Consider the following 57,671-nt stretch of genomic DNA (forward strand, 5'->3'; position numbering starts at 1 on the left):
ATGCTTTTCCCGCGTCATACCAAAGCTCGTTTTCAAAAATCACCTTTCCTCTATCAGGAAGAACCAACCCTGCCAGAATTTTAAGTAATGTTGTCTTCCCCACCCCCGATGGACCAAGAATTCTGGTCGTTTTATTTAACTGAAAGGTCGTATCTACCTCAAACTCAAAATGGCCGTATTTACCACCTATTTTTTTCTCAACTGAAATTTTCATCATTCGAAAGGACTTTTAACAGCATTTCTATTAATTACAAAAACGCCAATAACAATGATAAAAGTGATGGCAAATAAAATCATGGCATACGTATTTGCAGCCTGGTAATCCATGGTTTCAACGGCATCATAAATGGCGATGGACGCAACTTTAGTTTCGCCGGGAATATTTCCCCCGATCATCAGCACCACACCAAATTCGCCAAGGGTATGGGCAAAGGTTAATACAGCCGCCGTGTAAATGGATGGTTTAATGTTTGGAAGCAATACAGCAAAGAAAGTTTTTGTTTTTGATTTGCCCATCACGTACGATGCTTCAGCAATGGATCGGGGCAAATGTGAAAATGCAGCCTTAATCGGGCTAATCATAAATGGCAGACTGTAAATAATCGAGGCAAAAATCAATCCTTTGAAAGAGAAAACCAGCTGAAGACTAAAATGAAGCTGCAACCATTTCCCAAATGCGTTATTCGGACTGAAAGCCAAAAGCAGGTAAAACCCAAGTACGGACGGTGGCAATACCAGTGGCATGGTGATAACCGCCTCGGTAATTAGTTTTAAAATACTTTGTTTCCTGGAAAGCCAGTAGGCAATCGGAATCCCAAGGATAAGCAGAAAAAGTGTCGTAATTAAAGCGAGTTTAATACTGAGCCAAATGGGGTCAAGATTCATGCTTAGTTTTGTTGTGGTAAATGATAACCATTCGAATCTATTATTTTCCTCGCCGATGGAGAAGAGAGATAATTGTAAAACTGAGTTGCCTGGTCTAAACCGGTTTGATTGGCATGTTTAAGCAAAATCGCAGCTTGTTCAATTTTACTGTAACTCTTAGGATCTATCCTCACCCATTTTAATTTTGAACGTTCAACCCGTTCGTAGAGAAATGCCTCTGTGGTAAATCCGATTTCTACAGCGCTTGTTTGAATATAGGTATTTACTTGCGAAATGCTCTCTCCGAATACCAGTTTCGGGGCGATGTCATTTTCCAATCCGTAGAATTTAAGGGATTCCTGTGCGGCTTTTCCATAAGGTGCTGTTTTTGCATTCGCAATTGCAATTTTTTTCACCTCACTGCTTTTTAGAAGTGATTGCCAGTTTTTTATGTCATCTTTAACCGATCCGCAGACGATTAAACTCCCTAAGGCATAAACCTTTGGCGCCTTCAAGCCGTAACCTTTCGCAAATAACTGATCTGGAAATTCAGTATCGGCAGAAAGAAATACATCGTATGGCGCACCGTTCATAATTTGTGCGCTAAGTTTTCCTGATGCACCGATAATTACTTCGATGGCTATACCAGTACGTTTCTTAAAATCGGCCTGCAACTTTTTGATAACGCCTTGGGCGTTTGCAGCCACCGCCACACGAAGCGGCTGGGCATAACTTTTAACCTGTAAAGCAATTAATAAAATGAATAGTATGAGTATTCTGGCGATTTTATAATGTCTAAGCATTTAATTTTGTTCAAGAAATTTTAGAAACAGGCTAAATTTAGCCTTTTAGCTACAAACATCAATTATTAAAATAGGTTTAAGCTTTAGTTCAAATTCAAAGATAAAACAACATCTTAAAACGCTTAAGAATATAAAATTACCATTATTACCTTTTATGTACCAATATTACTGAATGGGCAAACACTTGAGCATGTTATTTGTAAATTAGTTAACGGAAAATTACGATTAGCTAAGGCCATGAATAGAAGTTTATTTTTTGAGCGATGCTAAAACAAAACTAAAACTAACAAAATGATTTCTTTGAACATTAATGATCAAAATTTTAATATCGACGCAGATCCAGAAATGCCGCTATTATGGGCTATCCGAGATCTGGTTGGGCTAACCGGCACCAAATTTGGCTGTGGCGTGGCACAATGTGGCGCTTGTGTCGTTCACTTAAATGGTGAGGCTGTTCGCTCCTGTGTAACCAAAGTTTCGAGGGCGCAAAACCAAAAGATTTTAACCATTGAAGGTTTATCCAAAAATAATGATCATCCTTTACAGCTCGCATGGAACGAGGCTGATGTACCGCAGTGCGGTTATTGTCATTCAGGCCAGATCATGTCTGCCGCCGTTTTATTGCGAGAGAAACCTAACCCAACCGATGAAGATATAGATCAAGCTATGTCAGGCAACATCTGCCGCTGTGGTACATATCCACGAATCCGTAAAGCCATCCACATGGCTGCTGAAATGACTAAGAAAGGAGGCACGGCGAAGTGATGGTTAAATTAAGAAATATACTCAAAGGGCATACAGGCATTATGCGGATCGCCTACATCATGGTGATCATACTTTCATTGGTAACCATCATGGCTTTCGCTTTACATGACGACCATAAACCTGTTGAGCCGGTAAAGAAAATTGTCGTGGCAAAAGATAGTGTGGCATCAGTAGCAGCATTTAAAAAAGTATATCGCGTATTAATGAGCCCCAGGTGTATGAATTGCCATCCATCAGGAGATATTCCACTGCAGGGCGATGACAGCCACTTACATACAATGAATCCGCAGCGAGGTGTGGAAGGAAAAGGTGTATTTGCCATGAAATGTGCCAACTGTCACCAACCCACCAATACACCTGGCAAAAATACGCCTCCGGGAAATCCAAACTGGCATTTGCCACCAGCAAATATGAAAATGGTTTTTCAGGGCAGAACACCTTACCAGCTTGCCAAACAACTTGTTAATCCGAAGCAAAACGGCAACAAGGACCTAAAAAAATTAATTGAACATGCTGATGACGGATTGGTACTGGCAGGCTGGAATCCGGGTGAAGGAAGAACGCTACCACCAATGAGCCATGCAGAATTTAAGAAAGCCTGGATCACCTGGCTCACCACTGGTGCCTATGCACCAAAAAAATAACCTCATTTTCTTTTAGAAAACAACATATTATGAGCACACCACAAGTTTCGAGAAGAAATTTTTTAAGAACCGCAGGATTAGGCAGTGCAGGCTTATTTCTTGGTTTATATTTACCTGATGCCGCCATGGCAATGGTAATGAGCGAAGAAGAAGCCCTGGCAGCAGATGTTTACACCGAGCTTACTGCATGGATTTTAATTAAACCGTCCGGACAAATTACCCTTGTTAGTCACAGGGCAGAAATGGGCCAGGGTGTTTACCATTCCATTGCACAAATTATTGCCGAAGAACTCGAGGTAGATTTGGCATCAGTAGATATTCAGTTTGCCCAAGGTAACGAGAAAAAATATGGCAGCCAGTTAACTGGTGGTAGTTCAACCATTCGTGGTGCTTACAAAAACCTGCTAAAATTGAGTGCCTCAGCACGTCAGGTATTAATCATGGCAGCGGCTGCGAAATGGTCCGTTCCCGTTACCGAATGTTATGCTGCATCAGGTCATGTGATTCACAAACCTTCTAATAAAAAGTTCCATTATGGCGAACTGGTGGTAGATGCCGCAAAACTTCAGGCACCAAAAGATGTAGCATTAAAACCTCGTTCGGCTTATAAATTAATTGGCAAACCGCTTCATAGAAAGGATACTCCACTTAAAACTAACGGACAGGCAATTTTTGGAATCGATAAACGAATTCCGGGGATGGTTTTTGCCGCCGTAGAGCGTAATCCAAGACTACGCGGAAAAATTAAGAGTTTTGATGATACCGAAGCCCGCAAAGTTCCTGGTGTAACTAATGTGATCAAAATTGCCATGGGCGTTTACGACATGGAAAGAGAAGGTGTTGCTGTGATTGCCACCTCTACCTGGGCGGCTTTACAAGGTAAAAAGGCATTAAAAATAGAATGGGATGATAGCGGTTTCGAACATGTAAACACTCCGGAAATTTACCGCAAACAACGCGAAGTTTTAAAAACGGAAGAAGGGCGTTTATTGAAAACCCAAGGCGACCCAAATGCAGTGATTGCCCGTTCGAAAGACATTGTAGATGTGGTTTATGAAACTCCTTATCAATCTCATGCCACCATGGAGCCTTTAAATTGTATTGGTCATCATCGTGGTGATACCGTTGAAATTTGGGGACCAGTACAGGCACCTAACTGGATTCAGGATTATATCAGTAAAAAGATGGGAATTGCTTTTGATAAAGTAATTGTGAACATGACTTTTTTGGGTGGTGGTTTCGGCAGAAAAGCTTTAATGGACTACCCGCATGAAGCATTAGTTATCTCAAAAGCGATCGGCTTACCTGTTCAGGTAATTTGGGCCAGAGAGGATGATATCACACAAGGGCCATTCCGCCCGGGAATTTCCTATCGTTGCCAGGGTGTGATTGAAAATAATGAAGTCAGCGCCATAAAATTCCGTATGGCTGGGCAAAACAATGATCATTTCCGCTCTGGCGATAACGGTAAAGCAAATAGAAGTACCTCCGAAGGCTGGTTAAAACCATATTTCGAAACCATCAAAAACATTAGTTTTGCTGATGTTCCTTTTCAAACGCCAATTCCAACTATGTTCTGGCGCTCGGTTTACGCCTCTACAAATGGTTTTGCTTATGAAAGTTTTGTTAACGAGCTGGCCCATAAAGCAGGTAAAGATCCGCTTGAATTCAGGCGCAATTACCTTAAAGAAGAAAGGGCTGCAAAACTAATTGATAAAATTGAAGAAGTTTCAGGCTGGAAGAACAAAGGCAAAAACAAAGGTTTCGGCATTGCCATAACAGAGTGTTTCGGCACAACAGTCGCTCAGGTAGTTAAAGTTTCGAAAAAGAAAGGCGAAAAACTGAAAATTGATCAGGTTTGGGCTGTGGTAGATTGCGGATGGTATGTAAATCCGGATATTATTCATGCCCAGATTGATGGTGCCATTGTAATGGGTTTGGGTGCGGCCACCATTCACGAAATTACTTTTAAAGATGGTTTGGTAGAACAGCGTAATTTTTATGATTACAAAATGCCGAGATTAACCGATATTCCGCCAATTGAAATACACATCATGGAAAATGATTCGGATGCAGGTGGTATCGGCGAACCAGGGTTACCGCCCTTCGCTCCTGCCTTGACGGAAGCAATATTCGATCTTACGGGCAAACGCATCAGAAAACTGCCTTTTGATATGGCAAGTATTTAAGTTAATTTTATCAGGAGCCAAAATTTGGCGCTTAATTACCCTATGAAAGAAATAGCTGACATTATTGGTGCCTACCACAGTGCCGTAAAAGAAAACCGCAAAACGGCATTGGCAACTGTGGTTAAAGTAGAAGGTTCCTCCTACAGAAGAGCAGGCGCCAGAATGCTCGTTACCGACGATGGCATGCTTACCGGAGCCATCAGTGGGGGTTGTTTAGAAGGTGATGCACTTCGAAAAGCGCTTTCTGCAATCCATCAAGGCGAAAATAAGTTAGTAACCTACGATACCACTGATGAAGACGATGCCAAATTCGGGGTGCAGTTAGGTTGTAATGGAATTGTTCATATTTTGTTTGAGCCTATTTTCAGCGATGATAAATTCAATCCTATCGAATTATTAAAAGCAGCCGACAGCAAACGTGAAAATTGTGTTTTTGTAACGCTTTTCTCATTAGAGGATAAAACTCAGCCTGGTTCTGTCATGTTATTCCGCGAAGACGCCATTCTCGAAAAAAATATTGCCGAAATTGCTGGCTCAATAAAAAATGATGCCTTTGATGTGTTGAAATTGCAATTATCGCGGATAGAAACATACATCATCGAAGGGAAAAACTACGATGCTTTGCTGGAGTTTATTCCACCACCTATCCAGCTTTTGATTGCCGGAGCAGGAAACGATGCCCAACCGCTGGTGGCCATGGCCGACATTCTCGGATGGGAAATCACGGTGATCGACGGGCGGCAAACCCACTGCACTTTACAAAGGTTTCCGAACGCCAAGAGAATTCTGGTGGCGAAACCCGGAGAAATCTTGACCAGCGTAGAAATAGATAGCCAAACGGCATTCGTGTTAATGACGCATAATTACAACTATGACATTGAGTTATTAAATATTTTACTGGAAACTAAAGTACCTTATATCGGTACATTGGGCCCAAAGAAAAAACTGTTGCGAATGCTCGATGAATTGGGAAAAAGTGATGAAATTGAAAAAGTAAATGGACCAGTCGGATTAGACATTGGTGCAGAAACTGCTGAAGAAATTGCTGTATCGATCATTGCAGAAATAAAAGCCGTGTTTTCTGGTGCCTCTTCAAAAATGCTCAAGGAAAAGAAACAATCCATTCATTCTTACGAATAGCATCAGATATGGAAACCGCAATCATTATTCTGGCAGCAGGGAATTCGAGCAGAATGGGCCGGCCAAAACAATTGCTTCAATACAAAGGGCAAACTTTTTTAGAAATTGCAATCCAGGCGGCTGTACAAACCAGTTTTAGTCCGATTATTGTTGTACTGGGTGCGCATGCGAAGAAAATTTTGCATGTGCACAACCATCCCACGATCACTTTTGTGATTAATGAAGATTGGGAAAAAGGAATGTCATCAAGTATTGCAACCGGCATGAATGTGATTTTAAAAGATTTTTCAGACACAGAAAATGTCATCATTACGGTAGCCGATCAGGTTCACATTACCTCTACTATTCTGGAAGATCTGTATCATACATTCAAATCTGAAAATAAAAACATTGTCACTTCCCATTATTTGCAAACAACAGGCACTCCCGCATTGTTCAACAAGAAATACTTCAATAATTTACTAAATTTACAGGGTTCAGGAGGTGCAAAAAATATCATCAAACAACACGTTGACGATGTATCATCCATTCCTTTTGAACTCGGCCATATCGATATTGATACGGCAACAGATTATCACAACTTAATTAATCATCAATGATAGCAGATGCGTTTGGAAGAGTACATGATTATTTACGAATATCGCTAACAGATAATTGCAATTTCCGCTGCTTTTATTGCATGCCCGAAGAAGATTATGATTTTACACCTGCTTCGCGATTGATGCAACCAGCCGAAGTTTTCGCATTAGCTAAAACCTTTGTAGATCAGGGCGTTAAAAAAATCAGATTAACGGGTGGCGAACCATTGGTGCGTAAAGATGCTGCCGAAATTATCCTGGCTTTAGGAAAACTACCTGTTGAACTGGTGATGACCACCAATGGCACCCGGATAGCAGAAATGCTTCCTGTACTTTTAGAAGCAGGCATTAAAACGGTGAACATCAGTCTGGATACCTTGCAACCCGATAAATTTTTCACCATTACCAGAAGAGATGTTTTTCATCAGGTTAGAAGCAATATCGAGTTATTGCTACAGCATAAAATCGCCGTTAAAATTAATATGGTGGTGATGAAAGGATTGAATGATGGTGAAATTAAAGATTTTATAGACTGGACAAAACACAATCCTATTCAAATTCGATTCATAGAATTTATGCCGTTTACAGGTAATAAATGGACAAGCAACAAAATGTTTTCTTTAGAAGAAATTTTAGCGCTTGTGGAAAAGGATTTTGTGGTTCTACCCGTAAAATCTGCACCCAATGATACCGCAAAACATTTTATGATTCCTGGACATGAAGGTTCCTTTGCTGTAATTAGCACCATGACTGCTCCTTTTTGCAGCACTTGCAATCGCATGCGACTCACTGCAGATGGAAAATTGAAAAACTGTCTTTTCTCGGTAGGCGAAACAGACCTTTTAAATCCTTTAAGAGCTGGGCAAGATGTGCTTCCACTGATTAAGGCTTCCATTTGGGCTAAAGAAAAAGAACTTGGCGGGCAATTGGGTAAACATTTCGAAAACCTGGATGCTACCCTACTCAATAATAGAAGTATGATTACCATTGGCGGATAAAAAATGATCTCTGTAAACGAAGCTAAAGCGCTTATTGCGAATAATATTCAACCACTGTTGCCTGTAAAATTGCCCTTATTACAGGCCCATCAGCACATTTTAGCCGAAGATGTTTTTGCCATTTGCGACATACCGGCCTATGAACAGTCATCAATGGATGGTTATGCCATTAGGTTTTCAGAAGCGGGTATCGCACTGGAGTTAAACGGTGAAATGGCCGCGGGAACCAATGCGCAACTCACCATAAATGCCAGACAAGCAAGCCGCATATTTACCGGTGCGCCCTTACCTTTAGGCGCCAATACGGTAGTGATGCAGGAAAAAACCGAAATTTTAAACGGAAAACTGATAATTCAAGATACAAATCTTTCTGCTGGACTTAACGTAAGAAACAAAGGTGCAGAGATTAAATCAGGCGCATTGGCGATGGAAAAAGGAAATTACCTTAGCCCGGCTGCCCTTGGTTTTCTCGCTGGCATCGGCATTACCGAAGTTTCAGTTTTTCCTATGCCGAAGGTTTCTATTATCCTTACCGGTAAAGAACTGGTTCAACCTGGAGAAACTTTAGCTTTTGGGCAGGTTTATGAATCTAATTCCTATTCCTTAAGCGCCGCATTAAACCAGGCAGGAATTAATCAGCTAGCGGTTTTTGAAGCCGATGACGATTTAGAAGTATTAACTACCATCCTCCAAAAGGCTTTGGCAACAAGTGAAATCGTTTTGCTTACCGGCGGTGTAAGTGTTGGCGATTATGATTTTGTACTCGAAGCTTCGGCCCGATGCGGAATTCAAAGGGTTTTCCATAAAGTAAAACAAAAACCCGGAAAGCCGCTTTTCTTCGGCAGACTCAATCAGCAATACATTTTTGGCCTGCCTGGAAACCCGTCGTCGGTGCTCAGTTGCTTTTACAACTACGTTCTACCAACGCTTGCCGCACTTTCCGGCAAAACAAATCCGGCTAAAGAAATTGAGGCCGAGCTAAGCAGTGCTTACAAAAAGTCTCCAGGATTAACTCACTTTTTAAAAGGACACTATCAGGATGGAAAAGTAAGTATTCTAAGCGCACAAGAATCTTTCCGTTTGAGTACTTTTGCTCAGGCCAATTGCTTGATCATAATCGATGAAGAAATTGAGCAATTGGAGCAAGGTGAAGTGGTTAGGATCATGTTATTACCTTAACAATACTCAACGGCAAAATTATTAACAACCACCAACTTTTAACAAAAATTAAATACATATCAATATATAAATGAGATACATCACCCTAATCATTTTATTATTTTCTTTAAATGCGCACGCACAAGAAAGCAAACAGTTCACCATCGAGGGTAAAATAAAAAACCCTACTACATTAAACCTATCAAACCTTGAGGAATTTAAAAGTTTGAGCCTTGACAGCATGGTGGTTTTTAATCACCTGATGCAGCGGAAAAGTAGTATCAAAAACATCAAAGGCGTATTATTAAAGGATGTATTATCCAAAATAGAAATTGAGACTACCTCACCAAAAGTATTAAGTGAATATTACATTGTATGCACCGCTACCGATAATTATAAAGTGGTATTTTCATGGAATGAGTTATTCAATTCAGAAACTGGAAAACATGTGATGATTTTAACCGCTTTCGATGCAAACCCGGCAAAAAATGAAAAAGGAAACATTGCATTGATTTCACCAACAGATGAGGCAACGGGAAGAAGATTTGTAAAAGGATTAAGCAAAATCACTATACTTCAGGTAAATTAGCGCTATGGAAATCGAAATTATCAGTTTCGGGAAAATAGCAGAATTGGTGAACCTTAAGAACCTGAACATCGATGGCATTAAAGATACCGATGGTTTACAAAAGCACCTGGAAGCTGCTTTCCCAAAACTCAAAGAAACTAAATATAAACTGGCACTGAATAAGCAAATTATACACGTCAATAGTCCATTGGCATCAGGTTCAGTAGTGGCCATTATGCCGCCTTTTTCTGGAGGATAAAATATGGATAGGGAAAGATACCACAGGCAACTCATTTTAGATGGTTTTGGCACCGCAGCACAAGAAAAACTTCTCGATTCAAGTATTTTGGTGATTGGTGCAGGCGGCTTAGGCTGTCCGGCTTTACAATACCTTACTGCTGCAGGTATCGGTCGTATTGGTATAGCTGATGGTGATGTGGTTTCGATGAGCAATCTACATCGCCAGTTACTTTTCGCTACAGAAGATATCGGAAAGCTAAAGGTAGGCGTAGCTGCGAAAAGATTGGCAGCTATCAACCCTGAAGTTTCCATCCAGTCCTACCCTTTTTTCGTTACGCCAAATAATATCCTTGATGTGATGGAGGCTTATGATGTAGTGATCGATGCTACAGATAACTTCGAAAGCAGATACCTCATTAACGATGCCTGTGTACTTTTGAAAAAGCCTTTGATATTTGCCGCGGTTTCAGGTTACGAAGGCCAGCTGGCAATATTTAACCTGGCGGATGAAAAGGGTATCGCCACAAATTATCGCGACCTCTTTCCCATTCCACCGGCAAAAGGAGAAATTCCGAATTGCTCCGAAAATGGGGTAATCGGTGTATTGCCTGGCATCATTGGCACCATGCAGGCTGCAGAAGCCATTAAAATCATTACAGGAATTGGGAAGCCATTAATCAACAAAATACTAAATTACAACTTGCTGGAACAGTCCTTTTATGAAATCGAAGTGACGCCGGCACCACCTAACAGCTACGTTTTACCGAAAGACAAAATTTCCTTTTTAAAAATGAATTTTGGTAACCAGAAAGCAGATATAAAAAAAAGTGTGATAGAAATAGACATTAGCGAATTACAAGATATTCAGCAAAAGGAAAATACGCTACTTATTGATGTGCGTGAAAAATATGAAGTCCCGCAACTTAACCACGGAGAATTTAAACAGTTCCCCATGTCGGCTTTGCAGAACTTGCTTAACGAAGATATTGCAGAAGATAACATCGTTCTGATCTGCCAGCATGGAATCAGAAGCCTATCAGCAGCTGAATATCTTCATGAAAAATATGGCAACGAAAAAAACATCTACAGTTTAAAAGGCGGAATTGCCCGTTGGAAAAACTTTTTCACCTCTCAATCATGACGGAAAAGAAAATTAAGAACATTTTTGTTCAGGATGCCATTAGTGCTGCTTTTATTGCAGATAGCATCGCGAAACACAGTTCGAAGACAGAAATTGGCGGTCACAGCATATTCCTCGGACAGGTAAGAGCAGATGAGATTGACGAAAAACAAGTTGTGGCCATTGATTACACTGCTTATGAGGAACTTGCTTTGGCACAAATGCACCAAATCAGGGAAGATGTTTTCAGCAAATATCCTTTAAGCTGTATGCATGTGCACCACAGTTTAGGAACCATTAATGCAGGTGAAATTTGTTTGTTCGTTTTCACTTCATCAAAACACAGAAAACCTGCAATGGATGCCTGCGATGAACTGGTAGAAAGAATTAAGGCAGAATTACCCATTTGGGGAAAAGAAATATTTGCTGATGCTTCACATCAGTGGAAAGAAAATAAATAATATGGTTAACATCACGCATAAATCAAATACCCTTAGAATTGCTATTGCCACGGCAACCGTTCGGGTTTCTAAACAAGAAACCATTGATGCCGTTGAACAAAGAAAGGTACCAAAGGGTGATATTTTTGAATTTGCCAGGGCAGCTGGTTTATTTGGCGTAAAAAAAACGAGTGATGTCATCCCCGACTGTCACCCCTTACCTGTTGAATTTACTGCTATCACTTACGAAATAAAAGATTTAACCATAATCATTTATGTAGAAGTGCATACCATCTACAAAACTGGTGTGGAAGTAGAAGCCATGCATGGTGCTTCAGTTACTGCTTTGACCATGTATGATATGCTTAAGCCCATTGATAAAGGGGTTGAGATCGAATCCATCAGGTTATTAAAAAAATCAGGAGGCAAAAGTGATTTCAACAAGCATGAGTTTACCGACCTCAGGGCGGCAGTTATTGTTTGCTCTGACACCATTTCTGCAGGCCAGGGTGATGATCAATCTGGAAAAGCCATAGTTGCTAAACTGGAATCTTTTGGATTGGAAACCAGCATTTTTGAAGTAATTCCAGACGACTTTGAGCAGATTCAAAACAGGGCCAAAACGCTTTCAGCAGAAGTTGATTTACTGATTTTTACCGGTGGAACAGGCTTGTCGCCACGGGATGTAACCAGCGATGCTGTTTCACCTTTGATCGAAAAACCTATAGATGGTGTTATGGAAACTGCCCGCCGCTACGGCCAGGAACGGATGCCATTTGCCATGTTATCACGAAGCGTAGCCGGATTAATCGGAAATTCACTGGTGCTGACATTGCCTGGATCATTAAAGGGCGCTACAGAAACAATGGATGCACTCTTTCCTCAGGTATTGCATGTTTTTAAAGTAATGAAGGGCGCCAGACATTAATTCAGCACAATTGCAACTTTCAGTAGTTTGAACGATCACCCGAGGTTGTAGTTTATAAAGTCTTTGCTATCTTTATTCCGTGAACAAACTACTACTTTCAGGCATTTACATCTACCCCATTAAATCACTTGGCGGAGTAAGTTTAGCGGAATCTTATATCGAAGAACGTGGGCTGCAATACGATAGAAGGTGGGTTTTGATTGATGATGAGGGTATGTTCATTACCCAAAGAAAATACCCGCTATTATCACTTTTACAGGTCGATGTATTGGATAATCAGTTAAAGATTTCACATAAAGATCACCCTTTAGAAACGATTTCGTTTTCTATTGATCAGCAGACAAGAGTAGGTATTCCGGTTACCATCTGGGATGATTTGACCGAGGGTTTCGAAGTTGATCCAAACGTAAGCGAATGGTTCTCCCGTTACATGAACTTTAGTGTAAGGCTGGTAAAAATGAATCAGGCTACCAAAAGACATGTAGATCCAAGATATGCAAGCCATAAAGAGATTGTAAGTTTTGCCGATGGTTACCCCTGCCTGATTATTGGTCAATCTTCGCTGGATCATCTAAATGAAAAACTAAACGAACCCGTTCACATGGACAGGTTTCGCCCAAATTTTGTGTTTACCGGCGGCGAAGCGCATGTTGAAGATACTTTCAAAGATTTTGAAATGGGCGGAATTCAGTTTTCTGCTGTTAAACCTTGCGCCAGATGCGTACTCATCACTGTTAACCAGCAAACTGCCGCTAAAAGTGCCGAACCGCTCAAAACGCTTTCCAAATACCGCACCATCAATAATAAAATTATGTTCGGTCAAAACCTTTTACATCAGGGTTCAGGCATCATTCGCGTCGGGATGGAAATTCAAATCAAATCGACCAAAGAAAAAATTCTGCCTTAAGCACCTAGGGTATATCCAGCTATTTATTCGCTTAAAGAGCGACTGAGCTTCAATCATCAACCTATTCAGTGTAAATAAGCTTCAGTTAAAAAAGGATATTTACTAATAAAAAAAACTGAAGCGTGATTTTTATTGTCATAATATAAAGCTTATTACTTAAGCTTAAATTATTTATGAAAATAGGCATCATTGCGCATTTGAAACACCCCATCAAAGCACCTTTTGCAGGTGGTCTGGAGGTTTTCACCCATCAAATTACAACCTTACTCACTCAACGTGGACATGAAGTCATATTATTTGCCAGTTCGCAATCAGATGCACATCTCCCGCTCGAACCAATTCTATCTGACGATCATTATGATGCCAATACCGGCGTAAGAATAAAGAAAAAAGATCTGCCTTCAGAGTATATTGCAGAGCATCATGCTTATTTAAATTTAATGATGTCAGTTGATGATTATGGTTTGGATATTATTTTCAACAACTCCCTCCATTATATTCCCATTACAATGGCTAATGCAATTAAAACGCCCATGTTAACGGTATTGCACACGCCGCCATTTTATGAATTGGAACTTGCCATCAAGGCTGAAAGACGTCATCCAGTGATGAATTATGCTACGGTTTCACAGCAAAGTGCCAACAACTGGCAGCATCTTGTTAATCATTGTACCGTAATTCCGAATGGTATCGTAACAAACGACTGGAAGCCGCGGCTTCATAAAACCGAAGAATCTTATGCGATATGGTTCGGACGGATACATCCTGATAAGGGACTGCATTTAGCCATTGAAGCTTGCAAAAAGGCAGGCATAAAATTAAAAGTAGCCGGAGGCATAGCCGATCAGCGTTATTTAGATCGCATGATTGCACCGCAGTTAGATGAAAATATTGAACTATTGGGTTTATTGAATCAACAGGAACTCAATAATGTAATTGGCCAGGCAAAGGTTTGTTTAATTACGCCGTGCTGGCAAGAACCATTTGGTTTAGTCGTAGCAGAAGCCATGGCCTGTGGAACGCCAATTGTTGGCTTTAAAATCGGCGCACTGCCCGAATTAGTGAATGAGTGCTGTGGCGTATTGGTAGAATTTCCTGATACCGATGCATTGGCAAATGCCATTCCCGTGGCCAGCCAGCTTGATCGATCGGCTGTTGCTGAATCAGCTACCCGATTCGATATCCATAAAATGATTGATAGTTATGAAAAATTGCTGGAAACGCTGGCAAAAAAACAACCCGTGAAACAAGCATCCTGATGATAGAAACCCCTACCCGAACGATAATCCAGACTTTTGAGCTGCAGAGCTTTGAAGATATCTTACAGAAAATAAAATCGCAGGCCAAGTTGTCTGAGCATGATCCCGAAGGATTAAAAAAAGAATTTCAATGGCTTAAAGAAAGTGGTGCGCTGAAAATTGTACTTCCCGGCGAACCGCTTGATTTTAACCAACCGAACATGCCTGCATTGCTTAACCTGCTCAAAGCAGTGGGCAAGGCTAATCTTTCCGTAGGGAGAATTTTCGAAGGCCACATCAATACCCTTTACCTCATTCATCTTTATGCAGATGAACAACAGAAAAAAGAATGGTACCAGGGTGTTCAGGATCAGGGCCACCTTTTTGGTGTTTGGAATACTCAGGCACAAAATGGCATTCAGTTTTATCCGGAAGCCGATCAGTTTAAAATCAGCGGCAGCAAAACCTTTTGTTCTGGCGTAGGCATAGTAGATCGGGCACTCATCACAGGAAATATAGATCACACAGATAGAAAAGGCTGGCAAATGGCAATTGTAGATATGTCGGCAATTAGTGAGCAAAACATTGACAAAAACAGTTGGAAACCTTTAGGCATGCAGGCTTCAGGCAGTTACAACGTCGATTTTTCAGGTTACCTTTTAGCCGAATCTGATTTGATCTCCAAACCAGGCATCTATTTAAATCAACCCTATTTTAGTGGCGGAGCGATTCGATTTGCTGCCGTTCACTTAGGCGGCGCAGAAGCCGTTGCAGAAAATACCATTGAATATTTACTGTCGCTAAACCGAACGGAAGACCCCATTCAGCGCCTTCGCCTATCGAATATCATGATGCAGTTGGTATCCGGAAGACTATGGCTAGAAAAAGCTGGGCAACATTATGATGAATGGGCCGATGACAAAACTCACGAACAAGACCTTATTGCCTTTGCAAATATGACACGCGTAACTATCGAAGATATTTGCCTTCGTATTATGGATGAGAGTAATAAATGCATTGGCGCCAGAGGATTAATGGCACCATACGACATGGAACGAATTTTTCGCGACCTCACTTTTTATTTACGGCAACCTGCCCCTGATGCGACCAGGCTAAATGTGGCAGATTTTTTTATTAAAAAGCAACATACCGGGCATGACTCCAATATTTGATAAAGAAGCTTTTAAAGCATCAGCTGTTCAATTAAATATTGATGATCTGCAATTTATAAAACGCTGTTTGATTCTGGTTCCCCATCCTGATGATGAGTCATTGGCTTGTGCAGGATTGATTTCCATACTGAAAGAACATGGTGCTGAATTCAAAATTATTTTGACTACAGATGGCAGCAAGTCTCATCCAAATTCAGAAAAATTTCCTCCTGAGAGGCTCACTCAAATCCGAGAGGAAGAATTAAATAAAGCCATTAAATTAATGGATTTAAATACCTCTATAATAATACCTTATAAAGGACCTGATTCTAAACTCCCGGCAAGGGGAGAAGACGGTTTTGAGATACTGGCTACCAGGCTTGCCGAAGATTTAGCTGCGTTTAAGCCAGACCTGATCCTCGTTCCTTATGAACTCGATCCACATCGCGATCATCGTGCCACCTGGCAAATGCTGATGGCTGCACTTGAAAAAGGAACCACGCAACGCCCAAAAATTTGGGAATACCCCATCTGGCTTTATGAACTGGCCCAACAAGCTGATCTGCCCAAATTAAATCATGATGAATTGAAATTTGTTGATGTACACCAATACAACACTTTAAAACAAAATTGTATTGCTGCGCATGTCTCTCAAACCACCAGACTAATTGATGACGACCCGACGGGTTTTATCCTGACTGCGGAAATGATTTCCAATTTTACCGCAGGTCAGGAGTATTTCATGGAACGAAAAAAAATAAATCCCTCCAACACATTATCTGAAGATTATTTTGAAACGCTTTATAATAGCAGTGAAGACCCCTGGAATTTCGAAAAAAGTGCATACGAGCGGCAAAAATATGAAAGCTCTTTAACTGCCATTCCACCTGGAAAATACAGCAAGGCACTCGAAATTGGTTGTTCAATTGGCGTTTTTACAGCTATGCTTACCCCACTTTGCGAGCATTTAACCGCCATGGATATTAGCACAACAGCATTGGAGAAAGCCAGACAACGTTTAGGAAATGTAGCAGATGTAGAATTTCAGCTCGGTGCCATTCCAAATGATTTCCCTGAAGGCGATTTTGATTTAATCGTAATGAGCGAAGTGGGTTATTACCTCTCAATGAAAGATTTATTGCTGACCAGAAACTTGGTTGAACAGGGCTTGAATGAGGGTGGAATTTTGTTATTGGTACACTGGACACATTTCGTTGTCGATTATCCCCTTTCGGGAGATGATGTACATGAATGCTTCAAACAATCTTCGCTTAAACATTTGCATGGCTCACGTACAGCCGATTATCGGATAGATATTTTCAAAAAACAATAAAAGTTATGCCTTTTACCATCGCTTTTTACGTTCACCACCATGGTTCAGGGCATTTGATGCGCACCATGCAAATTGTTGACGCACTGAAAGGCCATCAGGTAATGTTAATGGGTAGCGGCCTAAAAAAAATAACGCATTTGCCGCCGCATGTTACGCTGGTACATCTTCCACTAGATGTTGCAGAAGAAAATGAAAAAGTAATTGCCGACTCACCGCCGCCAACCGGACTGCATTATGCGCCATTGGGTATTAAGGGAAACAGAGATCGGGTGGCCATCATGACTGAAATATTCCGAAGCCACTATCCTTTAATTTTAGTGGTCGATGTATCTGTTGAAGTTGCTTTACTGGCTCGTATGGCCGGCATTCCAACCATCATCATCAGGCAACACGGACAACGTAATGATTTGGCGCATCAATCGGCTTATGATAGTGCCGAACTTTTAATTGCTCCCTTTGCGAGATCGATGTACATCGGAGAAGAAGATCATTTTTTCAAAAAAACGTTTTTTGCTGGTGGATTTTCAAAGTTCGACCAGACAAAGAACGACCAGGAAATTGATCCAAAAATGATTTGTATCCTCATTGGAAAGGGTGGAACATCTATAAACCTGGAACTAATAGTGCACATCGCTAAGTCCTGCCCTTCCTATCAATTTAACGTGATGGGATTGAATGATGGAGAATCTCAAGCTTTAAACAATTTGCAATTCCATGGAGAGGTAAAAAATCCAGCCCCGCTGATTGGCCAGGCGATATTGGTGATGGGCAATACTGGGCACAATACCGTTATGGAAATGGCCAGTCTTAATAAACGGTTTATCGGCATTCCGGAAGACCGTCCTTTTGATGAGCAGCTGGAAAAAGCAAAATCTATTGAAGGCCGGTCTGGAATTTCAATTATACATCCGCAGCAGCTATACTACACAAATTGGACTGATTTATTTGAAAAAATCAGCAGCGAAAAAGTTGATTGGAAAAATGTCATTCACGCATCAGCGTTAAACAACGTAGCCGATGCCATTATCAATACCGCGAAAAAATTTTTCTAAATACTAAGGTTTAAGTGCCTATCAACCCGGTTTCTACAGCTTAGCCTGCCAATGCTTCTGTACCAATAATTAACTCCTCAGTAAGCTTTTTAATCGTAACCTTACTCCTTTGGTGAAAATGCATTCTCATTGCTGAAATAACCAGGTTTATGGGTTCGTAAATAATAGAGGAATGCCCTTGCTGATGCAACCGTTGTTCTACTTTTTCCCATAGGGATTCGAAATATATACTGGTATTGAAAATATTGACCAGTTCTACCTCATCAATTTCTGCCCAATCAGCAAGTGCGGCTAATGCTGTTAAAGAATAGGTTTCAAAAGTGCCGTTATTCCAAATATTTCTTAACCTGTTTTTAAAATCAAATTTAAAAATCAAGGCATCTAAAGATTCAACCTGTTGCTCTTCGCTTCTTAAACTCATTTCCGACCAATGTTTAAGCTGAACGGAAAAGCCAAATTTCACCCGTCCATCTAACCTCCCGGAAGTATAAATGCGCACTTTTGGCGAATGCCTGAATTTAGCGTCTACGCGATTTAAGGCTTTGCGAAATTCTTCATCTTCCAAATAAGGAATCATGGGCAGGCGGCCTGCTTTTTCATACATTTCGCAGGTTACGGCCAAACTAGGTCCATAACACTGGAAGTGCCGGGGCCATGGGTTTGAATCGCAGGGATCAATAGCCGATTCTAAACGGGTTTTCAAAAAACGGTAAGTTACGTCCCTTAAATGATGGCGCCTGCTAATCTCTGGCGTATCCCGGGGTAAAATCCTACCCCCAATCACATCTGCGCCTGCCGAAATTTCCTTCATAATATGATAAACCCAATCAGGAGCCACTTCACTATCTGCATCTGTAGAAACAATGATTCCACGTTTTCCTGCCATTTTCATCACACGCAGGTGTGCAGCATCCATCAATAACCTTCTGGCTGTACCAATATGAGCCTGCTTTTCCTCCAGTTCGATACATTCTACATGTAAATGAAATTCAGGATATTTTTGCTGATACCTCTTGCAGATTTGGAAGGTATCATCCGTACAATTGTTCGCCAGAACCAACACCTCATATAAATCCATATTGATCGCCATACCCAGCTCGTTTAACTGCAAACGCAATGCATCAAGTGTTTTAACAATGAAACCAGATTCATTTTTCGCAGGAACAATTACAGACAGTTGAAGTGAGGGATGTAACTCTCCTTTGAAAAGAAACTTAGTTTCTATTGGTAAAAGCTGATTCATATATTTTAATTAGTTTAACCTCCTGCTTTATGCAAGAGATTTCAAGAATATTCGGGTAATAAGCCGAAATAGGAATTGTGGTGTGTAATACAACAACTACAAGTTGACAACAGCAATTTTTAATCAATTGTTTAATTTATTAATTCCGATTTCTACGGGAATAAATTCGGTCTGAATTGATGCTATCACTATACTATTCGAGTAAAATATACTGATTTACAGACACCTAGTTAATTCTCTAAGTTAACTTCATTCCTTAAATCAAACAGTATTTATCCTGATGTTCGAATTATTCAAATTTGTTTTATTGATTTATTAGATTTGAGCATGAAAAACTCGGGTAAAGCTACAAGTCATGATCAGGAGTACCTAAAAAACGATTTTTCCTCCAATGAGGGAGATCATCTCTCCTCTCTATCTTTACTTAACGCCCTGCCCCAGCAAGTTTGGACAGCGGGAACCGATGGTAAAATCGATTATGTTAATGATACCATTTGCCGCGATTTTGGTTATCCGCAAGCTTTAATTATCGAAAGCGGTTGGGAAGCCTTTGTTCACCCGGAAGACATTACAGAAAGTATTGAGCAATGGCAGGAAGCACTTAACACCGGAAAAGAATATGTTACCGAATTTCGGTTACGCTTTACCAATGGACAATACTACTGGCACCTGGCAAGAGCCGTTCTGGTTAAACGGGCAGGAAAACCATCCATTTGGGTGGGTACCAATACCAACATTCAAAGCCATAAAGATAACGAGTCGCGTAAGGATGAATTTATTTCTATTGCCAGCCATGAACTGAAAACACCGCTAACCTCTATCCGTGCTTACAACCAGGTAATGTTACGCAAAGTGAGCGATGAAACCACAAAAGACTATTTACTACGAACACAGGGACAACTTGCCAGGCTTGAAAAATTAATTAAGGATTTGCTGGATGTGAGCAAGATTAATGCTGGCAAAATGTCGCTCAACCTAGAAAGTTTTAATTTTTCAGAAATGCTGCGTGATGCCATAGCAGCAGCTCAGTCGCTCTCCACAAAACACAAAATTATTTTAACTGATGAATTGAATCTTCAGTTTACCGGTGATCATTACCGTTTAGAACAGGTTGTTCAAAATTTCTTATCTAATGCGGTAAAGTATTCTCCCGAAGCAGATCGGGTTTTAGTGAGCACCAATATTAAAGATGGCAATGTGATTGTTTCAGTAAAAGATTTCGGCATTGGCATTGAGCGTTCGCATTTAGGCAAGTTGTTCGATCGTTATTATCGGGCCGATAATTCTTCAAGTAGATTTGATGGACTCGGGTTAGGATTATTCATTTCTGCCGAAATTATTAAAAGACATGGCGGAAGTTTTTGGATAGAAAGCGAGCTGGGTAAAGGTGCTACATTTTTCTTCAAACTACCACTGGAGGCAGACCACCCTATCCAGCCAGAAATTAAAACAAAAAGCAACTATAAAGACCGGTACCTGAGTATCTCCTGCCCGCAGGATGATGATATTATGTACGTGGAGTGGACGGGTCATCAGGATATGCGATCGGTAAAACATGGTGGTGCCTTAATGATTGAATACCTTAAAGCAAATCCACGCTCTAAAGTTTTTAACGATAACCGTTTGGTATTGGGCACCTGGTCAGAGGCATCAGACTGGGCAGCTGAAGTATGGTTGCCGTTGATGGAACTGGCCGGGCTGAAATATTTTGCATGGATATTTTCTGCCAGTGCTTTCAGCCAGTTATCTGCCCAAAAAAGTGTAGACAATGAAGAGAAAACATCAGAAATATTATTCTTTCACCAGGCTGATGAAGCATTAACCTGGTTAAAAAACATCCATCAAAAATAGTTTATGATACGTTTATTTCCTTTAAGAAAGATGATTTAGGAATCTGTATATCAGGCTACAAAAAAAGCCGGCATCATGATTATGATTGCCGGCCCATTCAAAAATGTTTAAATTATTTTACATCATTTTTAACCTTGTTAGCGGTACGCTGTCCAGGTAAATAGATCTGAAAACCAAAAGATAAATTTAAGTTACTTTGCGTAGTAGCACTACCAAAACCAACTAATCCATTATATTTCAATAATGTTTCTAAACCAATATTTGGTGTAATAAAATAGGCGAAACCCGGACCAACACTTAAGTTTAAACCGTTTGTATTTCCACCACCTTTACTTACGTTCACGCCTCCAATACCTGCAGTCGCTTCTGCGAAGAAACGTCCGTGGCGGATAACTTCTACATCACTTCCAGCATAATAACGTCCTAATGCACCAACACCATAACTGGTTGTAGTATTCGAATTTTTAGCCGTTTCTAAACCAAAATTTACATAACCACCTAATGCAACATTATCCTGAATAAACCAGGCAGCCTTTGGCGTAATGTCTACACTGAAAATTTTAGGATCATCTAATCCTAAATTGATGTTTGTTAGGTTTCCACCCACCATTACATTACCTTTTTGAATCTGTGCGTTAGCCACACCAGCAAATAATGCGAAAGAAAATAAGCTCGAGATAAAAATCTTTTTCATATAAATGTTTACAATGATCATCATTATTGAATGACCACCCCTTCAACATCATCTGGAAAGAAATGTTTTCAGGTTTTACAAGCGTACTGATTTTGAGGGAGATAGATTTACATTTTATTATGCCTTACTTATGTTTTGAGTCGATTTTAATCAAAATCCTCATTAAATGAACCGCAGAAAATCCTTTAAATAACATCAAAAAACAAACTTTATCGAAATCTTCATCAATAACACTTATCACAATATGGCATCAAATCCTTAATTCAAATTCCTGATTAAACCCTGCATCATACACTTTAAAAGTAATTGGCCATTCTTCCTTAATTAATTGCGGAACAAAATCACTAAATATCCTTTCAAAAATTTCGAATTCAATATCTGTTTTGGTTACAACTAAATAAGTTGATTCTGATTGCACGATCACCTCTGCTACAAAATCTTTCCAGCGGTTTTTAATTAATTTTGGTAAATGAAGAAACTGCTGTGCCATGATGAATTTGCTAATGGATTTTACAAATTTTTCATCCAGTTTCTGATCGGCAAGATTTCGCCAATGCCCATTCGACAAATCAATTTGCCCTAAAATTTCATCATCATTAAGGATTAAAAATGAATGCTGATTTTCTTCCTGCAATAACAGATAGGCACTAAATCCTAATTCTTGGGTAGGATCTTCGTGGAGGTAATGAAGTTTAATCATGAGATAAGGGATTAATTATTCGTCTGAAAGTAAGATTGATACGTGGTTTCATATACTGTTTTGATTTAGCAATGCGATGATCCCATTTTTGCTGCAAATCTCCTTTCATTAAAAGTAGAGATCCATGTTCCAAACGGATGGAATATTTCTCGGCATGATTTGCCTTGAGCCGGATATCGAAACACCGAACCTGTCCAAAAGAAAGAGATGCAATGATAGGATGAGACCCCATCACGGTTTCATTATCACTGTGCCAGGTTACCGAATCCTGTCCGTCACGATAGTAATTGAGCAATACGGAATTAAACTTGATACCTGCTACAGGTTCTACCATTTCTTTAAGTTGGAGCAGTTCAGTAGTCCATTGTAATGGTATTGATTTACCAAGGGCAATGTAGTCTATCTGTTCAGGATCACCATACCAGGCTGATAGCCGTGGCGTGATGACCTCCTTATCATAGTAACGTACTACTTTTTGCTTCCAGGGTGTGGTTTGTATCAGATGCGCCAGCATTTCATCGCTAAAAGCAGGCGTTAAAAACTCGCTTTGATAAGTTAAAATATCTACAGGCAATCCAACAGTTTGCCCTGCCTCAGCAAAAAAACTCAATTGTTCCATACGTTAGCAAAGGTGCAAAACTTTTTATAAATTACTAATATTTTTAGCATTATATTTGCCATTAATATTTAAAATGAGAGGCTAACTATGGAAAAAGTATCGAAACAACACATCATTGCAGATTTGAAAAAACAAATTCTGGGCATGCAGGGTTATGGTACGCTGAGCATTCAGGATGATGTTTTTCCGCAATTAAAACTATTGGCCAAAGCTTTTCCGAACCATCATTTTCCGCTAACAGGCATTCATGAGTTTATTGCGAACGAAATTGAAGATGCCGCCGCAAGTACCGGTTTCATTAACGCAATCCTTTCAGCATTAATGCAAAAGGCTAGCCCTTCCATCTGGATTAGTACCACACGAAACGTTTTTCCTCCAGCCATGCAGCGTTTCGCCTTACAACCCGACCAGATTATTTTTATCGACCTTAAAAGCCACAAAGAAATATTATGGGTTTTAGAAGAGGCTTTAAAATGTGAAAATCTCAGTGCTGTGGTGGCTGAAATACCCGAACTGAGTTTTAGTCAATCCAGGCGATTACAATTGGTTATCGAAAAAAGCAAAGTTCCGGCTTTTATTATTCGACATCAGCCCCAACAACTTAACAATACAACCTGCCTTGCCCGTTGGCAAATTAAACACTTGCCCAGCATATTACCCGATGGGATGCCCGGTGTTGGTCAGCCTTCATGGTCTGTAGAACTGTTAAAAGTAAGGAATGCACAGCCCAGCAGTTTTAAACTCTCCTGGAATGGAACAAGCTTTGAAAACATCGAACAGCAAAATGAAGTATTGCAAACTTTTAGAAAACTAAAAGCCGGTTAATATGGAAAAGCGTTTTGTGAGCATTTGGTTTCCGTTTTTATTAACGGACTGGCTGTGCATCCGCCGGCCAGAACTAAAAGACGTTGCCTGTGTATTTACGGCGGCTGTTAAAGGACGTATCATCATCACGGCCTGCAACGCATTGGCTGCTAAACAAGGCATACAAGTTGGTATGGTATTGGCCGATGCCAGGGCACTGGTACATGAACTGGAGGCTTTTGATGATAGGCCTAATCGAAATGCGAAACTTTTACTGGGATTGGCAGAGTGGTGCATCCGATATACGCCTTTTGTGAGCATTGACCTGCCCCATGGCATTTTACTTGACGCTTCAGGCTGCACTCATTTATGGGATACGGAAGCTCATTATCTTGCTCAAATCAGCAGGCGACTGAAAGAAATGGGTTATAGCAATAAACTAGCCATCGCCGATAGCATTGGAACAAGTTGGGCTGTTGCCCGTTTCAGCACTCAGGAATTTGTTGTAGCGCCTAAAATGCAGTATTACGCTTTACTTTCATTGCCACCGGCCGCTCTTCGGCTGGAGCAAAGTACTTTAGATCGTCTAAATAAACTGGGACTGCAAAAAATTGAACGTTTTATTCAAATGCCACGCAGTGTTTTACGCCGCCGCTTTGGTGAAAACCTGCTGCACCGCATTGGCCAGGCGATGGGTGATGTACCAGAGGTATTTGATCCGATTGTGATTGTACCCGAATATGAAGAACGCCTGCACTGCCTGGAGCCCATCAGAACGGCAACAGCAATTGAAATCGCCATTAAAAAATTACTGGAACAGCTTTGCAGCAGACTAAAAAAAGAAGGTTTAGGCTTGCGTAGCGCTGAACTGAAAGGTTTTCGGATAGATGGAAAAATCATCCGCACCAGCATTGGCACCAATCAAAGTAGTAATGATGTTCAACACCTGTTTAAACTCTTTGCTTTAAATATTGATAAACTTGCGCCGGGTTTAGGCGTAGAACTTTTTGTACTCACGGCAAATAAGGTAGAACCTGTTATTCAGGCCCAGGATAAATTATGGATAACCCAGTCAGATCTTCAAAGCCCTGCCCTTTCTGCCCTGCTCGATCGTGTAGCTGGAAAAGTAGGTGTGGCTGCGATTCGTCGTTTCTTGCCCCAGGCACAATATTGGCCGGAACGGGCGATTAAAAAAACAGCATCACTTAGCGAGAATAGTAACCTGCCCTGGCATAATCCACTGGGTCGCCCCATCCACCTATTGCACCAACCCGAAAACATACAGGTTACTGCTCCTATTCCCGATTATCCGCCATTAATCTTTATTTACAAGGGGAAAAAACACCATATTAAAAAGGCTGATGGACCCGAGCGCCTGGAACGTTCCTGGTGGCTGGAAGATGGCGAACATCGCGATTATTATATCGTTGAAGATGATGATGGATGCCGTTATTGGCTCTTCAGGGCCGGACATTATTCTGCTGAAAATTCACGCTGGTTTATTCATGGTTTTTTTGCCTGATGATGATGGAATACACTGAACTACAGGTAACCAGCAATTTTAGCTTTTTAAGGGGAGCTTCACATCCAGAAGAATTGGTGGAAGAAGCTGCTAAAATGGGCTACACCAAAATTGCCATTACTGATCACAATACACTCGCTGGTATTGTTCGGGCACATGCTGCAGCAAAAAAACTGGGTATAGAAATTATCCCGGCATGCCGGCTAAATTTAGCTGACGGACCAAGCCTGCTGGCTTACCCTACCAATCAGGAAGCTTATGCCCGCTTATCGGCTTTACTTAGTTTGGGTAATTTGCGTACAGAAAAAGGCAGCTGCTTAATTTATCGCAAGGATGTTTACGCACATTCCGCTGGAATTTTATTTATTGCCATCCCGCCTGATACACTTTCTGCAAATTTTGATTTTGAATCAAATTTCCCAAACGACCTTGCGGAGTACAAAAAAAAACTTCAAGATCAGCTTTATCTTTCCATTTCGAGGAATTATCAGGGCGAAGATCAAAAAAGGATGTTCCGGTTAACGCAACTTTCTCAAAATTTAAACATCCCTCTCGTGGCTACGAATGATGTATATTACCACACACCATCACGTCGCGAACTTCAGGATGTATTAACCTGTGTACGTGAAAAATGTACCATCCAAACGGCAGGTTTTCATTTATTTCAAAATGCCGAACGCCACCTTAAAGCCCCCGAAGAAATGCTGAGGCTTTACCGGAAATACCCGCAAGCTTTGCAAAATGCGGTTTACATTGCCAATACCTGTCAATTTAGCTTAAGTAGCCTGAAGTATGTTTATCCGGAAGAAATTACAAGTGGTGAGAAATCTCCATTAGCTGAACTCACCGATTTGACCTGGAAAGGCGCACATGAAATTTTTGGCGATGATTTGCCTGAAAAAATTGTCAGCAACATTAACCATGAACTGAAATTTGTGGAAGAAATGGAATATGCTGCCTATTTTTTAACCGTTTATGATATTGTTCGTTTTGCCCGTGAGCAGAAAATCCTTTGCCAGGGTCGTGGTTCTGCCGCCAATTCTACCATATGTTATTGCCTGGGCATTACTTCCGTTGATCCTACAAAATTCGATTTATTATTTGAACGTTTTATTTCTTCGGCCCGTAATGAACCACCTGATATTGATGTGGATTTTGAGCATGAACGCCGGGAAGAAGTAATCCAATACATCTACCAGAAATATGGCCGTAATCGGGCAGCAATTGTGGCTACTGTAACCCAGCAAAGGCAAAAAGGCGCCATCAGAGATGTAGGCAAAGTGATGGGACTTTCTGTGGATACCATTAACCGGCTTTCGGCTTCCATTTGGGAATTTACTGATGAATGGTTTGAAGGCAATCGCCTTACAGAACAAGGCCTTAACCCAAATGATCCTTTGTTGAGAAAAGTGCTTTCCCTAACCGGCCAAATGATGGGTTTTCCCCGCCAGTTGGGTCAGCACACGGGTGGTTTTGTGATTACGCAAGGTAAACTGACCGATCTTTGCCCTATTCTTAACGCCCGCATGGCAGACCGCACCAATATTGAATGGAACAAAGATGATGTTGATACCCTGGGCTTTTTGAAAATTGACATTCTGGCTTTAGGCATGCTCACCTGCATCCGCAAAGGTTTTGATTTGGCAAAACAGCATTACAATCTCGATCTGACCATGGCAAAGATCAATGAAAATGACGATCCTAAGGTTTACGAAATGATTAGTCATGCCGATACCATTGGTGTTTTTCAAATTGAAAGCCGGGCGCAACAGTCCATGCTTCCGCGATTAAAACCAAAATGTTTTTATGATCTGGTAATTGAGGTAGCCATTGTTCGTCCGGGGCCTATTCAGGGCGATATGGTACATCCTTATTTGCGGAGAAGGAATGACGAAGAGGAAGTAAGTTATCCATCTAAGGAACTGGAGGAGATTCTCAGCAAAACACTTGGCGTTCCACTATTTCAGGAGCAGGCCATGAAAATTGCCATTGTGGCGGCTGGTTTTACCCCTACCGAGGCTGACGAACTTCGCCGGAGTATGGCAACATTTAAACTGAAAGGCATGGTTACCCAGTTTGAAAAAAAATTAATTTCAGGCATGGTAGCCAAAGGCTATAAAGAAGATTTCGCTAAGCGAATATTTAAACAACTGGAAGGTTTTGGAAGTTACGGTTTCCCGGAAAGCCATGCCGCTAGTTTTGCCTTGCTGGTTTATGTTTCCTGCTGGTTAAAATGTTATTATCCAGATGTTTTTGCAGCAGCATTACTCAATAGTATGCCGATGGGATTTTATCAGCCTGCCCAAATTGTAATTGATGCCCGAAAACATGGCGTAGAAGTTCGGCCTATAGATATAAATCATTCATGCTATGACAATACTTTAGAAGAAAAAACAGGAGCCTACCATGCCTTACGATTGGGATTCAGGCAAATTAAAGGAATAAGAATAGAGGAAATGGAAATTTTAATCCGCCACAGGCGAACACCTTACAAAAGTATAAACGAGTTGGTAGATGCAGGCATATCGCTAGCCACGATGGAAAGACTGGCAGATGCCGATGCATTTCGGTCGCTGGGTTTCGATCGCCGCCAGGCACTTTGGGAAGTATCAGCACTTGCAGATAGACCTGTAGCATTATTCGAAGGCCAGGATGCTGAAAGCAAACTCGAAAAACAAACCCAGCTCCCACTCATGACCAAAGCTGAACACGTAATACAGGATTATTCGACAACAGCACTTTCTTTAAAAGCACACCCGGTAAGTTTTGTAAGGGAACAACTGGATTTGTTAAAAGTATGTGCCAACAAAGATTTAGATACGGTTAAAGATGGTCAAAGCATTAAAGTTGCAGGCTTGGTATTGGTCCGTCAACGTCCTGGTACAGCTGGTGGCGTGTGTTTCATTACAATAGAAGATGAATCAGGCTTTTCCAATCTGGTGGTTTTTGAAAGCCTTTTCGAAAAGTACCGGAAAGAAATCCTTCATGCCCGTTTACTTATGGTAGAAGGTAAATTGCAAAGGGAGGGTGAAGTAGTGCACATTATCGTTAAGCGCTGTTTCGACCTGACAAAATTGCTTCGAACATTGAGTAAAACGGATCAAGATGATCTTCCGATATTAACACCCTCCCGTTCTGATGAAAAAACTGCTCCTTATCCAAGCGAAAACAAAAGAACACAGGTGCGCCAAACCAAACAAGACATTGCCATTCCACCTGCCAGGAATTTTAAATAATCCCAAAACTAATGATATCTATGACTCAGCTGCCTTAATAAGAAGCAAACTCAAAAAGATATGTTTAGTGATATTCGAGCATCAGTTTATTATCTAACGCAAAAATGTAAGTGGTTTGGTTGGCAAGGTAATTATGAATGGGGTACTTAGTGCCCATTTCACTTAGTGACATCACCAGGTTTTTTACCACAGCCCGCATCTTGGTTTGCGATTTTTTTCTCTTTGAGATAAGGGCATTAATTTCTACTTCTTCAATAGCGGCATCAATTTCGTGGCCAAGGGTATGAATTTGTTCTAAAAGTGCCAGGTAGCGGTCAAATTGTTCTTGTATCGTATCTTTACTCATTTTCTGTTTTTTCTTCAATCAAAATCGATCCGGCCATGCAGCTGATCAATAATTCATCTCCATCGCGTCTGTCGATTACCCTTACACGTGTATTTATCTTACAAAGTTTTTCTACCAAAAGTTCCTGTATTTCTGCCCATTCCTGCGAAACACTTTCCAGGTGTTGTTCCTTTCTTTCCAGTTCAATATGCGCAATCAGGTGCTCATCAGCCTCTGCGGCAGATATGGAATCGGTTTTTGATAAATCCGGTAATTGTGAGGCATCTACTACCCGCTTGGCCTGTTCTACTTCAATAGAAAGGTCTTCATACTTATCAAACAATTCCTGAATGTTATCATATATCATATCCACATAACCTTTTTATGTACTGATAAGTTTTGTTCATTTACAATTATAAACGCTGTTTTAAGTCTTTAAAACTTATCCAACTGATATCTAACTGAAATGACCGGAAGCAAAAATCTATCCATAAAACATTTGAAGGAACAAAGGGTTTTATAGCATATGGAAAACATCAACCTACTCTTAATTCCGGCAGCCCGCAAAGGCGAAATCGAAGTATTAAATGAATTGATCCGCAGAAAGGCAGACCTGAATTTTACTGACGAAAAAGGATATACCGCTTTGATTATTGCGGGCTATAACAATCAACCTCAAGCGGTAAAACTTTTGATAGATGCCGGTGCGGATATTAATGCTGCAGACCATGGCGGAAATACGGCCTTGATGGGTGCTGCTTTTAAAGGTTATCTTGATATTGCGCAAATATTGATCAATAAAGGTGCAGATTTAAACCTGCAACATGGTAACGGAGGCACCGCGTTGATGTTTGCAGCAATGTTTGGCAGAAACGATGTACTTGCTTTATTGATAAAAGAAGGTGCAGATGTGAATATGGTAGATCATAGAGGGCAATCGGCATTGGATTATGCAGCTTTGCAGGGGAATGAAACCGGACAACAACTGCTCATTGAAGCAAGTCAGAAAATTAGTCTTTAATTTTATAGCATAAAAAAAGGAGGATTTTTATGTCCTCCTTTTTAATCTTTATGCCGGAATCTTTCTCGGATTTTCCCTTTCCCAAAAACGGTGCAGGGCAATCATTTCTATGAAAGTACTGCTCAAATCATCAGCCTGACCTGAAACCAACACGCCTTCTCTTAAAACGGTTTCCTTGGAATATTCTGCCGGAAGTTTTTTATAGAAATACGTCGATTCCAAAACCTGTAATGCTTGTTCATCTGCTGCAATGGCCTTGCAATGTTTAAATGCTTCATTTAAGAAATGAATGGCATTGGCTTCAGCTTCTAAAGTAGCTACTGAATTTGTTCCACCAGGTACATAAACGGCATCGTATAAAACCGAAGCTGCTGTAAGGAAACTTTCATCAGGAACTATTTCCTGATCTTCCTGTGAAATAATTTTACCCAGTTTTGGTGCGATGATGTGCACTACTGCACCTGCTGCTACCAACGCATCTTTAACGGTACTCAATGAAGCCCCATCTACCCCATCAGCAGCGAGAATGGCCACTTTACGGGTTTTAATGGTGTCTTTTATTGTTCCAGCCATACTTAATGCTGCCGAAGTTGCCAGACTGCCTTCCGGATTTAAGGAAGCATAATCTGCAGGATCTCCATCAGCCGGAATGCTGCTATTCAGCGATTCCAAAGCGATATCTGGAATATGTAAACCCAATGCAAATGCCACAGCACCCGCCAGGCCGTTATCAATTTGGGCAAGCACAGCCAGCATTCTTTCACGAATTTCTACAGCCTTTACTTTTCCCAGTTCGAAACTTAAAGCATCGATGATGTGATTCTGTTCAGGATCACTTTGTGAATTGAAAAATAACCTCGCCTGTGAAAAATGATCGAAGAAACTTCTGCTTCTCGCCCTGATTTTTCTGGCATCAATGCGTTCATTATAACTAACGAATCCGCCATCTGAAGCTTTAACCTGTTGCGGATCATTTGCTGCCAGACCATTTGGTCCATAACTCGTTTTTCCTCTGTTGATGGTTTGTCGCATATAACCATCACGCTGGTTATTGTGTACAGGAACCACAGGCCGGTTTATCGGAATTTCATGAAAATTCGGGCCACCTAATCTAATCAGCTGTGTATCGGTATAAGAAAATAAACGCCCCTGCAATAGCGGATCATTTGTAAAATCAATACCCGGAACCACATGCCCAACATGAAAGGCAACCTGCTCTGTTTCGGCAAAGAAATTATCCGGATTTCTATTCAGAGTCATCTTGCCAATGCGTTGCACAGGTACAAGTTCTTCAGGAATTAGTTTTGTAGGATCAAGAATGTCGAATTCAAATTTAAATTCATCTTCTTCTGGAATAATTTGCACACCCAATTCCCACTCAGGAAAAGCACCAGCTTCAATGGCATCCCAAAGATCGCGTCGGTGAAAATCAGGATCTTTTCCTGAAATATTTTGTGCCTCATCCCAGGCAACTGCGTGTACGCCCAATAAAGGTTTCCAGTGGAATTTAACAAAATTGGAAACACCTTGTGCATTAACAAAACGGAAAGTATGTACGCCGAAACCTTCCATCATGCGGTAACTTCTCGGTAATGCCCGATCGCTCATTGCCCACATAATCATGTGTGCTGATTCGGGAAGGTGGGAAATAAAATCCCAAAAAGTATCATGTGCTGAAGCTGCCTGAGGCATCTCATTATCTGGTTCCGGTTTTACCGCATGGATCAGATCCGGAAATTTCACAGCATCCTGAATAAAAAATACAGGAACATTATTGCCTACTAAATCGAAATTCCCTTCCTGGGTATAAAATTTAACTGCAAATCCACGCACATCACGGGCAAGATCTGTCGATCCCCGGGAGCCAGCTACGGTAGAAAAACGTACGAATACAGGTGTTTCCTGGCCGGGATCTGTTAAAAAGGCAGCCCGGGTTAATGCCGATTGGTCTTCATAAACTTTGAAAACCCCATGAGCTGCCGAACCTCGGGCATGAACAATACGTTCCGGAATTCTTTCATGATCGAAATGGGTAATTTTTTCACGCAAAATAAAATCTTCCAGAAGTGTTGCACCCCTTTCTCCTGCTTTAAGTGAATTTTGATCATCGTTAATCTTTACTCCATGACTGGTAGTTAAAGATTCGCCGGTTGAATCAGCGATGAATGACTCCAGTTTTCTGGTTTTATCATTCTCTTGTTGTGAGGGCTCAGGCGATTGCTGAGCATTTTTCTTTACCATAATAAATATTGCTTATGCTTCTTCAGCAGCTTTGTAATTAATATCGTTCTCCGCAATTTCCGTCAACTTTACATCGGCTTGCTTTTCTTCATTTAAAGTTTCTTCAAGCAATGAAGCCACCTCATCAAGCCCGAGCGTAATCGCCAATTGATGCAGACCTCCATAACTGGCAATTTCATAATGCTCTACTTTTTGCGAAGCCAGCACAATGCCTACATCACGTGTAGCCGTTCCAGCCTCTGTTTCTTCGACAATGCCTTCAGCCTCTTTGGTTAAACCTTCCATCGCATCGCATTTTTTGGCAATTGCTTTTTCATCGAGCAATTCGAAAACCTGTTCTAACCTTGCCACATGGGTTTTAGTTTCTTCTAAATGCGAAGTAATGGCCTTTTTAAGGCTTGGGGACGTTGCCGCTGAAATCATTTTGGGAAGCGCTTTAACCAGATGGTTTTCGGCCCAAAACAAATCTGCAATCGAATCTTTAAAAAGCGCTGTCAGTGCCGGAGAATCCTGCACAGTGGTTTTGGAAGCAAATTTTGGATCGCTACCAGTATCTTTTTTAGCCATGATATGTTTAATTAGGTATGTTCACCTAACAACCCTAAATTGGAAACATAAGTTTTGTTTATTATTAACTCACTAGGTTATGGCAGTGAGATTTATATCATATTAATTTGCAAATCAGATATTTGAAATGATAATATAAATAATTAATTTAGTTATAAAACGATCTCATTCGTAAAAAGAACAGATTGCCGCGGTCGTGAAATACTCCCTCGCTATGACGAGTGCCCTAAAACATCATTCCTATTACCATTGACCTTTTTACTTTCGTCATTGCGATCCCGATTTTTCATCGGGAGAAGCAATCTCATTCGTAAATAAGATTGCCGCGGTCGTGAAATACTCCCCCGCAATGACGAGTGCGCTAGAACATCATTCCTATTACCATTGACGTTTTTATCAAAGATTATCCTTGGCAATGACACTCCAGTCATCTGAGCCATGTCCATTTGCTATCCACCGATCCATTTCAGCAACAACTGCAGGCAAAGCATTTAATTTTACTCCTTTTTCCTGAGCAGCGCTGATCATTAAACCTGCATCTTTTCGTGCCATATCCAACTCCCAGGAAGGTTTACCAAAATCGCCCGTAAGAATTTTATTTAGTCGTGCAGGCACACCCGCACCAGGATTCCAGGACGCAAACAAATCCACAATATCTGAACTCGGAACACCCAAGGATTTCGCCAAAGCCAGCGTATCTGACAGCCCAGCCGTAAGTGATATAAGAAAATGATTACCAGATAATTTAATAGCTGCAGCTCTACCTTCTTCTGAGCCGAAATTTAAAAGTTTACCTGTCATTTTTGAAAGCTCAGCCGTTACTGTTTTGACCACTTCTTGATCGCCGGAAACCAGCATATTACCAGTACTTTCTAAAGCGTTTGGCGGTCCCATAAATACTGGTGCATGCAAATAGGTAATTCCCTTATTTTTCCAATAGGCTGTTCGTTCTATCGCACCGTTAACTGAGGTAGTTGTATGATCGATAATGATTACACCAGTTTTAAAACCTGGACTAGCCATTTCCAGAACCTGATTAACGGTATCATCATCTTTGAGGGTAAGGTGAATATAATCAACACCCTTAACAGCATCAACAATATCATCAAAAGCTGTTGCACCATCTGTTTCGAGTGCTTTAGCCTTAGTAGCTGTTCTATTCCATACCTGAACCTGATCTCCTTTGCGGAGCATCGCTTTAACAAAATTTGAACCTAAGAGGCCCATGCCTAAAAATGCTTTCATTGATGATTTTATTTATGGCTAAAGATAATGAGTTATGCACTTCTATTGGCAGCAAAAAGAAAAAACGGCGCTTAAGGATATGGAACCATTGTCAAATTATTCTTTAAAGTGCTAGTAAACTCAAAACCAATATGAATTGCGGCATGTTGAAATTAGAAAACAATGTCGAAAATGTAAATCTCTATTATACAAAAATCACTCATTTACAGAAATATATCAAACATTACCTAATGTAAAATATAACTTATGAAAGAAGAATTAATGACTAGAAGACAAGCCGTAGCCGGTCTTGGCGTAGGTATTGCAGGCCTGGCCGTATCACCTGCTTTTGCAACAGATGGTGTGGCATTTTCTGCTCCGGCAGGCTTGCAAGATCCAACTACAAAATATCCACGCCCTCCTTTCAAACCGCAACAGCAACCATTTCCAGGTCTGGCCAGCAAAATGAATCCCCGCCCAGATCATGGTGAAGAGAGTTACAAAGGCTCAGGCAGATTGACAGGAAGAAAAGCCCTGATTACCGGCGGCGATTCAGGCATGGGTCGTGCTGCAGCCATTGCATTTGCCCGGGAAGGAGCAGATGTGGTCATCAATTATTTGCCAGCTGAAGAGGAAGACGCCAAAGAGGTGATTGATTTAATTACCAAAGCCGGAAGAAAAGGATACGCAATTCCCGGAGATTTGCGTGAGGAATCGTTTTGCAAACGACTGGTAGAAGATAGCGTGAAACGCATGGGCGGTTTGGATATCGTGGTGAGCAACGCCGCCCGTCAGCAAACCAAACCCTCGATATTAGACATCAGCACCGAAGATTTCGATGCGACAATAAAAACAAATATTTATGGTCCGTTTTGGTTATTGAAAGCATCGATCCCCCACCTCAAACCTGGGTCAAGCATTATTGTCACCACTTCCGAGCAGGCCAATGATCCCTCACCGGAACTGTTCGACTATGCCCAAACGAAGGCAGCCAATACCAGTACCGTACGCTCACTGGCAAAATTCCTTGCACCTAAAGGCGTTCGGGTAAATGGTGTAGCCCCAGGTCCTATCTGGACACCGTTACAGGTTGGCGGTGGAGCTACCAATGAAAAGTTGACCAGCTTTGGAAAAGCAACTCCGATGGGCAGACCAGGACAACCAGCAGAATTGGCTTCTATTTATGTTCAGTTGGCTGATAATGGCGCAAGTTATTCAACCGGACAGATTTATGGTGCAATGGGTGGCGGTGGCCAACCCTAAATACCTTTGAACTCTCAACTTTTGACTTTCAACTTTCAACTTTTAATTAGTCTTTTACACTAAAATCTATATATTTGACACTGTTGCACGGGGTGCTTTTAACTTTGGTTAAAGGCTGAGATGAATACCCGCGAACCTGACACGGATAATACCGGCGTAGGGATGCACTGGCTCAAATGATTGCGGCTGCTCGGCTGTCTGAATTTAAGCCCTGTTCACTATCCGAAAATCCGGTTAGTTGACAGGCCTTAAATTTTTAGACATATGCAATTAGAACAAAAAAGCTTTAATGTTCTTTCAGAAAGCCTTACCAATTGGCAGGGAAGAAAAGAATGGTTTTTTAACCGTGAACATACCGATACCTATGAACAATGGTACGAAGGGCGTTACAAACGTGCTGAGGTATGGCAGAAAAAAGTAATGGCTCAACTGCTTGGCAGTAACCCAGAAATTAGAGAACTACTCGAATTTGGTTGCGGTACCACACGTTTTACCCGATGGTGGAAAGAAATTGGAATCGAAGCTACAGGTGCCGATCTTTCTCCGTTTATGCTGGGCCAGGCAGTACACCTTTTTGAGGGCGACCTTGTCAATGCCGATTCCCACTTTATGCCGTTTAAAGATCACAGCTTCGATGCTGTCGCCTTCATTACCACATTTGAATATTATCGAGATCCCGTTCAGGTAATTAAAGAAGCTGCCCGTGTAGGAAAAAAAGGTATTGCCTTCGGCATGATGAACCGGAATTCACCGAAATTTTTTCGAAGGAGAATTCAGCAGGCATTTGGTAAGAATCCCTTTTATGTAACTGCAAATTTTTATACGCCAAGAAGCCTGACGGATAAGATTCATGAAGCCTTAAAAGGTCGTGAATATACTATTGAATGGACTTGTACGGGGCTTCCGAAATGGTTTCCGCTTCAACAATGGAGTTTGCCTTATGGTGATTTTTTTGGGCTTTATGTTCACCTCAACGATTAAAGCAAAAAAGATGGATTTAGGAAAAATCAATAATGATGACTTTGAAGGGATTATACTTCAGCGTTGTGGAAAAAAGCGTAGTGAAGTGCATTGTGGACCGGCATTTGGTGTAGATGTTTCAGTGATCAACCTGCCGGGAGGGCTTGCTTTGGCCATGACCAGTGACCCTTTATCTTTAATTCCTTCACTTGGTTTGCAGGAATCGGTGTGGCTTTCCGTTCATTTGATGGCCAACGATATGGGCACTACCGGCTTTGCACCCATGTATGCGCAAATGGTGCTCAACCTACCAGATTATTTAACCAGGCAGGATTTTGATACGTATTGGGGATTTGTTCATCAATACTGTGCTGATGTTGGCGTAGCCATTACTGGTGGCCACACCGGAAAGGTGACGGGTCAAAATTCTACTATCGCCGGTGGCGGAACCATGTTACTTACGGCGCCAGCCCAAAACATCCTGCTCAGTAAATATGCACAACCAGAAGACCTTATCATAGTGACCAAACAATGCGCCATATCCTCATCAGCAATTTTAGCGATGAGTTTCCCTGAAGCAGTAATCAATAAATTGGGAAAAGAAATCTACGAAGATGCTTGCCGTCTATTTTACAAAACATCAAGTTTAACAGAAGCGCTTTTAGCAACTGAAGATGAGGAAACTATGGTAAGCGCCATGCATGACGTAACAGAAGGCGGTGTTTTGGGTGCAGTATATGAAATGGCTGTTGCATCTGGAAATGGTGTCATCATTGAAAATACGGCCATTCCTTTTGGCGATACTGTTCGTCAGGTCTGTAATCTGTTCGAACTCGACCCACGATTTTGTGTGGGTGCAGGTAGCACCATCATGGCCGTTGATAAACTGAAAGCAAAACCATTAATCGAAAAGCTTCAGAAACACAACATCCAGGCTACAATTATTGGAAAATTTACCAGTAAGGAAAAAGGATATAAGCTGCTTGATCAAGACCAGATTTTGAATCTTCCCTATTTTGCTACCGATCCGTATTGGGGAGCTTTTTTTACCGCATTAAATAAAGGATGGAAATGAGCGAAAAAATTATTGGTGGGATTTATCTGGTGATTGATCCCGCTATGGAACAAAACCTATTGTTTAAAAACCTTAAGGCCGCACTTGAAGGTGGGATTGATGTTTTACAAATCTGGAACCACTGGCCCGAAGGAATGAACAAGTTGAGCTTTATTCGGGAAATCAGCGATTTAGTCAAACCATATCAGGTGCCGCTCCTAATTAATCAGGAATGGACTTTATTAACAGAAACCTCAGAACTAGATGGTGTACATTTTGATACGTTTCCGGATGATTTTTTGGCAATCAAACAAAGCATTGGCAGGGCATCTATCATTGGTGTAACCTGTTCAGGAAACCTGGAAACCGTTCTGCAGGCACACGAAAACCAACTTAATTATATTTCCTTCTGCTCCATGTTTCCCTCCAGCTCTGCTGGCAGCTGCACTATTGTTTTACCTGAAACGATAGAACAAGCTCGTAAACTGACCGATATCCCTCTTTTTATTTCCGGTGGAATTACCCCGGAAAACACGGCAACGTTGAAACAAAAAATAGATTTCGATGGCGTTGCCGTAATATCAGGCATACTGAATGCAGGTAACCCCAAGCAACAAACCACAGCTTATAAACAGGCATTAATCAAAAAATAATCATCATGAGAATAAAAACCATAGAAAAATTATGCTGTCCTTTTGATAAAAAAGATCTTAAGCTGGATATTTTTACGAAAGACATAAACCTGAACATACTGGAAGGAATACTAACCTGTGCACACTGCAAACGAAAATATCCGATTGTACATGGCGTACCGATTATGTCACCAGATGAATACCGCCAGATGGATCTTGAACAGCCTATCCTGGAAAAGTGGAAACTTGAACATGGGCTTAGCGACATGCAGCTGATTCCAGAAAGCTGAACATAAAAAAATCACCTAAGCATTTGGCCTAGGTGATTTTTCAGTTTAGCTAAATGATTCAGCTTAGCATATTGATAGCATTTACCGCCAACCTAACCCAGGGGCAACGTGTTCCAAAATAGCAGCAATCACATGAACATTATAATCAACACCTAAGGTATTTGGAATAGTCAACAATAAGGTATCTGCTTCTTTAATTGCCTCGTCTTCGGCCAGCTCCTTAATCAGTTGATCGGGTGCTGCTGCGTAACTCTTCCCGAAAACGGCACGTTGATCTGCCTCAATGTAGCCAAAGCTATCAGCACCTCTCGCCTGCTGCCCAAAATAATAGCGGTCCTGATCGTTAACAAGTGCAAAAATCGAGCGGCTTACAGAAACCCTTGGTTCACGTTTATGCCCTGCAGTTTTCCATGCTTCTTTGTACAACCTGATTTGTTCCGCCTGTTGAATATGGAAAGGTTTTCCGTTTTCATCAAATTTCAAGGTAGAACTTTGCAGGTTCATTCCCTTTTCTGCAGCCCAGATGGCCGTTGCATTAGATGCTGCACCCCACCAAATTCGTTCCCTCAGCCCTTCAGAATAAGGCTCCAACCGCAGTAAACCTGGCGGATTTGGAAACATGGGATTTGGATTCGGCCGGGCAAAGCCGACACCATCCAGTTTATCTAAAAATGTCAATGCTTTTTCACGCCCCATGTCGGCGTCTGTTTGGCCGGCTTCAGGTTGGTAACCGAAATATTTATAACCTTCAATTACCTGCTCGGGCGAACCTCTGCTAATGCCTAACTGCAATCGTCCACCCGAAATCAAATCAGCTGCACCTGCATCTTCCACCATATACAATGGGTTTTCGTAACGCATATCAATCACCCCTGTACCAATTTCAATTCTATTTGTTTTAGCTCCAATTGCTGCAAGAAGCGGAAACGGTGAAGCCAGCTGACGGGCAAAATGGTGAACCCGAAAATAGGCCCCATCTAAACCAAGTTCTTCAGCGGCAACGGCCAGGTCAATAGATTGGAGTAAAGTATCGCCTGCATTACGGGTTTGGTAAGAAGGATGATCAGACCAATGCCCAAATGATAAAAATCCGATATTCTTCATATAATGATGATTTTTCACGCTAAGATAAGTTAGTAAGGCGATGCAGAGGTCACGGCTTAGTCATAACGGAAGCCAGGCAAATTCCTGATGCAGATATAAATGTCTTAACATCTCAGGTTGTAAACTAACAAACGACCTCATTTATGGTTTTAAACTAAAATAGTTAGATTTAAATGTATAATCACCTCTTATGAATCAGCACAAACATTATTCGAATCAAAAGCTCATCTCCAGTAAGCGGGCTGTTATGATGATATTAACCTTTCTATTGATGTTATCAGGGCAGCTTTTTGCACAGAAAAAATTAAGCCCCAGACAAACCTATCCCGATTTATTTGAAAAAGTACAATTAGCAAGAATTTATCCTGATGGTAAATCCTTTGTCGATGCCATTCCTAATAAAAGTCCCTCGGAAATTATGAACGCTTATCGGGCACAAAAGAACCTTTCGACTTTTAACCTAAAGAATTTCGTAACAGCGAACTTCTCCATGCCGGAAAACCATAATGCGGTTTATCAATCGGATATCAATGCCGGAATTGAAAAACACCTGGATACGTTATGGACTGTGCTGAAAAGAAATCCGGATACCGTTTCGAAGTTTGAAACATCGTTATTGCCATTACCTCACCCCTACATTGTTCCTGGTGGTCGTTTTAGGGAAATATACTATTGGGATTCCTATTTTACGATGCTCGGCCTGCAAAAGGCTGGAAAAACCAAAATCATGAAAGACATGATTGACAACTTCGCGTATTTAATTAATCAATATGGTTTTATCCCAAATGGGAACAGAACCTATTATTTAACCCGCTCGCAACCACCATTTTTTGCTGCAATGGTGCAGCTGCTTACTCAGGATAACACAGCGGCTAAACTGGCTGATTATAAAGATGTGTTAGAAAAAGAATATAATTTCTGGATGAAAGGTGCCGCACAGCTTAAAAATGGCACTGCAATTAACCATAGCGTAAAACTAATGGACGGAACAGTACTGAACCGCTATTACGATGCCGGTGATGAGCCGAGGGAAGAATCGTATCGTGAAGATTTCGAAGCTGCCAAATTAACCAAACAACAACCTGCTGCTTTTCTTCGTCATGTGCGGTCGGCAGCAGAATCCGGATGGGATTTTAGCAGCAGATGGTTTGCAGATGGAAAGAATTTTAGCCAGATCATTACTACAGATTTGCTACCTGTAGACTTGAATACGTTGATGTACAATCTCGAAATTGCCATTGCCGATGCCAATCAACAAGCCGGAGATAAAGCGAAAGCCATTTTATTTTACGCCAAAGCCAATCAACGCAAAGCGGCAATCTTAAAATACTTCTGGAATACTGGCTTGAACTTTTTTACCGATTACAACTGGAAAACCAGGTCATTATCAACGCAATATACCCTGGCTGCTTCCTTCCCACTCTACTTTAAACTGGCAACTCCAGGTCAGGCAAAATCAGTCGCTGAAAAAATTGAGAAGGATTTTTTAAAACCTGGCGGATTAATAACCACATTAACCACATCAAAAGAACAATGGGATGCACCGAATGCCTGGGCACCATTGCAATACATCAGCATAAAAGCTTTGCATCAATATGGTTTCGATAAACTTGCGAATGAGATCACAAACAGATGGATTAATCAGAATATCGCTGTGTTTAAAGAAACCGGCAAGCTAATGGAAAAATATAATGTGGTGGAAACAAACAGCAAAGGTGGCGGTGGCGAATATCCTTTGCAGGATGGTTTCGGTTGGACGAATGGCGTGCTGCTAAAACTTTTGAAAGATAAGTGATGATTTCACAGTAACGCTTAAAAAGACGGATTGCGAATCTCTATGAAATTGCAATCCGTTTTTTTTATTAGTTTTTATTGGTAACTGAAAAAGTTCTCTTTTCTGTTCCTACACCCCTGATTTTGATCGATTTCCATTTAGCCGGTAAAACCGATGGAATTTGTACGATACCTTTATTGGTAATATCTAAACCACCAAAGCCCATCAGCACACTTTGCAAAACCCCGCCGGCGCCGGTAGCAAAATATGGATTTGTACCGCCTTTTGTTTCAGCAATAACCCTGAATGGTGGATTCAGGTTCGGCTGGTAGGCTTCATTAAAATATTTGTAAGCCTTTTCTGCATGACCCGTTCTGGCATAAAGTAAAGCAAAAATAGCATGAGTCATTGCAGGTGTACCTTCATCTGGTATCCTGGTTTCATAATACGCCAGGTCTTTTAAAATTTGATCTTTCGCTGTAATGCTTTTTAAAGGATACGCAAGCAAATTCACATCACCCTGTTTTATGCCTTCACCTTTGTAAGTTGCATGCTCTTTGGTAACGCCATCCGGAAATTTTAAAATTGGAATATTATTTTCCACCAACGCCCAATCCTTATTTTGCGGCAACCCTAAAACAGCTGCAGCCAAATTTGCATTTTTAAGATTTAGTTTTGCAGCTGCGTTTGTAAAGGCATTATTGTCTACATTTTCTGCCCATTCATCTGCAGCTACTACATTTTTTATATCAAACTGGTTTGGTCCGTTTCGTTCTACCCTGCTGGCCCAAAATTCGGCTGTTTGAGATAAAATTGGCCATCCTTTTTCTTTAAGCCAGACTTTATCTTGCGTAACACAATAATAATTCCATGCGGCCAGGGCAACATCTGCTGAGATATGGTGCTCGAATGGACCGCTTAAAGCCCAAACAGGCGTTTCTTCTACGCCCGAATCTGCACTTTCCCAGGGATACATTGCTCCTTTAAAACCATGCGAAAAAGCATTTTTTCTTGCCGGTTCCAATCTTTCAAATCTATATTCAATTAATGATTTGGCAATATCAGGATGCAATACCAATAATGCAGGAAACATCCAGATATCTGTATCCCAGAATACGTGGCCATTATAACCTAAGCCAGATAAACCCATTGGCGATAAGGAATAAGAAGTTCCCGCCCTGGAAAATGAGGTTAAATGATAAAGCATACTACGCACATCTTGTTGTGCCTGCGGATCTCCCTCAATAATTATGTCCGATTTCCAAAGTTCATCCCAGGCGGCATGATGATATCTAATTAATCTGTCACGACCTTCAAGTTTAGCAAAAATAGTCATACGCTCGGCTTCGTTAAGCGGATCGGCATGTTGGGCAGAACTAATTGTACTGCCAACAACGCTATAGCTATAACTTTCGCCAGCTTTAAGCATTTTACTGAACTTCATTAAATGGCTGTTATTATCCCACATTTCGTGGATAATTTTTGGCTCGCTTCCATGCTGTTCGTTAAATAAAAAACTATTAGAAGCGCACAACTGTAATTTGCCTGTCGGGCTTTTTGCCGTTGATGTTAACAGGCTCAGCGTTACATGTGGCCTGTCAATTTCATTATAGTAATTTTCTACATCGCGAAGAGCATCAGGTGTTTCCATCACACTTGCTCCCGTTAATTTAAAATCTTCGTTGGCTGTAATGGTTACATCCATTAACACCGTAAAAGGCAAGTGGCGAAGTGCGTAGTAGGTATATTTTATATTTGCCTTTTTCCCGTATGTCAATTGTGTGGTAAATGCGGCATGCTGCATATCAAGCTGTTGCTGCATATTGCTTGTATTTTGGTCGTCGAGTCTTTTTCCATCAATTTCCAGATACATGTTAAGCAAGTTGAAACCGTTTAAAAAATTACTTACACGACCACGTCCATACGTATCATAAGTGCCGGCGAGCACAACATTTTTTATCTTAAACGGCTGAGGAGAGGAAACAATGCCGATTATTCCGTTTCCCGCAGTGATGCCGAAATATTTACCAGGGTCGATTTTATCAGCACTGATTTTCCAGGGATCCTGCGCCGCTACTACAAAAGATATGAAGGTACACAGAAAGAAAAGTACGTTTTTTTTCATAGATGTATTTTAATGAAAAGAAAGAATTAAAATAAATAAGAGGCCGAATTGCCATCAGATTCGTTAATCGGATGGCAATTCAGCCTCTGGCTTAGCTAAACGTGATAAATTAGTATCCTGTATTTTGAACAAGATTAGGGTTACCAAGCTGATTATCAGGAATTGGGAATACCAGATATTTAGCTTCGCTTGCTGGTTTTTCCTGCCATGCTGCAAGGTATTTTCCAAAGCGAATTAAATCCTGTCTTCTAAAACCCTCCCAATACAATTCACGTCCACGCTCATCAAGCAATACATCTAAAGTTAAACTTGTTAAGGTAGATGCACCCCTTACTGCCCTTAACGAATTAACCAAGGTTAATGCAGCAGCGGTTTGTGATGTTCTCATTTGTGCCTCTGCTTTCATCAGCAACACATCAGAATACCGATAATAAACCCAGTCGTTATCTGGTTTTCTTGAACCCGCATTAGCATAGTCAACAGGATATTTGATTACCCTGATTCCGGCAACTTCGAGGTGGTTTGGATCTCTTTCTATGATGCTCACTTCTGGTGTAAAAGCCAGTGGATTGCCTTTTCTATCTTTCAACGCCACACCATTCTGATCTACCTGCTGGCCAACCAAAAATCCTATGCGAAGACCCGACACATTGGTTTGTCCTGCATAAGTGCCGCCTCTTCTTTTATCCGCCGCCTCGAATTTTGCATAAAAATTGGATAGCGACGAAAAGCCGTTGTAACCATTTGGATTTTGGTTATAATGGGTAGTACATTTCCACTGTCCATCTAAGTCACTTCCGGTAGCACCACCAATATTTTGCGCTGTGAAAATATTTTCTTTGGAAAGGATATCATTTGTCGGTGCGAAATTATCGAAGTAATTTGCCGTTAATACATAGCCGCCTGCTGCAATTTCATCAGCAAGTGTAATCACCTTGGCCATATCTGCTGCATCAAAAGTTGGTGCGTTTCGGTTCAGAAAAGCCCCTTTGTTAAGATAAACTTTCATCAAGAGCGTTCTTGCTGCATTTTTATTTGCAACGTTTGCAGGTCCTGAAGGCAATGTTGGAATAATGGCTGTTAACTCGGTAATCAGATAGTTAATTTCATCGGTAGCATTTCTTACCCGGGATGGTTTGGTCACATCTTCTCCGGCATCACGATACGGTACCTGTCCCCATCCATCGAGAATAGAAAATTGAGCAAAAGCACGTAAGAAGCGAGCCTCTGCAGCCTGAGTAGCGGAAGGATTGGCACCTAAAACGCTGGTAGCCACATAGGAAATACTATTTAAATCCCTGAATACATCAGATATTCTGGAATGATCTGGAGCCCATTTATGCAGGTGTAATGATCGCCATGCGCCATTATCGTCCCAGTCACCAGCCCTTGTTGGCACAATAACCTCATCAGAAGTAACTTCCTGCAAAGCTACCCAATTCCATGGTGCCTGGTAAGGGCCAATCATTGCTGCATAGCTGGCACCCAATAAACTCGACACATTACCTGCACTTACCCCGCCGCTGCTTACCTGACCATTTAGGTTCTCATCAAGCTTGGTACAAGCCGAGAAGCTTAATGCAACCAGTGCAAAACTGAAAATATATTTATTTTTCATGATTTTTATATTAAGAATTATAAAGAAAAATTAACACCAAAGTTGAAGGTTCTTGCTGTTGGATAAGCTGTATAATCGATACCGGCAGAAGGAACCCCACTTACCCCTTTGTTCACATTAACCTCCGGATCAAACCCTGTATAATTGGTGATCACGAATAGGTTTTGTCCGTTAACATAAATATTAAGGGATTTAATTGCTTTACCAACATTACCGATATTGTAATTAAGCGTTGCGTTGGCAAGCTTCAGATAATCGCCTTTTTCAATATAACGTGAAGAAGCTGCAATTGGATTGGCTAAAGATTCCTGTACCGGCAAATTCACCAATGCCGAAGAAATATTGCGGGTACCCAGATTAGAAATAGCCAGCACAGAATTCGCGGTATTGTTGTAAATATCCTGCCCGAATGAACCGTTAAAGTTTGCCGTAAATGATAGTTTTTTATATCTGATATTGGTACTTAAGCCCAAAATCAGTTTTGGGTTAGGATTACCTACGTAGTAATTGGTGAAACCGTCATCTGTATAAAGCGAGAAGCCATTTGCATCTAAACCATTATATTGTCTTGTTACCATCGCAAACAAAGGCAAACCATTCTGGATCACTTCTGTAGTTACGCCACTCAAGCCTTGTCCGTTCAATGAGCCTGTTTTGATAATGCCATTGATATTTTGAACTTTATTGTTGATGAAAGTAGCATTACCGCCCAATGACCAGTTAAGATCGTCTTTTTCAATTAAAACACCGTTCAACGTTAACTCAACACCCTTATTGATAATCTGACCTGGTAAATTTACCCATGTTGGTACGTTTCCACCAACTGCTGGTACAAATGAGATTTGCGGAAATAACAGATCATTTGTGGTTTTATGAAAATAATCAACTGAACCGGTTATTCTGCTTTTTAACAATCCAAAGTCAATACCAACGTTGGTTTGTTCATCCGACTGCCATTTAAGGTTTGGATTTGCGTTGTTAATGGCCACTAACGTTGGTGCACCGTTAGAGTTTCCAAAGTCATAACGTTGCTGGGCCGAGCCTGAAGGGAAATCCTGATTACCGGTTTTTCCATAGCCTACTCTCATTTTAAGCTGATCAAGCCAGCCGGCGCTCTCCATAAAACTTTCTTTCTTGATATCCCAGGCCGCTGCGAATGAAGGGAAGTAACCATAACGGTTTGACTTTCCAAACTTGGTTGAACCATCGGCCCTGAAAGTTGCCGTTAAAATGTATTTGCTGTCATAATTAAAGATTGCCCTGGCGAAGTACGACTGCAATTCGGTGGTTGGATTGTTGAAAGCAGAAAAGGTACGGTTTGCAGGTGCTGTAGTTTGAAATGCATCGGTATAATCGGCATCAATTTCGCCAAATCCTGTTGCCGTGTTTGTAGTCCCTTTGTTAATGAAGTTTGAATATTCGTAACCAATAATAGCATTCAAATTCAATTTGCTTACAATTTCCTTATTAAAATTAAGGGTATTGGTAAACTGTTGCGTAATCAACTCATTATTTGAATAACTTGCATAACCGCCCAGGAAGGTACCTGAAGGCTGAATGCCCTGAAGATTTAAAAAGCTTCTGGTAGAGGCCCTTCTGATACCGGCACTGTAATTAACACTGGCTAACATGCGGTACTCCAACCATGGTGTAATTTTATAATAAGGAGATATGCTACCCAAAATTGTTGAAACTTTAGCTTTATCATTATTAGCGGCCAGTGCAGCCAGCGGATTAATGGTGGTAGAGCCATAATCAATAAACAGATCGCCGTTTGCATTATAAAAAGATTGTGTAGGGTTCCATGACAAAGCCTGTGAAATCAAACTTCCGGTAAAACCTGCATCGGTAGTGATGGGCGCAATGCTTTCCAGATATTGGTTGCTGATCATGTTGATATCAAGCCCTAGTTTTTTGCTTTCCAGGAATTTGAAGTTTCCGTTAAAGCCTGCACTATATTTCTTAAAATCGGTAGATTTGATGATCCCCTGCTGGTCTTGATAACCAAGCGAAGCCCTGAATGTATTTCCATTGGTTCCGCCACTGATACCAATCGAATAATTTTGATTGTAAGCAGTCCTGGTTACTTCGTCGAGCGCATCAACACTAGAACCGAAATTACCGTTGGTAAGTCCGTATTTTGCCAGCGCAGCACGATATTCGTCGCCTGTTAATACATCAACCCTTCTCGCAATGTTACTTACGCCGGCCGAAGCACTTAAATCAATTTTGGTATCGCCTGATTTTCCCCTTTTGGTGGTAATTAAAACCACACCGTAGGCGGCACGCGAACCATAAATAGCCGTTGCAGAGGCATCTTTTAAAATTTCCATCGATTCGATATCTGCCGGATTGATGAAATTTAATGGATTACCATCCGGAGCGGTTCCAATACCAGCGCTGGTTGATGGCCGGGCCGAACGTCCATCAAGGGCAACTCCATCCACAACATATAAAGGCTGCCCGGTACCGGTTACTGCAGAGTTACCCCTGATTCTCACAGTAGAAGCACCACCTGGCTGACCACTGTTGTTGATCATTTGCACACCCGCTACTTTACCCTGTATCAATTGATCGGGAGCGTTTAACGGGCCTTTGTTAAAATCTTTTGCCGAAACCGTTGTAGCGGCGCCGGTTAAATCGCTTTTTCGTACCGATGCATAACCCACTACCACAACCGCATCGAGGTTGTTGAGTGAAGCAAGGGTAATGTTAATGACTGTTTGATTGTTAACGTTTACCGTCTGCGTTTCGAAACCTACAAAACTGACAATCAGTTTTGAGGTTGGTGAAGGTACGGTAATCTGGAATTTACCCTCGGCATCACTTTGTGTTCTGGTACTGGTACCTGCAACCTGTACAGTGGCGCCAGCCATGGGCATTTTATCATTGTCAGATATTGTTCCTTTAACAACGGTTTGGGCAAACACCGCCGAGGTTAAAAAAAACATCAATAAACTTGGAAGCACGAATTTTAATGTGCGTAATTTCTGTTTCATGGGCAAAACAGACCAATTACTTGGTAAAGTGAAGTTCATAAGGGATTGATTTTTGGTTAGAAAATGTTGTATTGGTTTGATGAAATCATATTTTCATCTTAAGGTGGATGTGCGCTGATGGTGTTCATGGGATGTGATATACTAAGGGATAAACTTATTTCTGATATAAAGGGTATGGTTTTTCAATCTTCATTCTGGCTACTTCCAATGCTTTGTCTATACAGTCATCCATCTGCCTTTCTAAAATGAAAGCCGATAAAAATCCTGACCAGAACGCATCCCCTGCCCCCGTTACGCCGTGTACAGTTTCAATTGGAATGGCCTGTTTATATTTCCAGGGATGATTTTTTGCCTGATACCAAACGCCATCTTTACCACAGGTGAGACAAATAACTGCCGCATCCAACTGACCCAACCACTCTAGCGATTCTTCTACAGTAAGTGGCTCACCCACAAAACGCTCCAAATCATCTAAACTGATTTTCAATAATGGATTCAATTTAAGCATTTTTTTGAAAACATCCTGACCATCATCATCTTGCCAAATGGATGGCGCAAAATTCCAGTCAACTGAAATGGATTTCCCCATCTGATGTGCTTTGCGTAAAGCAGCCAGAATATTGCCCCTAGCCGGTTCTTTACTTAAAGCAAAGGCCGTGGTATGTACAATTTCAGAACTGCTAATGGCTTCGTCCTCCACCCTTTTGATTACAAAATCCGCACTTCGGTAAGGAATAAAATCAGGCCGGTGCTCATTTTTAGCCACCAATACAATGCTGGTTTGGCGATTTGCAGCTCGATGAATATGTGTTGTCGATAAACCAATCGTTTTCAATTCATTGATCAGGAAAAGACCTAAATTATCCTGCCCAACGGTTGCTACCAAATCTGTATCTACACCAAGCCACTTAAGGTTGGCGCAAAGATTGGCCGAACTTCCACCCTGCAAGGTGGAATACCGGGAAGGTATGGCAAGTGATTCGATATTCTCATCGGAGATGATATCTACCAGGAGCTCGCCCACCACTAAAATCTTTTTTGCTGAAATATCTTTTGTCGGAGTCATCATCGTCAGTTTAGGTCAAAAAGTTTTTTAAATTGATTGTTGAGGAGCGCCTGCTCACCAATAATTGCCCCGGCAGCACTCCAGGTACAGTTAGGCACACCACAAGGCTCCAAGCTGGTGCCATGAAAGCACTCATTAAATAAATCTGCTTTAGCGTTGGAATGGTGAATGCTTGCCAGAATATCGTCCGCCAGCTCTGTCTCGTTATGAAACTTTAATGCAGCCACCAGCCAGCCGTTCCAAACCGGCCATAAACCGCCGTTATGAAAATAATCAGGATGGTTCCGGAAAGCATAGGCATAGTTATGTTTAAGCGCTTCCATGTCTAAATCATGATCATAAATTGTTGGATAAAAAGAAGGCAAAAGCGATTTTTTCCGGTTATAAAGTCCCAAAAGAAAATGTAGCACCTGCTGATTCTGAAGTGCATCGCCCATACCAAGCAGCAAGCAAAAAACATTGGCCTGCAAGTCGAAATAGGTATAAATCCTACCGGGATTAAAACCCATTAACCAGTAATGTTTGGAAGCATCTTTTAGCTGATGTGCCAGATTCGGTGAATAGGCATTTACCAGGGGATCATGATTCCAGTAATTTGTTTTTACTGCATTGGTAATTGCAGCTTCTTTACTGGCCCAATCTTGATTCGGAGTTAATTTGCAAGCCATTCTCAATGCCCAAATCCTAAGCAGCTGATCGAACAAAATATAGCCATGCTGGATGTATTCATCTGCCCAATCACCACTTTGTGGCACATAAATCAAATGTTTCCCATTAAATTCCCAGCTATTTAAAACGGTAAAACATTGCTTCACTTCTTCCTGGTATTTTTGCCAGAGGCGCTCATCGCCGGTAAGTATGGTATAGGCACACAAACCGATTACCGCCCAAGATGGATTGTCGGCCCTGCCCGAAGTTCCGCCGTAACTCGCTTCGCCATTTTCTGGCGATACGTTTGAAGGCATAAATCCGCTGGCATGCTGGTGATCAAAAAGCGTTTGGATGGTGATTTTTGCCGTGTCGATCAACAATGCATCACCACTAAGCAACGCCGCAATACTGGTGATCACCCCATCCCTGGTCCAAACACGTTTGTAATTATCTTGTTCCTGCACAGCGGCAACAAATCCAAACGGCGTAATGGCCTGATGCAGGAGATTCAATGCTTTTTGATAAGGTGTTAAGTGCTCCATTATATTTCCTCCGTTTGATTACTTTTGTTAATCAGCAGCACCATAAAACCCGCAACAACAATTAAAATACCGGCAAAAATGATAGCGTTTTCTGGACGATGGCCGAGCACATAACGGTAAACATATTTGAAGGTGATGGTTTCCAACAACATGGGCAGTACGATGAACATATTTAAAATCCCCATAAAAATTCCGGTTTTGGCTTTCGGAATACTGCCCGCCAGCATGGCATAAGGTGTACCCATCATGCTGGCCCATGCCACGCCCAAACCAATAATCGGAACAATAAGCAACAAAGGCTGATGAATCATCGGCAAGGCAATTAAACACAATCCCCCGAAAAGCAGACTGATTAAATGCACCCGTTTTGCTGTAATCTTCCGGGCAAAAAAAGCCAGGGGAAACGCAACTAAAAACGTAACTACATTATAGCCTCCATTTACCGTTCCGGTGAGCAATTGGGCTGAAGCAAAACCATCTGACGCCGCATTACCGGTATTGTAAATGGTTTTGGCCAAACAAAGTGTAATAAATTGCCAGTAAATAAACATGGCGTACCAGTTGAACAAATAAACAAGGCCCAGTTTCTTCATCATAGTGGGCATCACTTTAAAAGCATCAACGATATCGCCAAGCACCCTGCCCACTCCTCCAGGTTCTGCTTTTATTTTTTCGATTTCTGCTGCTGATAGCGGCACCTCCTTCGTTGTTAAACAACTATACATAATCGAACCTATTGACACGACACCACCAATAAAAAAAGCAGCATAGGTGGTATAAGGAATATGGTTTGCGCTTCTGGCATTGATGCTAATTAATCCGGCAGCAATCAATATCCCCGGGGTTAGATTGGCCAGTGTAATGCCCAACCCGGTAAAAAAACTTTGCGTTAAAAAACCCAGGGCATGTTGGTTTGATGGCAGTTTATCGCTTACAAAGGCCCGGTAAGGCTCCATGGTAATGTTGTTTCCCGCATCCAGAATCCATAAAATTCCGGCAGCCATCCATATGGAGCTACTGTAGGGCATTGCAAAAAGGCAGATGCTGCAAATAATTGCCCCAATTAAAAAATAAGGCCGGCGACGGCCAAACCTGCTCGTAGTTTTATCGCTCATGGCACCAATAATCGGCTGGATAATCAGGCCTGTCATTGGTCCTGCCAGGTTTAACAACGGTATCTGATCGGCATCTGCACCCAGGTAAGAATAAATAGGTGTCATATTGGTTTGCTGTAAACCAAAACTGTATTGAATACCAAAAAAACCCAGGTTCATGGCAATAATGGCACTAAAATTTAGTTTCATCGCGGGTAATGACTGATGAACTTTCTCGGCTGGTGCAACGATCATATCCGGATTAATTAAGTTGAAAAACTAATGCCTGCCATGGTTTCAAATCAACCTGGTGATTCAAAATAGCTGCCTGGTTTTTGTAATTGTTCATCAGCATCCTAGCTCCTGCTACGTTAATATTCTTATCCAGCGGATAGTAAATTGATTTGGTAGAAAAATTAAGCAACACAAGCATTTTCGCAGCGCCTTGCATTCTGGTATAACCGTACACATCGGGATTTTCAACATCAAACACTTTATAATCGCCGTAGATCAAAACGGGTGATGATTTCCTTAATGCAACCATCTTTTTAAAATAAGAAAGTTCACTTTCAGGATCTTTTTCTTCTACCGCTACATTAACGGTTTTATAATTAGGGTTCACTTTGATCCAGGGCGTACCGGATGTGAAACCTGCATTTGTGCTGTCATTCCATTGAAAAGGCGTTCGGGTATTATCGCGGGAAATGAATTTTTGTTTATCCATAAAAGCATTCAGGTTTTCGCCCCTTGCCTTGGCACTTTTGTAGGCATTGATGGTGGCAATGTCGCGGTAATCTTCAATTTTATCGAATTTGATGTTCGACATGCCGAGTTCATCGCCGTTAAAATAAAAGGGTGTGCCACGCATCGTCATGATCAGTGTGGTTAATAACTTTGAAGAAAAACTTCTAAACTCAGGACGATCATTTCCATATTTACTTACCATGCGTGGCACATCGTGGTTTGCTAGGAAAATGGCCAGCCAGCCTTTCTCTGCAAAAGAATGGTCCCATTTGCTAAATGCTTTTTTAAGTTCAGTGAGCTGATAACCTTTCGGGTCGTTTCCAATATCCATAATTTCGAAATGATAAGCCATATTCAGCTCCTTTCTGTCCTCATCTACCAATGCGTGTGCATCCTCTAAAGTACTTCCGGCGCCTTCGGCAACCGTCATCATGTTGTATTTGCTCATCACCTTGGCGTTCATTTCTCGTAGATATTGATGCAAATTTGGCCCCATCCCGTAATATTTAATGATGTCTTTTTCATATCCCAAAGGATATTTTTTCCAGGTGGTATCTTTCGATACATATTGAAAAGCATCCATCCGAAGGCCATCAATGCCTTTATCAAGCCAGAACTTCATCATATCATACACTTCATTTCGCAATTTTTCATTCTCCCAGTTCAAATCGGGCTGCTTCTGAGAAAAATAATGCAGGTAATAAGATTTAGTAGCGGGTTCATATTTCCAGGCGTCGCTGTTTACGTCGAAAAAACTATACCTCGGGGTAGGTTTCCCTTTTTCCTCCGGCCACCAATGGTAATAATTCCGGTAAGGATTGCTGCGGGATGATTTTGCCTGTTTAAACCACTCATGCTCGTCACTGCTGTGGTTTAGCACCATATCAAGCACCAGCTTAATATTTCTTTTGTGCAAACCGGCAAGTAAATCATCAAAATCCTGCATGGTGCCAAACTCTTTCATAATGTTTCGGTAGTCGCTAACATCATAGCCATTATCATCATTTGGAGAAGAGAAAATAGGATTAAGCCACACTGCATTTATGCCAAGACTTTCTAAATAGTCGAGTTTTGAGATGATGCCCTTCAAATCTCCGACGCCATCACCATCGCTATCTTTAAAACTTCTGGGATAAAGCTGGTAAACAACGGCTTCTTTCCACCACGCAGGCTTATTCCCGCTTGTTGCAGTTTCAGTTTGTTGGGCATACCCATTTATAACAAGGCAGCTGCAATACATCAGAAGAAATAGCGTAAAATTTCTCATCATCAATCATTAATTGCCCGGTAATTTGGGCGTTTTAGGGATTATTTATATTTGGTTAGTTCGATGAACAACTTCCATCAGTTGGAAATGAGCGTATGTGCATCTACTTATTGAATATGAAGATAGGGTTATAAAAATTTCAAACCCATAGGAAACCGCGATTTTAGACCGCAAACGTTTGCGGAAACATTTGCGGAAATGTTTGTTGTGGAAAACTTATATTTGAGTAACCAAATACATCCCATGAGACAGAATCCAACTTTGAAAAAGATTGCTGAACGGCTCAGTGTGAGCATATCAACCGTTTCCAGAGCTTTAAAAGACCATCCGGATATTTCACCGGAAACTGGCAAAAAGGTAAAAGAGCTGGCAGAGTTGCTGGAATATGATCCAAACCCTTATGCCGTAAATCTACGCACACACAGTAGCAAAGAATTCGCCATCGTGGTGCCCAGTCTTTCTAATTTCTTTTACCATTCATTTATTAGTGCCATTGAAGAAGAAGCGAGAAATTATGGCTATTCGGTTATCATTTACCGCTCTTCAAATGATGCTAAAATTGAGCAGGAAATTTTGAAAAGCTGCAGGCATAAGCGGGTATCGGGAATTTTTATTGCGATTACCTCAGAAACCAGTGATATTGAGCCCTTCTTAAAAATGGATGTACATGGCATTCCGGTTATTTTTTTCGATAAAGTTCCGCAATATGAGTCCTGTAATAAAATTTGCGTGGGCGATGAACATGCCGCTGCGCTCGCTGCTGAAGAAATTATCAAAAAAGATATTCCAAACGTATTAGGAATTTTTGGCGACCAAAACATGTCGATTACCAAAGCCCGACTCGAGAAATTCACTGCGGTACTCCAGAAGGATGGCCAGGCCATTAACCTGAAAACTGTTCATGCAAGAAGTTCTGCTGAAGCTGAGCAGATTACCATGTCGTTATTGCCCGAATGGATCGGTAAAAAATTTGCAGTTTTTTGTATGAGCGATGAGATTTTGGCAGGATCGATGAAAGCCATCCAACGGAAAGGACTTAGTGCACCAGCCGATTTAGGTGTAATAGCCATTAGCGATGGCATGATTCCGTTGTTATTTTATCCGGAAATTACCTATGCTGAAACCAGTGGCAGTAAACTCGGCAAACTGGCTTTTAACAGAATGATGCGTTGCATTGCCGGAAGCTCTTTCGCACAAACCATTATTGATGAATCTAAACTGGTTGCCGGCGGTTCCATTTAGAAAAGCAGCTTGATAGATTTAAACTTCTTGTTTTTGAATTAATCCAATAGCCCTATCCCATTTCTTATACACATCAATGGGTTTAGGATAAACAGGAATATCAAAGGTCCATGGAATTAAAACTTCTGTATCATTTCTTTTAGCAAGCTCGGGGATCCATTTCCGAATAAATTTCTGGGCCTTGTATTTATTAGACTGGTGAACCGGGTTGGTATACCAGATTTCAAAAGCCTGCATGTGCCAGTTCATCCAGTTAGAGGTTACATCGTAATCAATCAGCTTAGATTCGAAATAAGCTGCTCCCCAGGTCCAGTCTATTTTTAAATCATGCACAAAATAACTCGCACAATTTACCCGCCCCCGGTTACTCATGTAGCCGGTTTCGTTCAGCTGCCGCATGTGCGCATCAACAAAAGGAATGCCGGTGGTTCCGTTACACCACCGCTCAAAATCTGCCGGATCATTTTTCCATTCGATAGCTTTATTTTTATAACCTTCGGTATGGAAGATCGAATTGCCAAAACGCATTGCCTTAAAGGTAAAATAATCTCTCCAAACCAATTCAAAAACCAGCCACCAGGTACTTTGGTTCTTTTTTACCTTTGCTTCATAAGCCAGCACTTTTTCATAAATTTCTCTGGCAGAAATGCACCCTAAAGCCAGATAAGGCGAAAATTTCGAACTGTAATCCAAGCCATCCGATTGGTTTCTACTCCACCGGTAGCCGGTTAAAAGTTCCGATTTGAAAGTATAATATTCCAGTCTTTTCAACGCTTCGCTTTCTCCACCCGCAACAAATGGTTTTGCCTTTTCATATTCATTTTTAGTAAAGCCATAACTGATATAAGATGGAAAGCGATGTGTTTTTACACCTTTAACAGCTTTGAGTTTTACAGGTATGTTAAAAGTTTTCCGGGGTTCGCTCTGCTTTCCGGCCGGAATCCGGTAGGCCTTACTGGTAAGGGGAATTTTTTCAATTTCAAAAGGAATATCATCTTTATGATAGAGTGTTTTACCCCAAAAAAAATGGAAATTAATTTCGGGCAAGGCATCCATCACCGCGTTTACCAGGCTAAGTTCTTCACTGGCATATTCCTCTTCTGCATATACGTCGGTAATATGGTGTTGCTTAATCAGTTCCGGAAGGGTTTTCAACGCAGAATCTTCCCCAATAATAAGATGCCCGCCAATTGATGTTAAGTTCTTCCTTAAATCAAGGAGAGCTTGTTTTAAAAATTTGAACCGGTTTACGTCCGCTTTCCTGAAACCCAGGTCTAGTTTTTTAAAAGCATCTTTTTCTATGCAATAGCAAAATATAAGGTCAGTACATTCCTGCTGGGCCACAGTTAAAGGCTCGTGATCGTGTAACCTCAGATCATTTTTAAACCAAACTAAACCTATTTTTTTCATCATATAGATTTTAATGCTACGTGGAATTAATTTCTGCAGAATTTTGCTTCCAACATTCATTTGAATCATCCAACCGCTAAAACATAGGACTATCAAAAATCAAAACAGCAGATTTTCAAAACATTTAATACAATCAATTCATAAACCTGCCTTTTAGCTTACCCGCTTGTTATTGCAGGCAGCAACCCATTCATCTTTGCCGCAACGTTCACAGCTAGATGGTGCAGAAAGTTCAGTGGTATGGCCGCAATGCGTACACGCATACACCATAGGCTCCGAAATATTTTTTGATTTTTTTGAATAAGCTTTTGGGAATACCGGTAAGCCATAACCAACCTCCTCATCATCGCGAAACAAAAAGCTAACTTGTCCGTTCGTTTCCAGCAAAGCTGCCTTCACCTGGCCGAGATGTTCAATGCCTTGCGCCCTGATTTCGGCAAAAAATTCATCTTTGGCAAAATTCCCATCCCCTTCTTCTGTTAAGGTAAATTTCCCATCCTCAATGATATACATCGGCACACCTTCCAGAATATTTTCTACCCTCTGGTTTTTAGCTGCCAGATAAGTGATGAGCCGGTAAGTAATCAGAATCACCACAAATACCAATAAAGAAGGGATAATGGCCGACTCGCTGTTTAACATCGGATCGCCCGCAGCTGAACCCAATGCAATAATGATTGCAACCTCAAAAATACTTAATTGCCGTACACCCTTTTTACCCGTAGAACGTAGAAAAATCATCACCAAAACGAACATTATAAACGTTCTGACGGTAATTTCGAGTGTGAGTGACCAATTAAGATCGAGCAGGAAAACATCCTGCCAGTTGATTGCTGCCATAATACCTATTTCAGAAAGAACCTTTAATTGCCCGTAATTGTTCCGAAATATTCTCTTATGGTTTAAGATTTGAAGTAAATGGCTCCTGATATTCAGGATATAGAATACGCTGCATTAACGTTCGGACAGATTTAAAGCCCGTGATTAACCCTGCTATATCTGCCAAAACAAACAAGAATGCAAAAAATTGAAAGGCTTTTAAACGATTGGAATGGTAAAAAAGAAGGTTGATCCCTCATTGGGTTTACTTTCTACCCAGATTTTACCGCCATGATCAGATATAATTTTCGAAGAGATATACAAACCCATACCCAGCCCAGGATGAGAGCGGGTAACGTCATCAAGGCGGTAAAATTTATCAAATATCTTTATGATGCCTTCATCAGACATGCCCAGCCCCTGATCGGTCACTTTTATCACCACGCTTTTATCGTCGTCTGATAAAGACGTTGCAACATCAATGGTCGAATTTTTGGAAGAATATTTTGCTGCATTACCTAAAAGATTTGTTAAAACCTGCTCTAACCGCAGCGGATCTGCTTTCACCACGCATGGTTTGCCCAGGCTGATGTTGATTTGATTGCCATCATGTACGGCTGATAAAATCATAACCGCTTCTTCAACAAAAGCATTCAGATTAACATCAACCAAATCGTACTGTAAGCTGCCATTTTCCATTTTTGATACATCCATTAGCTGTTGGGCCAATAGCGTAAGTTTGGAAGTTTGAATATCAAGTTTATCCACCACACCGGCAACCTTATCTGAATATTGATCTTTTAAAAGTTTCAGCATTTGAGTATAGGCTTTCACTACGGTAATCGGCGTTTTCA

General features: G+C 41.1%; 52 protein-coding genes and 1 riboswitch (2 of these 53 cut by a window edge). Of the genes, 29 read left to right on the plus strand and 23 right to left on the minus strand.

Annotated elements, in window-relative coordinates; translation table 11 throughout:
• The 3 genes in view from R2Q70_RS21020 to modA are tightly spaced (at most 2 nt apart) and all read right to left on the minus strand, a layout consistent with a single transcriptional unit that may run on beyond the window.
• Window positions 1-217: the beginning of an ATP-binding cassette domain-containing protein gene (locus R2Q70_RS21020; protein ID WP_316809515.1), read on the minus strand. The gene continues 413 nt to the left of window position 1, outside the view; 217 of the gene's 630 nt are visible here — the first part of the coding sequence; its start codon is at window positions 215-217; its stop codon lies beyond the left edge, outside the window.
• Window positions 214-885 (minus strand): molybdate ABC transporter permease subunit, encoded by a 672-nt coding sequence (gene modB, locus R2Q70_RS21025; RefSeq protein WP_316809516.1) that lies wholly within the window; start codon window positions 883-885, stop codon window positions 214-216. Before modB ends, R2Q70_RS21020 begins: the two co-directional genes overlap by 4 nt.
• A gap of 2 nt (window positions 886-887) precedes the next feature.
• Complete coding sequence (modA, locus tag R2Q70_RS21030; protein WP_316809517.1) at window positions 888-1,667, minus strand: molybdate ABC transporter substrate-binding protein; 780 nt, start codon at window positions 1,665-1,667, stop codon at window positions 888-890.
• Window positions 1,668-1,958: 291 nt separating this feature from the next.
• Between modA and R2Q70_RS21035 the strand changes: the two genes are divergently transcribed.
• The 17 genes from R2Q70_RS21035 to R2Q70_RS21115 all read left to right on the plus strand — a co-directional run bounded on the left by R2Q70_RS21035 (window position 1,959) and on the right by R2Q70_RS21115 (window position 18,116).
• Window positions 1,959-2,432 (plus strand): (2Fe-2S)-binding protein, encoded by a 474-nt coding sequence (locus R2Q70_RS21035; protein ID WP_316809518.1) that lies wholly within the window; start codon window positions 1,959-1,961, stop codon window positions 2,430-2,432.
• 59 nt (window positions 2,433-2,491) lie between these two features.
• Window positions 2,492-3,076: a hypothetical protein gene (locus R2Q70_RS21040; RefSeq protein ID WP_316809519.1), complete on the plus strand. Its 585-nt coding sequence runs from the start codon at window positions 2,492-2,494 to the stop codon at window positions 3,074-3,076.
• Between the two features lie 29 nt (window positions 3,077-3,105).
• On the plus strand, window positions 3,106-5,265 hold the full coding sequence (locus tag R2Q70_RS21045; protein ID WP_316809520.1) for a molybdopterin cofactor-binding domain-containing protein: 2,160 nt from the start codon (window positions 3,106-3,108) through the stop codon (window positions 5,263-5,265).
• 42 nt (window positions 5,266-5,307) lie between these two features.
• Window positions 5,308-6,405 (plus strand): XdhC/CoxI family protein, encoded by a 1,098-nt coding sequence (locus tag R2Q70_RS21050; protein ID WP_316809521.1) that lies wholly within the window; start codon window positions 5,308-5,310, stop codon window positions 6,403-6,405.
• Between the two features lie 8 nt (window positions 6,406-6,413).
• On the plus strand, window positions 6,414-7,004 hold the full coding sequence (locus R2Q70_RS21055) for a nucleotidyltransferase family protein (protein ID WP_316809522.1): 591 nt from the start codon (window positions 6,414-6,416) through the stop codon (window positions 7,002-7,004).
• Window positions 7,001-7,981 carry a GTP 3',8-cyclase MoaA gene (gene moaA, locus R2Q70_RS21060; RefSeq protein WP_316809523.1) on the plus strand — a complete coding sequence of 327 codons (981 nt, stop codon included), beginning with the start codon at window positions 7,001-7,003 and terminating at the stop codon, window positions 7,979-7,981. The genes R2Q70_RS21055 and moaA overlap by 4 nt, the downstream gene beginning before the upstream one ends.
• A 3-nt stretch (window positions 7,982-7,984) precedes the next feature.
• Window positions 7,985-9,160 carry a gephyrin-like molybdotransferase Glp gene (gene glp / locus R2Q70_RS21065; RefSeq protein WP_316809524.1) on the plus strand — a complete coding sequence of 392 codons (1,176 nt, stop codon included), beginning with the start codon at window positions 7,985-7,987 and terminating at the stop codon, window positions 9,158-9,160.
• A gap of 70 nt (window positions 9,161-9,230) precedes the next feature.
• Entirely contained in the window at window positions 9,231-9,728 is a 498-nt protein-coding gene (locus R2Q70_RS21070; protein WP_316809525.1) for a molybdopterin-binding protein, read from the plus strand.
• 4 nt (window positions 9,729-9,732) lie between these two features.
• Window positions 9,733-9,966 (plus strand): MoaD/ThiS family protein, encoded by a 234-nt coding sequence (locus tag R2Q70_RS21075; RefSeq protein ID WP_316809526.1) that lies wholly within the window; start codon window positions 9,733-9,735, stop codon window positions 9,964-9,966.
• Between the two features lie 3 nt (window positions 9,967-9,969).
• On the plus strand, window positions 9,970-11,088 hold the full coding sequence (locus R2Q70_RS21080) for a HesA/MoeB/ThiF family protein (protein ID WP_316809527.1): 1,119 nt from the start codon (window positions 9,970-9,972) through the stop codon (window positions 11,086-11,088).
• Window positions 11,085-11,528 (plus strand): molybdenum cofactor biosynthesis protein MoaE, encoded by a 444-nt coding sequence (locus tag R2Q70_RS21085; protein WP_316809528.1) that lies wholly within the window; start codon window positions 11,085-11,087, stop codon window positions 11,526-11,528. The genes R2Q70_RS21080 and R2Q70_RS21085 overlap by 4 nt, the downstream gene beginning before the upstream one ends.
• Window positions 11,497-12,435 (plus strand): bifunctional molybdenum cofactor biosynthesis protein MoaC/MoaB, encoded by a 939-nt coding sequence (gene moaCB, locus R2Q70_RS21090; RefSeq protein ID WP_316809529.1) that lies wholly within the window; start codon window positions 11,497-11,499, stop codon window positions 12,433-12,435. Before R2Q70_RS21085 ends, moaCB begins: the two co-directional genes overlap by 32 nt.
• Before the next feature lie 79 nt (window positions 12,436-12,514).
• Window positions 12,515-13,342, plus strand: a complete 828-nt coding sequence (locus tag R2Q70_RS21095; protein ID WP_316809530.1) for an MOSC domain-containing protein — start codon at window positions 12,515-12,517, stop codon at window positions 13,340-13,342.
• Between the two features lie 173 nt (window positions 13,343-13,515).
• Window positions 13,516-14,601 carry a glycosyltransferase family 4 protein gene (locus R2Q70_RS21100; RefSeq protein ID WP_316809531.1) on the plus strand — a complete coding sequence of 362 codons (1,086 nt, stop codon included), beginning with the start codon at window positions 13,516-13,518 and terminating at the stop codon, window positions 14,599-14,601.
• Window positions 14,601-15,752, plus strand: coding sequence for an acyl-CoA dehydrogenase family protein (locus R2Q70_RS21105; RefSeq protein ID WP_316809532.1), 1,152 nt, complete (start codon window positions 14,601-14,603; stop codon window positions 15,750-15,752). Before R2Q70_RS21100 ends, R2Q70_RS21105 begins: the two co-directional genes overlap by 1 nt.
• Window positions 15,736-17,064, plus strand: a complete 1,329-nt coding sequence (locus R2Q70_RS21110) for a bifunctional PIG-L family deacetylase/class I SAM-dependent methyltransferase (RefSeq protein WP_316809533.1) — start codon at window positions 15,736-15,738, stop codon at window positions 17,062-17,064. The genes R2Q70_RS21105 and R2Q70_RS21110 overlap by 17 nt, the downstream gene beginning before the upstream one ends.
• A gap of 5 nt (window positions 17,065-17,069) precedes the next feature.
• On the plus strand, window positions 17,070-18,116 hold the full coding sequence (locus R2Q70_RS21115; RefSeq protein WP_316809534.1) for a glycosyltransferase: 1,047 nt from the start codon (window positions 17,070-17,072) through the stop codon (window positions 18,114-18,116).
• Window positions 18,117-18,156: 40 nt separating this feature from the next.
• Here the strand turns inward: R2Q70_RS21115 and R2Q70_RS21120 are convergent, their stop codons facing one another.
• A complete protein-coding gene (locus tag R2Q70_RS21120) occupies window positions 18,157-19,359 on the minus strand; it encodes a glycosyltransferase family 2 protein (protein ID WP_316809535.1) in 1,203 nt (400 codons plus the stop codon).
• Window positions 19,360-19,686: 327 nt separating this feature from the next.
• Here R2Q70_RS21120 and R2Q70_RS21125 point away from each other — a divergent pair, with 327 nt between their 5' ends.
• On the plus strand, window positions 19,687-21,210 hold the full coding sequence (locus R2Q70_RS21125) for a PAS domain-containing sensor histidine kinase (RefSeq protein WP_316809536.1): 1,524 nt from the start codon (window positions 19,687-19,689) through the stop codon (window positions 21,208-21,210).
• A 112-nt stretch (window positions 21,211-21,322) separates the two neighbouring features.
• On the opposite strand, the gene R2Q70_RS21130 is transcribed toward R2Q70_RS21125, so the two are convergent.
• From R2Q70_RS21130 to R2Q70_RS21140, 3 genes are all read right to left on the minus strand, one after another.
• Entirely contained in the window at window positions 21,323-21,904 is a 582-nt protein-coding gene (locus tag R2Q70_RS21130; RefSeq protein WP_029204477.1) for a hypothetical protein, read from the minus strand.
• A 250-nt stretch (window positions 21,905-22,154) separates the two neighbouring features.
• Window positions 22,155-22,604 (minus strand): hypothetical protein, encoded by a 450-nt coding sequence (locus tag R2Q70_RS21135; RefSeq protein WP_316809537.1) that lies wholly within the window; start codon window positions 22,602-22,604, stop codon window positions 22,155-22,157.
• Window positions 22,597-23,223 carry an alpha-ketoglutarate-dependent dioxygenase AlkB family protein gene (locus R2Q70_RS21140; protein WP_316809538.1) on the minus strand — a complete coding sequence of 209 codons (627 nt, stop codon included), beginning with the start codon at window positions 23,221-23,223 and terminating at the stop codon, window positions 22,597-22,599. Before R2Q70_RS21140 ends, R2Q70_RS21135 begins: the two co-directional genes overlap by 8 nt.
• 87 nt (window positions 23,224-23,310) lie before the next feature.
• Here R2Q70_RS21140 and R2Q70_RS21145 point away from each other — a divergent pair, with 87 nt between their 5' ends.
• From R2Q70_RS21145 to R2Q70_RS21155, 3 genes are read left to right on the plus strand one after another with little or no spacing between them, the layout of a single operon-like run.
• Window positions 23,311-24,048, plus strand: a complete 738-nt coding sequence (locus tag R2Q70_RS21145; protein WP_316809539.1) for an Error-prone repair protein ImuA — start codon at window positions 23,311-23,313, stop codon at window positions 24,046-24,048.
• Window position 24,049: 1 nt separating this feature from the next.
• On the plus strand, window positions 24,050-25,549 hold the full coding sequence (locus R2Q70_RS21150) for a DNA polymerase Y family protein (protein WP_316809540.1): 1,500 nt from the start codon (window positions 24,050-24,052) through the stop codon (window positions 25,547-25,549).
• A 5-nt stretch (window positions 25,550-25,554) separates the two neighbouring features.
• Entirely contained in the window at window positions 25,555-28,785 is a 3,231-nt protein-coding gene (locus tag R2Q70_RS21155; RefSeq protein WP_316809541.1) for an error-prone DNA polymerase, read from the plus strand.
• A 64-nt stretch (window positions 28,786-28,849) separates the two neighbouring features.
• Here R2Q70_RS21155 and R2Q70_RS21160 read toward each other — a convergent pair whose 3' ends face one another.
• Together R2Q70_RS21160 and R2Q70_RS21165 are read right to left on the minus strand one after the other, a co-directional pair.
• Complete coding sequence (locus R2Q70_RS21160) at window positions 28,850-29,131, minus strand: hypothetical protein (protein WP_316809542.1); 282 nt, start codon at window positions 29,129-29,131, stop codon at window positions 28,850-28,852.
• On the minus strand, window positions 29,124-29,477 hold the full coding sequence (locus tag R2Q70_RS21165; protein WP_316809543.1) for a hypothetical protein: 354 nt from the start codon (window positions 29,475-29,477) through the stop codon (window positions 29,124-29,126). Before R2Q70_RS21165 ends, R2Q70_RS21160 begins: the two co-directional genes overlap by 8 nt.
• Window positions 29,478-29,636: 159 nt before the next feature.
• On the opposite strand from R2Q70_RS21165, the gene R2Q70_RS21170 reads away from it, so the two are divergent.
• Window positions 29,637-30,131 carry an ankyrin repeat domain-containing protein gene (locus tag R2Q70_RS21170; protein ID WP_316809544.1) on the plus strand — a complete coding sequence of 165 codons (495 nt, stop codon included), beginning with the start codon at window positions 29,637-29,639 and terminating at the stop codon, window positions 30,129-30,131.
• 48 nt (window positions 30,132-30,179) lie between these two features.
• Here R2Q70_RS21170 and R2Q70_RS21175 read toward each other — a convergent pair whose 3' ends face one another.
• The 3 genes from R2Q70_RS21175 to R2Q70_RS21185 all read right to left on the minus strand — a co-directional run bounded on the left by R2Q70_RS21175 (window position 30,180) and on the right by R2Q70_RS21185 (window position 34,184).
• The gene (locus tag R2Q70_RS21175) at window positions 30,180-32,372 is read right to left on the minus strand and encodes a catalase (protein ID WP_316809545.1); all 2,193 of its coding nucleotides are present in this window, start codon (window positions 32,370-32,372) and stop codon (window positions 30,180-30,182) included.
• Between the two features lie 12 nt (window positions 32,373-32,384).
• Window positions 32,385-32,939 carry a ferritin-like domain-containing protein gene (locus tag R2Q70_RS21180; RefSeq protein WP_316809546.1) on the minus strand — a complete coding sequence of 185 codons (555 nt, stop codon included), beginning with the start codon at window positions 32,937-32,939 and terminating at the stop codon, window positions 32,385-32,387.
• A gap of 396 nt (window positions 32,940-33,335) precedes the next feature.
• Window positions 33,336-34,184, minus strand: a complete 849-nt coding sequence (locus tag R2Q70_RS21185) for an NAD(P)-dependent oxidoreductase (RefSeq protein WP_316809547.1) — start codon at window positions 34,182-34,184, stop codon at window positions 33,336-33,338.
• Between the two features lie 246 nt (window positions 34,185-34,430).
• Between R2Q70_RS21185 and R2Q70_RS21190 the strand changes: the two genes are divergently transcribed.
• The 5 genes from R2Q70_RS21190 (at window position 34,431) to R2Q70_RS21210 (ending at window position 38,362) form a co-directional block, all read left to right on the plus strand.
• Window positions 34,431-35,426, plus strand: a complete 996-nt coding sequence (locus tag R2Q70_RS21190; protein ID WP_316809548.1) for an SDR family oxidoreductase — start codon at window positions 34,431-34,433, stop codon at window positions 35,424-35,426.
• Between the two features lie 78 nt (window positions 35,427-35,504).
• Window positions 35,505-35,606: riboswitch (TPP riboswitch) on the plus strand.
• A gap of 84 nt (window positions 35,607-35,690) precedes the next feature.
• A complete protein-coding gene (locus R2Q70_RS21195; RefSeq protein WP_316809549.1) occupies window positions 35,691-36,407 on the plus strand; it encodes a class I SAM-dependent methyltransferase in 717 nt (238 codons plus the stop codon).
• A gap of 10 nt (window positions 36,408-36,417) precedes the next feature.
• Complete coding sequence (locus tag R2Q70_RS21200) at window positions 36,418-37,461, plus strand: AIR synthase family protein (RefSeq protein WP_316809550.1); 1,044 nt, start codon at window positions 36,418-36,420, stop codon at window positions 37,459-37,461.
• A complete protein-coding gene (locus R2Q70_RS21205) occupies window positions 37,458-38,093 on the plus strand; it encodes a thiamine phosphate synthase (protein WP_316809551.1) in 636 nt (211 codons plus the stop codon). The genes R2Q70_RS21200 and R2Q70_RS21205 overlap by 4 nt, the downstream gene beginning before the upstream one ends.
• A 5-nt stretch (window positions 38,094-38,098) precedes the next feature.
• Window positions 38,099-38,362, plus strand: coding sequence for a Trm112 family protein (locus tag R2Q70_RS21210; protein WP_316809552.1), 264 nt, complete (start codon window positions 38,099-38,101; stop codon window positions 38,360-38,362).
• An 81-nt stretch (window positions 38,363-38,443) separates the two neighbouring features.
• Here R2Q70_RS21210 and R2Q70_RS21215 read toward each other — a convergent pair whose 3' ends face one another.
• Window positions 38,444-39,466, minus strand: coding sequence for an LLM class flavin-dependent oxidoreductase (locus tag R2Q70_RS21215; RefSeq protein WP_316809553.1), 1,023 nt, complete (start codon window positions 39,464-39,466; stop codon window positions 38,444-38,446).
• 247 nt (window positions 39,467-39,713) lie between these two features.
• Here R2Q70_RS21215 and treF point away from each other — a divergent pair, with 247 nt between their 5' ends.
• Window positions 39,714-41,261 (plus strand): alpha,alpha-trehalase TreF, encoded by a 1,548-nt coding sequence (gene treF, locus R2Q70_RS21220; RefSeq protein ID WP_316809554.1) that lies wholly within the window; start codon window positions 39,714-39,716, stop codon window positions 41,259-41,261.
• Between the two features lie 67 nt (window positions 41,262-41,328).
• Here the strand turns inward: treF and R2Q70_RS21225 are convergent, their stop codons facing one another.
• The 7 genes from R2Q70_RS21225 to R2Q70_RS21255 all read right to left on the minus strand — a co-directional run bounded on the left by R2Q70_RS21225 (window position 41,329) and on the right by R2Q70_RS21255 (window position 53,349).
• On the minus strand, window positions 41,329-43,365 hold the full coding sequence (locus R2Q70_RS21225) for a glycoside hydrolase family 65 protein (RefSeq protein WP_316809555.1): 2,037 nt from the start codon (window positions 43,363-43,365) through the stop codon (window positions 41,329-41,331).
• 109 nt (window positions 43,366-43,474) lie between these two features.
• Window positions 43,475-44,983 (minus strand): RagB/SusD family nutrient uptake outer membrane protein, encoded by a 1,509-nt coding sequence (locus R2Q70_RS21230; protein ID WP_316809556.1) that lies wholly within the window; start codon window positions 44,981-44,983, stop codon window positions 43,475-43,477.
• Window positions 44,984-45,000: 17 nt separating this feature from the next.
• Window positions 45,001-48,021: a SusC/RagA family TonB-linked outer membrane protein gene (locus tag R2Q70_RS21235; RefSeq protein WP_316809557.1), complete on the minus strand. Its 3,021-nt coding sequence runs from the start codon at window positions 48,019-48,021 to the stop codon at window positions 45,001-45,003.
• 115 nt (window positions 48,022-48,136) lie between these two features.
• Window positions 48,137-49,051: a carbohydrate kinase family protein gene (locus R2Q70_RS21240; protein WP_316809558.1), complete on the minus strand. Its 915-nt coding sequence runs from the start codon at window positions 49,049-49,051 to the stop codon at window positions 48,137-48,139.
• Between the two features lie 2 nt (window positions 49,052-49,053).
• A complete protein-coding gene (locus R2Q70_RS21245; protein ID WP_316809559.1) occupies window positions 49,054-50,241 on the minus strand; it encodes a glycoside hydrolase 100 family protein in 1,188 nt (395 codons plus the stop codon).
• Window positions 50,241-51,590 carry an MFS transporter gene (locus R2Q70_RS21250; RefSeq protein WP_316809560.1) on the minus strand — a complete coding sequence of 450 codons (1,350 nt, stop codon included), beginning with the start codon at window positions 51,588-51,590 and terminating at the stop codon, window positions 50,241-50,243. The genes R2Q70_RS21245 and R2Q70_RS21250 overlap by 1 nt, the downstream gene beginning before the upstream one ends.
• Window positions 51,591-51,597: 7 nt before the next feature.
• Entirely contained in the window at window positions 51,598-53,349 is a 1,752-nt protein-coding gene (locus R2Q70_RS21255) for an alpha-glucosidase (RefSeq protein ID WP_316809561.1), read from the minus strand.
• Between the two features lie 240 nt (window positions 53,350-53,589).
• Between R2Q70_RS21255 and R2Q70_RS21260 the strand changes: the two genes are divergently transcribed.
• Window positions 53,590-54,588 (plus strand): LacI family DNA-binding transcriptional regulator, encoded by a 999-nt coding sequence (locus R2Q70_RS21260; RefSeq protein WP_316809562.1) that lies wholly within the window; start codon window positions 53,590-53,592, stop codon window positions 54,586-54,588.
• Window positions 54,589-54,606: 18 nt separating this feature from the next.
• On the opposite strand, the gene R2Q70_RS21265 is transcribed toward R2Q70_RS21260, so the two are convergent.
• From R2Q70_RS21265 to R2Q70_RS21275, 3 genes are all read right to left on the minus strand, one after another.
• Window positions 54,607-56,001, minus strand: coding sequence for a DASH family cryptochrome (locus tag R2Q70_RS21265; RefSeq protein WP_316809563.1), 1,395 nt, complete (start codon window positions 55,999-56,001; stop codon window positions 54,607-54,609).
• Between the two features lie 150 nt (window positions 56,002-56,151).
• A complete protein-coding gene (locus R2Q70_RS21270) occupies window positions 56,152-56,838 on the minus strand; it encodes a YetF domain-containing protein (protein WP_316809564.1) in 687 nt (228 codons plus the stop codon).
• Window positions 56,839-57,036: 198 nt separating this feature from the next.
• Window positions 57,037-57,671: the 3' portion of a sensor histidine kinase gene (locus tag R2Q70_RS21275; protein ID WP_316809565.1), read on the minus strand. Its footprint extends 559 nt past the window's final position; the window shows 635 of its 1,194 coding nt (coding positions 560-1,194); its start codon lies off the right edge, out of view — the gene reads right to left on this strand; its stop codon occupies window positions 57,037-57,039.

Origin of the sequence: Pedobacter agri (assembly GCF_032678665.1) — a bacterium.
Taxonomy (GTDB): Bacteria; Bacteroidota; Bacteroidia; order Sphingobacteriales; family Sphingobacteriaceae; genus Pedobacter; species Pedobacter agri_A.

Excerpts from the sequence above, each read along its gene's own strand:
- R2Q70_RS21150 (WP_316809540.1), top strand. The coding sequence starts at position 24,050 with ATGGAAAAGCGTTTTGTGAGCATTTGGTTTCCGTTTTTATTAACGGAC.
- R2Q70_RS21045 (WP_316809520.1), top strand. The coding sequence starts at position 3,106 with ATGAGCACACCACAAGTTTCGAGAAGAAATTTTTTAAGAACCGCAGGA.
- R2Q70_RS21055 (WP_316809522.1), top strand. The coding sequence starts at position 6,414 with ATGGAAACCGCAATCATTATTCTGGCAGCAGGGAATTCGAGCAGAATG.
- R2Q70_RS21145 (WP_316809539.1), top strand. The coding sequence starts at position 23,311 with ATGGAAAAAGTATCGAAACAACACATCATTGCAGATTTGAAAAAACAA.
- R2Q70_RS21165 (WP_316809543.1), bottom strand. The coding sequence starts at position 29,477 with ATGATATATGATAACATTCAGGAATTGTTTGATAAGTATGAAGACCTT.
- R2Q70_RS21110 (WP_316809533.1), top strand. The coding sequence starts at position 15,736 with ATGACTCCAATATTTGATAAAGAAGCTTTTAAAGCATCAGCTGTTCAA.
- R2Q70_RS21205 (WP_316809551.1), top strand. The coding sequence starts at position 37,458 with ATGAGCGAAAAAATTATTGGTGGGATTTATCTGGTGATTGATCCCGCT.
- R2Q70_RS21195 (WP_316809549.1), top strand. The coding sequence starts at position 35,691 with ATGCAATTAGAACAAAAAAGCTTTAATGTTCTTTCAGAAAGCCTTACC.
- R2Q70_RS21160 (WP_316809542.1), bottom strand. The coding sequence starts at position 29,131 with ATGAGTAAAGATACGATACAAGAACAATTTGACCGCTACCTGGCACTT.
- R2Q70_RS21075 (WP_316809526.1), top strand. The coding sequence starts at position 9,733 with ATGGAAATCGAAATTATCAGTTTCGGGAAAATAGCAGAATTGGTGAAC.
- glp (WP_316809524.1), top strand. The coding sequence starts at position 7,985 with ATGATCTCTGTAAACGAAGCTAAAGCGCTTATTGCGAATAATATTCAA.
- R2Q70_RS21215 (WP_316809553.1), bottom strand. The coding sequence starts at position 39,466 with ATGAAGAATATCGGATTTTTATCATTTGGGCATTGGTCTGATCATCCT.
- R2Q70_RS21250 (WP_316809560.1), bottom strand. The coding sequence starts at position 51,590 with ATGATCGTTGCACCAGCCGAGAAAGTTCATCAGTCATTACCCGCGATG.
- R2Q70_RS21265 (WP_316809563.1), bottom strand. The coding sequence starts at position 56,001 with ATGATGAAAAAAATAGGTTTAGTTTGGTTTAAAAATGATCTGAGGTTA.
- R2Q70_RS21235 (WP_316809557.1), bottom strand. The coding sequence starts at position 48,021 with ATGAACTTCACTTTACCAAGTAATTGGTCTGTTTTGCCCATGAAACAG.
- R2Q70_RS21185 (WP_316809547.1), bottom strand. The coding sequence starts at position 34,184 with ATGAAAGCATTTTTAGGCATGGGCCTCTTAGGTTCAAATTTTGTTAAA.
- R2Q70_RS21105 (WP_316809532.1), top strand. The coding sequence starts at position 14,601 with ATGATAGAAACCCCTACCCGAACGATAATCCAGACTTTTGAGCTGCAG.
- R2Q70_RS21155 (WP_316809541.1), top strand. The coding sequence starts at position 25,555 with ATGGAATACACTGAACTACAGGTAACCAGCAATTTTAGCTTTTTAAGG.
- R2Q70_RS21035 (WP_316809518.1), top strand. The coding sequence starts at position 1,959 with ATGATTTCTTTGAACATTAATGATCAAAATTTTAATATCGACGCAGAT.
- R2Q70_RS21050 (WP_316809521.1), top strand. The coding sequence starts at position 5,308 with ATGAAAGAAATAGCTGACATTATTGGTGCCTACCACAGTGCCGTAAAA.
- R2Q70_RS21070 (WP_316809525.1), top strand. The coding sequence starts at position 9,231 with ATGAGATACATCACCCTAATCATTTTATTATTTTCTTTAAATGCGCAC.
- R2Q70_RS21130 (WP_029204477.1), bottom strand. The coding sequence starts at position 21,904 with ATGAAAAAGATTTTTATCTCGAGCTTATTTTCTTTCGCATTATTTGCT.
- R2Q70_RS21080 (WP_316809527.1), top strand. The coding sequence starts at position 9,970 with ATGGATAGGGAAAGATACCACAGGCAACTCATTTTAGATGGTTTTGGC.
- R2Q70_RS21210 (WP_316809552.1), top strand. The coding sequence starts at position 38,099 with ATGAGAATAAAAACCATAGAAAAATTATGCTGTCCTTTTGATAAAAAA.
- treF (WP_316809554.1), top strand. The coding sequence starts at position 39,714 with ATGATGATATTAACCTTTCTATTGATGTTATCAGGGCAGCTTTTTGCA.
- modA (WP_316809517.1), bottom strand. The coding sequence starts at position 1,667 with ATGCTTAGACATTATAAAATCGCCAGAATACTCATACTATTCATTTTA.
- R2Q70_RS21085 (WP_316809528.1), top strand. The coding sequence starts at position 11,085 with ATGACGGAAAAGAAAATTAAGAACATTTTTGTTCAGGATGCCATTAGT.
- R2Q70_RS21125 (WP_316809536.1), top strand. The coding sequence starts at position 19,687 with ATGAAAAACTCGGGTAAAGCTACAAGTCATGATCAGGAGTACCTAAAA.
- R2Q70_RS21170 (WP_316809544.1), top strand. The coding sequence starts at position 29,637 with ATGGAAAACATCAACCTACTCTTAATTCCGGCAGCCCGCAAAGGCGAA.
- R2Q70_RS21140 (WP_316809538.1), bottom strand. The coding sequence starts at position 23,223 with ATGGAACAATTGAGTTTTTTTGCTGAGGCAGGGCAAACTGTTGGATTG.
- moaCB (WP_316809529.1), top strand. The coding sequence starts at position 11,497 with ATGCTTCACATCAGTGGAAAGAAAATAAATAATATGGTTAACATCACG.
- R2Q70_RS21120 (WP_316809535.1), bottom strand. The coding sequence starts at position 19,359 with ATGAATCAGCTTTTACCAATAGAAACTAAGTTTCTTTTCAAAGGAGAG.
- R2Q70_RS21100 (WP_316809531.1), top strand. The coding sequence starts at position 13,516 with ATGAAAATAGGCATCATTGCGCATTTGAAACACCCCATCAAAGCACCT.
- R2Q70_RS21260 (WP_316809562.1), top strand. The coding sequence starts at position 53,590 with ATGAGACAGAATCCAACTTTGAAAAAGATTGCTGAACGGCTCAGTGTG.
- R2Q70_RS21180 (WP_316809546.1), bottom strand. The coding sequence starts at position 32,939 with ATGGCTAAAAAAGATACTGGTAGCGATCCAAAATTTGCTTCCAAAACC.
- R2Q70_RS21040 (WP_316809519.1), top strand. The coding sequence starts at position 2,492 with ATGGTGATCATACTTTCATTGGTAACCATCATGGCTTTCGCTTTACAT.
- R2Q70_RS21230 (WP_316809556.1), bottom strand. The coding sequence starts at position 44,983 with ATGAAAAATAAATATATTTTCAGTTTTGCACTGGTTGCATTAAGCTTC.
- R2Q70_RS21270 (WP_316809564.1), bottom strand. The coding sequence starts at position 56,838 with ATGGCAGCAATCAACTGGCAGGATGTTTTCCTGCTCGATCTTAATTGG.
- R2Q70_RS21135 (WP_316809537.1), bottom strand. The coding sequence starts at position 22,604 with ATGATTAAACTTCATTACCTCCACGAAGATCCTACCCAAGAATTAGGA.
- R2Q70_RS21240 (WP_316809558.1), bottom strand. The coding sequence starts at position 49,051 with ATGATGACTCCGACAAAAGATATTTCAGCAAAAAAGATTTTAGTGGTG.
- R2Q70_RS21255 (WP_316809561.1), bottom strand. The coding sequence starts at position 53,349 with ATGATGAGAAATTTTACGCTATTTCTTCTGATGTATTGCAGCTGCCTT.
- R2Q70_RS21115 (WP_316809534.1), top strand. The coding sequence starts at position 17,070 with ATGCCTTTTACCATCGCTTTTTACGTTCACCACCATGGTTCAGGGCAT.
- R2Q70_RS21245 (WP_316809559.1), bottom strand. The coding sequence starts at position 50,241 with ATGGAGCACTTAACACCTTATCAAAAAGCATTGAATCTCCTGCATCAG.
- R2Q70_RS21190 (WP_316809548.1), top strand. The coding sequence starts at position 34,431 with ATGAAAGAAGAATTAATGACTAGAAGACAAGCCGTAGCCGGTCTTGGC.
- R2Q70_RS21200 (WP_316809550.1), top strand. The coding sequence starts at position 36,418 with ATGGATTTAGGAAAAATCAATAATGATGACTTTGAAGGGATTATACTT.
- modB (WP_316809516.1), bottom strand. The coding sequence starts at position 885 with ATGAATCTTGACCCCATTTGGCTCAGTATTAAACTCGCTTTAATTACG.
- R2Q70_RS21175 (WP_316809545.1), bottom strand. The coding sequence starts at position 32,372 with ATGGTAAAGAAAAATGCTCAGCAATCGCCTGAGCCCTCACAACAAGAG.
- moaA (WP_316809523.1), top strand. The coding sequence starts at position 7,001 with ATGATAGCAGATGCGTTTGGAAGAGTACATGATTATTTACGAATATCG.
- R2Q70_RS21225 (WP_316809555.1), bottom strand. The coding sequence starts at position 43,365 with ATGAAAAAAAACGTACTTTTCTTTCTGTGTACCTTCATATCTTTTGTA.